The organism is Peribacillus sp. R9-11 (assembly GCF_031345095.1).
Taxonomy (GTDB): Bacteria; Bacillota; Bacilli; order Bacillales; family DSM-1321; genus Peribacillus; species Peribacillus butanolivorans.
Window position 1 is genome coordinate 57672 of record NZ_CP133765.1, and the last position, 57671, is coordinate 115342.

48 protein-coding genes and 5 pseudogenes (2 of these 53 cut by a window edge) are annotated in these 57671 nt (G+C 37.9%); 32 read left to right on the top strand and 21 right to left on the bottom strand.

What is annotated here, in order from left to right:
- From rfbA to RE409_RS29825, 3 genes are all read right to left on the bottom strand, one after another.
- Nucleotides 1-282, bottom strand: partial view of a glucose-1-phosphate thymidylyltransferase RfbA gene (gene rfbA / locus RE409_RS29815; protein ID WP_201184353.1) — the start only. 585 nt of this gene lie to the left of the window's left edge; only the first 282 of its 867 coding nucleotides appear in the window; it begins with the start codon at nt 280-282; the stop codon falls past the left edge of the window.
- Nucleotides 283-750: 468 nt separating this feature from the next.
- Nucleotides 751-1386 carry an acetyltransferase gene (locus RE409_RS29820; RefSeq protein WP_201225720.1) on the bottom strand — a complete coding sequence of 212 codons (636 nt, stop codon included), beginning with the start codon at nt 1384-1386 and terminating at the stop codon, nt 751-753.
- On the bottom strand, nt 1383-2507 hold the full coding sequence (locus RE409_RS29825) for an aminotransferase class I/II-fold pyridoxal phosphate-dependent enzyme (RefSeq protein ID WP_201225816.1): 1125 nt from the start codon (nt 2505-2507) through the stop codon (nt 1383-1385). Before RE409_RS29825 ends, RE409_RS29820 begins: the two co-directional genes overlap by 4 nt.
- 1034 nt (nt 2508-3541) lie before the next feature.
- Between RE409_RS29825 and RE409_RS29830 the strand changes: the two genes are divergently transcribed.
- From RE409_RS29830 to RE409_RS29855, 7 genes and pseudogenes are all read left to right on the top strand, one after another.
- Nucleotides 3542-4846: an FkbM family methyltransferase gene (locus RE409_RS29830; RefSeq protein WP_201254749.1), complete on the top strand. Its 1305-nt coding sequence runs from the start codon at nt 3542-3544 to the stop codon at nt 4844-4846.
- A gap of 29 nt (nt 4847-4875) precedes the next feature.
- On the top strand, nt 4876-5952 hold the full coding sequence (locus RE409_RS29835; protein WP_242489200.1) for a glycosyltransferase: 1077 nt from the start codon (nt 4876-4878) through the stop codon (nt 5950-5952).
- Nucleotides 5953-6696: 744 nt separating this feature from the next.
- A pseudogene (locus tag RE409_RS30850) lies at nt 6697-6844 on the top strand (IS6 family transposase); the annotation flags it as partial.
- A gap of 202 nt (nt 6845-7046) precedes the next feature.
- Nucleotides 7047-7286: a hypothetical protein gene (locus RE409_RS29840; RefSeq protein ID WP_242486198.1), complete on the top strand. Its 240-nt coding sequence runs from the start codon at nt 7047-7049 to the stop codon at nt 7284-7286.
- A gap of 45 nt (nt 7287-7331) precedes the next feature.
- Nucleotides 7332-9161, top strand: coding sequence for a hypothetical protein (locus tag RE409_RS29845; RefSeq protein WP_309559651.1), 1830 nt, complete (start codon nt 7332-7334; stop codon nt 9159-9161).
- Between the two features lie 2 nt (nt 9162-9163).
- A complete protein-coding gene (locus RE409_RS29850; RefSeq protein WP_309559652.1) occupies nt 9164-9628 on the top strand; it encodes an exosporium glycoprotein BclB-related protein in 465 nt (154 codons plus the stop codon).
- A 227-nt stretch (nt 9629-9855) separates the two neighbouring features.
- The gene (locus tag RE409_RS29855; protein ID WP_201225715.1) at nt 9856-10152 is read left to right on the top strand and encodes a hypothetical protein; all 297 of its coding nucleotides are present in this window, start codon (nt 9856-9858) and stop codon (nt 10150-10152) included.
- Between the two features lie 782 nt (nt 10153-10934).
- On the opposite strand, the gene RE409_RS29860 is transcribed toward RE409_RS29855, so the two are convergent.
- Nucleotides 10935-11798 (bottom strand): glycosyltransferase family 2 protein, encoded by an 864-nt coding sequence (locus RE409_RS29860; protein ID WP_201225713.1) that lies wholly within the window; start codon nt 11796-11798, stop codon nt 10935-10937.
- Nucleotides 11799-13378: 1580 nt separating this feature from the next.
- Here RE409_RS29860 and RE409_RS29865 point away from each other — a divergent pair.
- Nucleotides 13379-14908, top strand: coding sequence for a glycosyltransferase (locus tag RE409_RS29865; protein WP_201225710.1), 1530 nt, complete (start codon nt 13379-13381; stop codon nt 14906-14908).
- Nucleotides 14909-15526: 618 nt separating this feature from the next.
- Here RE409_RS29865 and RE409_RS29870 read toward each other — a convergent pair.
- Nucleotides 15527-15706: a hypothetical protein gene (locus RE409_RS29870; protein ID WP_201225708.1), complete on the bottom strand. Its 180-nt coding sequence runs from the start codon at nt 15704-15706 to the stop codon at nt 15527-15529.
- 516 nt (nt 15707-16222) lie between these two features.
- Here RE409_RS29870 and RE409_RS29875 point away from each other — a divergent pair.
- Together RE409_RS29875 and RE409_RS30855 are read left to right on the top strand one after the other, a co-directional pair.
- A pseudogene (locus RE409_RS29875) lies at nt 16223-18391 on the top strand (collagen-like triple helix repeat-containing protein); the annotation flags it as partial.
- Between the two features lie 438 nt (nt 18392-18829).
- A complete protein-coding gene (locus tag RE409_RS30855) occupies nt 18830-19222 on the top strand; it encodes a hypothetical protein (protein ID WP_397443459.1) in 393 nt (130 codons plus the stop codon).
- A 304-nt stretch (nt 19223-19526) separates the two neighbouring features.
- On the opposite strand, the pseudogene RE409_RS29880 reads toward RE409_RS30855, so the two are convergent.
- Nucleotides 19527-20100: pseudogene (locus RE409_RS29880) on the bottom strand (DDE-type integrase/transposase/recombinase); the annotation flags it as partial.
- Between the two features lie 350 nt (nt 20101-20450).
- Here RE409_RS29880 and galU point away from each other — a divergent pair.
- From galU to RE409_RS29915, 7 genes are all read left to right on the top strand, one after another.
- Nucleotides 20451-21356: a UTP--glucose-1-phosphate uridylyltransferase GalU gene (gene galU / locus RE409_RS29885; protein WP_056521356.1), complete on the top strand. Its 906-nt coding sequence runs from the start codon at nt 20451-20453 to the stop codon at nt 21354-21356.
- Nucleotide 21357: 1 nt separating this feature from the next.
- Nucleotides 21358-22677, top strand: coding sequence for a UDP-glucose dehydrogenase family protein (locus RE409_RS29890; protein WP_201225706.1), 1320 nt, complete (start codon nt 21358-21360; stop codon nt 22675-22677).
- Nucleotides 22678-23414: 737 nt separating this feature from the next.
- A complete protein-coding gene (locus RE409_RS29895; protein WP_309559642.1) occupies nt 23415-25202 on the top strand; it encodes a glycosyltransferase in 1788 nt (595 codons plus the stop codon).
- A gap of 2 nt (nt 25203-25204) precedes the next feature.
- Nucleotides 25205-26386: a hypothetical protein gene (locus tag RE409_RS29900; protein WP_201225704.1), complete on the top strand. Its 1182-nt coding sequence runs from the start codon at nt 25205-25207 to the stop codon at nt 26384-26386.
- A gap of 31 nt (nt 26387-26417) precedes the next feature.
- Nucleotides 26418-26573, top strand: coding sequence for a hypothetical protein (locus tag RE409_RS29905; protein WP_207196617.1), 156 nt, complete (start codon nt 26418-26420; stop codon nt 26571-26573).
- 363 nt (nt 26574-26936) lie between these two features.
- Entirely contained in the window at nt 26937-27944 is a 1008-nt protein-coding gene (locus RE409_RS29910) for an NAD-dependent epimerase (protein WP_201225813.1), read from the top strand.
- 135 nt (nt 27945-28079) lie between these two features.
- Nucleotides 28080-28229 carry a DUF1540 domain-containing protein gene (locus RE409_RS29915; protein WP_201225702.1) on the top strand — a complete coding sequence of 50 codons (150 nt, stop codon included), beginning with the start codon at nt 28080-28082 and terminating at the stop codon, nt 28227-28229.
- 119 nt (nt 28230-28348) lie between these two features.
- On the opposite strand, the gene RE409_RS29920 is transcribed toward RE409_RS29915, so the two are convergent.
- The 4 genes from RE409_RS29920 to accD all read right to left on the bottom strand — a co-directional run bounded on the left by RE409_RS29920 (nt 28349) and on the right by accD (nt 32591).
- Nucleotides 28349-28597: a hypothetical protein gene (locus tag RE409_RS29920; RefSeq protein WP_201225700.1), complete on the bottom strand. Its 249-nt coding sequence runs from the start codon at nt 28595-28597 to the stop codon at nt 28349-28351.
- Nucleotides 28598-29079: 482 nt separating this feature from the next.
- A complete protein-coding gene (locus RE409_RS29925) occupies nt 29080-29832 on the bottom strand; it encodes an NUDIX domain-containing protein (RefSeq protein ID WP_201225699.1) in 753 nt (250 codons plus the stop codon).
- A 975-nt stretch (nt 29833-30807) separates the two neighbouring features.
- Complete coding sequence (locus RE409_RS29930) at nt 30808-31761, bottom strand: acetyl-CoA carboxylase carboxyltransferase subunit alpha (RefSeq protein ID WP_201184537.1); 954 nt, start codon at nt 31759-31761, stop codon at nt 30808-30810.
- The gene (gene accD / locus RE409_RS29935; RefSeq protein ID WP_397443458.1) at nt 31758-32591 is read right to left on the bottom strand and encodes an acetyl-CoA carboxylase, carboxyltransferase subunit beta; all 834 of its coding nucleotides are present in this window, start codon (nt 32589-32591) and stop codon (nt 31758-31760) included. The genes RE409_RS29930 and accD overlap by 4 nt, the downstream gene beginning before the upstream one ends.
- Before the next feature lie 1022 nt (nt 32592-33613).
- Here accD and RE409_RS29940 point away from each other — a divergent pair.
- Nucleotides 33614-34033 carry a sporulation protein gene (locus RE409_RS29940; protein ID WP_201225697.1) on the top strand — a complete coding sequence of 140 codons (420 nt, stop codon included), beginning with the start codon at nt 33614-33616 and terminating at the stop codon, nt 34031-34033.
- Between the two features lie 506 nt (nt 34034-34539).
- Here RE409_RS29940 and RE409_RS29945 read toward each other — a convergent pair.
- The 3 genes from RE409_RS29945 to RE409_RS29955 form a co-directional block, all read right to left on the bottom strand.
- Complete coding sequence (locus RE409_RS29945) at nt 34540-34767, bottom strand: twin-arginine translocase TatA/TatE family subunit (RefSeq protein WP_057219691.1); 228 nt, start codon at nt 34765-34767, stop codon at nt 34540-34542.
- A 131-nt stretch (nt 34768-34898) separates the two neighbouring features.
- Nucleotides 34899-36068 (bottom strand): ZIP family metal transporter, encoded by a 1170-nt coding sequence (locus RE409_RS29950; protein ID WP_201225696.1) that lies wholly within the window; start codon nt 36066-36068, stop codon nt 34899-34901.
- Between the two features lie 18 nt (nt 36069-36086).
- Nucleotides 36087-37103 carry a multicopper oxidase domain-containing protein gene (locus tag RE409_RS29955; protein WP_201225695.1) on the bottom strand — a complete coding sequence of 339 codons (1017 nt, stop codon included), beginning with the start codon at nt 37101-37103 and terminating at the stop codon, nt 36087-36089.
- Between the two features lie 963 nt (nt 37104-38066).
- Between RE409_RS29955 and RE409_RS29965 the strand changes: the two genes are divergently transcribed.
- From RE409_RS29965 to RE409_RS29995, 7 genes are all read left to right on the top strand, one after another.
- Nucleotides 38067-38321, top strand: coding sequence for a hypothetical protein (locus RE409_RS29965; protein WP_201225694.1), 255 nt, complete (start codon nt 38067-38069; stop codon nt 38319-38321).
- Nucleotides 38322-38460: 139 nt separating this feature from the next.
- Nucleotides 38461-38631 carry a hypothetical protein gene (locus RE409_RS29970; RefSeq protein WP_157443828.1) on the top strand — a complete coding sequence of 57 codons (171 nt, stop codon included), beginning with the start codon at nt 38461-38463 and terminating at the stop codon, nt 38629-38631.
- A 273-nt stretch (nt 38632-38904) separates the two neighbouring features.
- Nucleotides 38905-39072, top strand: a complete 168-nt coding sequence (locus RE409_RS29975) for a hypothetical protein (protein WP_200949405.1) — start codon at nt 38905-38907, stop codon at nt 39070-39072.
- Between the two features lie 377 nt (nt 39073-39449).
- Complete coding sequence (locus tag RE409_RS29980; RefSeq protein WP_201184519.1) at nt 39450-39899, top strand: Lrp/AsnC family transcriptional regulator; 450 nt, start codon at nt 39450-39452, stop codon at nt 39897-39899.
- A gap of 245 nt (nt 39900-40144) precedes the next feature.
- Nucleotides 40145-41761 (top strand): gamma-glutamyltransferase, encoded by a 1617-nt coding sequence (ggt, locus tag RE409_RS29985; RefSeq protein ID WP_201225693.1) that lies wholly within the window; start codon nt 40145-40147, stop codon nt 41759-41761.
- A gap of 24 nt (nt 41762-41785) precedes the next feature.
- Nucleotides 41786-41944 (top strand): hypothetical protein, encoded by a 159-nt coding sequence (locus RE409_RS29990; protein ID WP_201225691.1) that lies wholly within the window; start codon nt 41786-41788, stop codon nt 41942-41944.
- Nucleotides 41945-42193: 249 nt separating this feature from the next.
- Nucleotides 42194-43456 carry an MFS transporter gene (locus tag RE409_RS29995; RefSeq protein WP_201184510.1) on the top strand — a complete coding sequence of 421 codons (1263 nt, stop codon included), beginning with the start codon at nt 42194-42196 and terminating at the stop codon, nt 43454-43456.
- Between the two features lie 585 nt (nt 43457-44041).
- Here RE409_RS29995 and RE409_RS30000 read toward each other — a convergent pair.
- Nucleotides 44042-44953, bottom strand: a complete 912-nt coding sequence (locus RE409_RS30000; protein ID WP_201225689.1) for a VanZ family protein — start codon at nt 44951-44953, stop codon at nt 44042-44044.
- Between the two features lie 560 nt (nt 44954-45513).
- Here RE409_RS30000 and RE409_RS30005 point away from each other — a divergent pair.
- Entirely contained in the window at nt 45514-45711 is a 198-nt protein-coding gene (locus RE409_RS30005) for an IDEAL domain-containing protein (protein ID WP_056527760.1), read from the top strand.
- 305 nt (nt 45712-46016) lie between these two features.
- Nucleotides 46017-46577, top strand: coding sequence for a recombinase family protein (locus RE409_RS30010; protein WP_201225687.1), 561 nt, complete (start codon nt 46017-46019; stop codon nt 46575-46577).
- 360 nt (nt 46578-46937) lie between these two features.
- On the opposite strand, the gene RE409_RS30015 is transcribed toward RE409_RS30010, so the two are convergent.
- On the bottom strand, nt 46938-47801 hold the full coding sequence (locus RE409_RS30015; RefSeq protein ID WP_309559643.1) for a spore germination protein: 864 nt from the start codon (nt 47799-47801) through the stop codon (nt 46938-46940).
- Nucleotides 47802-47938: 137 nt separating this feature from the next.
- The gene (locus RE409_RS30020; RefSeq protein WP_201225675.1) at nt 47939-49447 is read right to left on the bottom strand and encodes a phospholipase D-like domain-containing protein; all 1509 of its coding nucleotides are present in this window, start codon (nt 49445-49447) and stop codon (nt 47939-47941) included.
- A 212-nt stretch (nt 49448-49659) separates the two neighbouring features.
- Between RE409_RS30020 and RE409_RS30025 the strand changes: the two genes are divergently transcribed.
- Nucleotides 49660-50151, top strand: a complete 492-nt coding sequence (locus RE409_RS30025) for a LysM peptidoglycan-binding domain-containing protein (protein ID WP_207198917.1) — start codon at nt 49660-49662, stop codon at nt 50149-50151.
- 111 nt (nt 50152-50262) lie between these two features.
- Here RE409_RS30025 and RE409_RS30860 read toward each other — a convergent pair.
- Nucleotides 50263-50376 (bottom strand): annotated as a pseudogene (locus RE409_RS30860) (YjcZ family sporulation protein); the annotation flags it as partial.
- A 394-nt stretch (nt 50377-50770) separates the two neighbouring features.
- Between RE409_RS30860 and RE409_RS30035 the strand changes: the two are divergent.
- Nucleotides 50771-51253: a CBO0543 family protein gene (locus tag RE409_RS30035; RefSeq protein ID WP_207198916.1), complete on the top strand. Its 483-nt coding sequence runs from the start codon at nt 50771-50773 to the stop codon at nt 51251-51253.
- 19 nt (nt 51254-51272) lie between these two features.
- On the opposite strand, the pseudogene RE409_RS30040 reads toward RE409_RS30035, so the two are convergent.
- From RE409_RS30040 to RE409_RS30050, 3 genes and pseudogenes are all read right to left on the bottom strand, one after another.
- Nucleotides 51273-51841 (bottom strand): annotated as a pseudogene (locus tag RE409_RS30040) (transposase); the annotation flags it as partial.
- A 195-nt stretch (nt 51842-52036) separates the two neighbouring features.
- Nucleotides 52037-52219: a hypothetical protein gene (locus RE409_RS30045; RefSeq protein WP_201225668.1), complete on the bottom strand. Its 183-nt coding sequence runs from the start codon at nt 52217-52219 to the stop codon at nt 52037-52039.
- 254 nt (nt 52220-52473) lie between these two features.
- Complete coding sequence (locus tag RE409_RS30050; protein WP_201225667.1) at nt 52474-53442, bottom strand: hypothetical protein; 969 nt, start codon at nt 53440-53442, stop codon at nt 52474-52476.
- Nucleotides 53443-54038: 596 nt separating this feature from the next.
- Between RE409_RS30050 and RE409_RS30055 the strand changes: the two genes are divergently transcribed.
- From RE409_RS30055 to RE409_RS30065, 3 genes are all read left to right on the top strand, one after another.
- Entirely contained in the window at nt 54039-55274 is a 1236-nt protein-coding gene (locus RE409_RS30055) for an IS110 family RNA-guided transposase (RefSeq protein WP_309559645.1), read from the top strand.
- A gap of 938 nt (nt 55275-56212) precedes the next feature.
- Nucleotides 56213-56446, top strand: a complete 234-nt coding sequence (locus RE409_RS30060) for a YczI family protein (RefSeq protein WP_201225665.1) — start codon at nt 56213-56215, stop codon at nt 56444-56446.
- 345 nt (nt 56447-56791) lie between these two features.
- Nucleotides 56792-57160, top strand: a complete 369-nt coding sequence (locus RE409_RS30065; RefSeq protein ID WP_201225664.1) for a hypothetical protein — start codon at nt 56792-56794, stop codon at nt 57158-57160.
- A gap of 452 nt (nt 57161-57612) precedes the next feature.
- Here the strand turns inward: RE409_RS30065 and RE409_RS30070 are convergent, their stop codons facing one another.
- Nucleotides 57613-57671: the 3' portion of a hypothetical protein gene (locus tag RE409_RS30070; protein WP_201225663.1), read on the bottom strand. It continues 139 nt past the right edge of the window; only the last 59 of its 198 coding nucleotides appear in the window; its start codon lies beyond the right edge, outside the window; the stop codon is at nt 57613-57615.

The following is a 57671-nucleotide window of genomic DNA, read 5'->3' on the forward strand; positions in this document are numbered from 1 at the left end:
CTCTCCTACAATAAAAGCCTGTGCGATACCATCCGGTTTTTCCTGTGATATATAACTTATTTTGATTCCTAATTGTGATCCATCCCCTAATAAATTTTTAAAACGAGGTGTATCAAGAGGGGTAGAAATGATTAAGATATCTTTAATTCCAGCAAGCATTAGTACGGACAATGGATAATAAATCAAGGGTTTATCATAAACAGGTAATAACTGTTTTGAGACAACTTTCGTTAACGGGTATAATCTAGTGCCATATCCACCAGCTAATATGATTCCTTTCATTATTATTCACCTCCTCGAATAGTATGATTTAAAAGACAAAATGAATATTCATTTAAATATTATCAGTTTCTGAATTTCATTGAAAAATTAATCCTTTTCATCATATGCTCCAAGAATGTGATTGGATTCTGTGTAAATGAAGTACGGTTTTGAAAAATGTATATAGATTTCTTACGATATCGAGGTGTAATACATGAAAAGGCTACAAAGCTACGTTGAAAACGTGCCTTGTAGCCTTTTGTCTTTTGGTTTACTTAGATAAAAATCAATCGAGTTTCTATTGATATCAGTAAGTGTAAGTATCCTTTAACCCTGTTTATTAGAATAATATCAGGCTGATATGTTATCAATTGAATGAGTTTTCATTGTCCATTCCATAAAACTATTTTGAGATTGTCTTGGGCTTAATTTTTTTCACTGGAACCCATTTAGTTTATAACTATATGTTAAGTTTTATTAACCTACATTCTAATCTAAATCTTTTTTTAACTGTGCAGGTACCCCCGCATAAAGGGTTTTCGTAGGAACATCATTCTTTACAAATGCTCCGCCTCCTATAACCGACCAAGCACCAATATTGATTTTTTCACGGATAGAGGAACCAATGCCAATGTATGCTCCTTCACCAATTGAAACATTACCTCCAATATTAACTCCAGGACCTATCGTGACATAGTCGGAGATGATATTATCATGGCTAATGTTTGAACTCCGATTAATGATAACGAAATTCCCCACCTGAACATTTGTGGTTATAGTGGTTCCTTCACAAATAATCGATCCAACTCCAAGTGTGATCCTCTTTGATATGAAAACAGAAGGGTGCACTATTGTGTTAGCAATCTCAAAACCTGCATTTTTGGTTTTGGTGACAAACCGCTTTTTTAGAGATGGATCTCCTACACCAGCACAAACAATTTTAATTTTGTTCCGAAGAGAATAAATATCATGAAGATCGCCCAAAACCGGTACATCATCTATTATTATCCCCTTCATTTCCGATCTTTCATCAAGAAATCCTATAACCTCATAACTTAAATTTTCACACAGATGATTAACCTCACGTGCATGTCCTCCGCATCCCCAGATGACGATTTTTTTCATGGTTCCAATCCTCGGGCAAGTACTTGTGTTATTTGCACAACATCACTTTGTTTCATTTCTTCCCATAGAGGTAAACTCAATATGCGTTTTGAAATATTATCGGTAACAGGCATTAATGTTCGATTGGATGATGTGAAAAAATTTTGTTGATGACAAGTAGGGGAAAAATAGGTTCGTGCTTCTATTTGATTGTCAGCCAGCAACTTCACATAATCTAAATTACTTTGATCCTTAGGACAGAGAACAGGCATAAATTGATGGGCAATTTCCCCTTCTGTTTTTTGGAATTGCCATTCTTTTTTTAGGACAGGGATTTGTTGGAATTGCTCTCGGTACCATTGATAAATTTGTTGTCTCTTTTTACTTTTTTCAGGAAAGGCATCCAGAGTTGCAAGAGCAATGGCTGCGCTATACTCTGAAATTTTACTATTAAGACCTTGTGATATAGTTTCCCTATCAGTTGAGAACCCAAAATTTCCTGCTTGTCGAATTTGACTTATCAAGTCTTTTTCAGCACTATATACTAAGCCGCCTTCGCCAATACCAAATGATTTAGTAGCATGAAAGCTGAACACTATAGGGCCAGGGAAATTTTGACCAAATGATCCACTACGCCCTGAGGTTCCAAAACTAGGGGCAGCGTCAAAAACCACCGGTATCCCCGACTCATGAATTTGCTTATAAAAGGATAGGTCTAAGTCTGTTCCAAAGGTTGCGTAGGGAACAACTACCGCCACTTTATCTCCTAATTTTGTTAATGCATCTTTTACAAGTTCCTCATTCATACACCAATCGTCTTTGTTCACATCTACAAAATAAGGTTCTAAACCACTCCACATAGCTGCTAAAGGGGTGGCTGAAAAAGTAAAGCTAGGCATTATTGCAAACCGCCCTTTAGGTCGTTTACTCTGATTAATTGCTAACATTAGTCCACTGGTAGCATTGTTGACCGTGAGCACGGCTCCGTTTCCTTCATAGTATTCAGTTAGAACTCTATTCTCAAAAAGAGTATTTAATGGCCCATAATTACTGTACCATCTGGATTTTTCAATCTGTGATAAATAATTGGCAAATGTGTCTTGTGTTACCAAGTTGGGTCGTAAAAACGGAATTTTACGGATATTTTTCATCTCCGTTTCAATTAATCTATAAATAAATTTAAATTCAGGTTTGGAATATCCTGTTTTTTTCCTGTAAGGTAGGATTGTTTGGAAAGACGGATTTGTATTATTTTATGACGGTGAGGGTGCCAAACAGATTTAGATCTGGGCTTTCTAAAAAAAATCTCCCTAGAACCAATAGTAAGTCTAGCCATTCATATATTCCATTTGATACGAATTGAGATTGATGGAGATTTTTGAATTTCAAATGGTTCTCTGGTGTCACTTCCATTCATATTCCTTTTGAATAAATTTTATGGCTATAAATTGGCGATCAATAGGAATCCTATAGTTTTAATAGTTCTTTAGTGAAAAATGATAAACAATAACATCCGTTTGGCTATATAAGAAATATCAGCTAAAGTCACCTAGAATGTCACGTTATGAAAAAAATAGGGTGGTTTTAATCGGGACAAAAGTACATTTACCAAGGCTAGGTTTACATTATCTCTGAGGAATTGAAAGATGATTTTTAGCATAAGATTACATTGCGGATTAAGAGAAAATCAGACTGAAGTGTTATATTCCTAGCGGAGATGACTTTTAGGTTTATTGAGTGATCCGATAGTTAATAAAAAATTCGGCTGCCTAAGAATCATTGAATATGGAAGAAGTCCAGCTTTTAAAGCAATTTAATGGATCAGTGTAGTTTTACAACTAGAAAAAGAAAAGGTAAACAAATTTAGCTTTGCAACAAAAAAGGTAATTTGCTATTACTCTGAAAAATGTGCCAGAAACTAGAAGGATACAAATATTGTATTTGTGACTTGTATCCAGTTCAAATTGGCAACGCATGGGGGAAATCGGCAAGTACTTATCACGAAAGATATTTATTAGATTGGGATGATTTCCGTTAAAAGCGAGAGAAATAAAGGGTATCGGAGAGACCAAATAAGAACAAGGATGTATTTTTTTTCATCTCTTAAAAATTTTATGCCAGGAGAGCCCGGTAAATGAACAAATCGCTCTCGTCTGGAAAAAGGTGGTAACTGCCAATGCAAGATGAATTAGCCTCAATCGAAAGAACATTAAAAGAAAGCCTGATTAACGATATACATGATGTGGACTCCTTGTTGCAACTTGGTGAGATATACTATACCAGTGGTCGACAACAGTTATCCAAAATCTGCTTTTCAAAGATTCTTGATATTTCCAATGATATATATGTAAAAGAAAAGTCGAGAACACTGTTATTTAAATCCGAACATGATATTCAAACTAATCAAAACAAGGTTCAACCTGTTCCTGATTTCTTAGATTTACTTATCAAAGAGCTACTCGAGCATTCAATGAATGACTATTACTATAATATCGATATGGAACTTTTTGAGCTTATGGCTGTACCAGTTTCTATTGATCGGGTAGTTGTTAACACAGAAAACGAGAAAAAGGAAATTCTTAAACACATACAAGGAATTATTGAACTGTTTTACCATCTTGAAGATCAAGCCTCGCGGAATTTGTTGATGACAGTTTTGGCATTTAGATTACTGGGCAATAAGAAAGTAAAGCTACCTCTAAATACTAATGATTATTGGTCTCAAAGGCAATCCCTCCAAAATCTTATTCACGCGAATGAGACTATTAAGACCAAATATCACGGATGGAACCTTTCCCTTTTTGACTTGAGAACAGTAGGATATGACCTCCAGCTATTCTGCATTTCTATTGGACTGAGCGCTACTTTTATGGATCGGCAATATGAGTACGATAAGATTGCACCTGCAATTAAAGCAAGGAAAGCTGATATTGTTATCGATGCAGGTGGGTGTTTTGGGGACACCGCACTTTACTTCGCTCATGAAGTTGGTGAAAATGGGCATGTTTATACAATAGAATTCATACCAAGTAATTTAGAGATTATGACTAAAAATCTAGGCCTGAATGAAAATCTTAAACAGCGCATTACTATTGTTGAGCGACCTCTTTGGAATGTATCAAATGAAAAACTTTATTACATGGATCAGGGAGCTGCGAGTTCTGTTTCATTCACCAAGACGGACGATTTCAATGAAGAAACATTAACGATTTCTATTGATGATTTGGTCAAAGAAAGAAATATTCCTAAAATTGATTTCATTAAGATGGATATAGAGAGCGCTGAAATGAATGCGCTGAAAGGGGCTACTCAGACTATCCAAACTTTTCGTCCTAAACTTGCCATTGCAATCTATCATCAAGTTAATGATTTTGCCAATGTTGTAAACTTCATTGCAGAATTAGATTTAGAATACAAGTTCTATTTAGGTCACTATACGATATATGCCCAAGAAACGATTCTTTTTGCAGTCCCGGAGTAAGAAATGGAAGGAGTTAAATTGAATTGGATATGAAAAATGGTGCTTTGTCTGACATGACACGTCGCCTTGCGGTAATCGATACCACTTTTCCATGGAAACAAAGTGGTTTTCGCTATTGGGAAAATATCGAAATTTTCAAACAGAGACCGGATACTCTTTTTTTTGCAACGGACTTAAATATGGATGAATTTCCTACACCAGTTTATAAGTTTGAGTCTTTTGAAATAATTGCAAAAAAAGAAGGGATTACTGATATATATTGTGTTTTTTTAAATCTTGTTTTAAGTTTGCAAGGTGCCTGTTATCTCTCTGATGGTACCTATATGCCTGGATCAAATCCAAGATTTAATATAAGTCCATTTATAAAAGAGAATGATATTAACATCCACACAACATTGTATCCTGGTGGTGGCCTGGATCCTTCCACTTCTGATCAATTTCTTCGTATGGCTGACCAAAATTGTAAAACGGTATTTACGAACATTGATGAAGTATTAAATGTTATCCCAACTAGCATTTATTTTCCGGTAGTAATCAATACGGATTTCTACTCTTATGTTCCAAAGTCTAAATCTAAACGAATACAATTAACTTTTTCTGCTCATCGTGCTGAACGTAAAGGTTTTCCATTATTGGCACAAGTATTTAATCAACTTGATGAACATTTTCATCTAAATATTATAGGTGATTGGCAGAATGACCTCCATTTACTAACGAATAAAAATTATACTTTTTTTGGTCTACTAAATCCTGAAAGAATAAAGATTCTTTATGAGCAATCCCATGTATTCATTTACTGTGGTACTCAAGATCAGTTTGCTCTGGATGGGTTTCCAACAACAGCAGCAGTTGATGCGATGGCAACTGGATGTGTTTTAGTTTCCACCAATCCTCGTAATGACCAATTTATACTTGAAAGCGGCGTAGACTATCTTGAGGTGGAAGCAGATGTGAACTCAATAACAGACACTTTGATCTGGATCAAGGAAAACTTCCAGCAAGCTATGGAGATTGGGATAAAAGGTGCAACTAAAATCAAAAATAATTTTGATTCTAAAGTTATTGTGAAATCAAAATTATCGCACATTTTCGGCAACAATCAATAATTAAATAAATTATACAGAATAGGAGCATATAAGTTAGGAGAAACGTTTTCTTGATATAGATGATACTGTCGAAAAATGGGGGGTCTAAAGTGGATCATCATCTTGAAAAGAGACTCATATTCAAAACGTTCATCAAATCTACAAATTTTATCTGTAACTTTTCTCTTTACAAGAAAACAAAATCCAACAAGACGTAATACTTTCTTCGATCTCCAACATTGGTTTTCGACTTATTCGAAAGGTATTTCTTTAATGTCGGTATAATCCACATCATTTTGTTGGTGGACAACTCACATAATTACTCACCGGACTAGCCTTCAATATTTTTTATTCCCTATAGAGCAACGTAGTCATTGATTGTAACCAATTTTATCGTTATTTAAAAATGAAATTTGATCGCCAGTAGCGATATCTAGAACTTAATTACCATTTACCAAAACCTAAATTCTTTTCATTTATTAAATCTCTTGTGTCCCAATTGTTTCAGAACATGAAAAAAAGGGATTTGTTGCAAAATTCAGCTTTAAATCAACAGTTATTCAAGGGAAATATGAATCTGACATTACATTGGAAATGGTATCTGCGCTATAACCAAGTATTCTCATTTTGATAGATAATGGAGGGATTTAGCTTATCAAATGGCTCCAGCATAATTTATAATGGGGATGATATGATGATGGAGTATGACGTCATCTTTTAGCCATCAAATGATACCTGAGAGTCAGATGAAATGTAAATCAATTTAAGAGCTATTGGATGAGATTGTATCACGTTATAGATTCCTAAGAAAACACTATTGATTTTCCCCTTAGAAACAACAAGACAAAAGGCAGCAATGTTCTTCTTCAAGAAAACATTGCGGTCTTTCTATGTTTCTAGGCCTCGTGTCATACTTCACTATCTCCACTGTTCTATTTTAGTAGAAGATCATGTTGTCTTTATTGGCTGGGTAACAAAGGCTGGATAAAGTGTGACTTAGTCTAGTGAATTTTAAGGATATGCTCAGGGATTTTAAAATGGTTCTGTATTTTTAACAATTGGGCGAATTTTATCCAAGCCAATAAACTCCATATTCATAGAATAATGTATGTTTTGTGAAAAGGAGGATACAAAATTGGGTATGGATAAAAGAGATAAAAAATGTAAAGATTGCGGCCATAGCAAATGCAAATGCAATCAAAAAAAATGTAAAGATTGCGGCCATAGCAAATGCAAGTGCGATCATAAAAAATGTAAAGATTGCGGACATAGTAAATGTAAATGTGACAATAATAAATGTTCGGATTGTGGACATAGTCCATGCAAATGCGAATCTAAACAAGAACAAAAGGTAGAGCAAAACGTTAAAGTGAACGTAAACGTACCTTCTCATTGTAATCATGGACCTCAAGGTAATCCAGGATCACAAGGAGTTCAAGGCCCACAAGGGTCTACGGGTACCCAAGGAGTTCAAGGCCCACAAGGGTCTACGGGTACCCAAGGAGCCCAAGGCCCACAAGGGTCTACGGGTACCCAAGGAGCCCAAGGCCCACAAGGGTCTACGGGTACCCAAGGAGCCCAAGGCCCACAAGGGTCTACGGGTGCCCAAGGAGTCCAAGGCCCACAAGGATCTACGGGTGTCCAAGGAGCCCAAGGCCCACAAGGTACTCAAGGACCTTCTGGAGGGGATCAAGGCCCACAAGGATCTACGGGTGCTCAAGGCGATCAAGGCCCACAAGGATCTTCAGGTGCTCAAGGGGATCAAGGCCCACAAGGATCTACGGGTGCTCAAGGGGATCAAGGCCCACAAGGTTCTACTGGTGCTCAAGGAGACCAAGGCCCACAAGGTTCTACTGGTGCTCAAGGAGACCAAGGCCCACAAGGATCTACGGGTGCTCAAGGAGACCAAGGCCCACAAGGATCTACGGGTGCTCAAGGCGATCAAGGCCCACAAGGATCTACGGGTGTTCAAGGCAATCAAGGCCCACAAGGATCTACGGGTGTTCAAGGCAATCAAGGCCCACAAGGATCTACGGGTGCTCAAGGGGACCAAGGCCCACAAGGATCTACGGGCGCTCAAGGCAATCAAGGCCCACAAGGATCTACGGGCGCTCAAGGCGATCAAGGCCCACAAGGATCTACGGGTGCTCAAGGAGACCAAGGCCCACAAGGATCTACGGGCGCTCAAGGCGATCAAGGCCCACAAGGATCTACGGGTGCTCAAGGAGCCCAAGGCCCACAAGGGTCTACGGGTGCTCAAGGGGACCAAGGCCCACAAGGATCTACGGGTGCTCAAGGCGATCAAGGCCCACAAGGATCTACGGGTGCTCAAGGCGATCAAGGCCCACAAGGATCTACGGGTACTCAAGGCGATCAAGGCCCACAAGGATCTACGGGTGCTCAAGGCGATCAAGGCCCACAAGGATCTACGGGCGCTCAAGGGGACCAAGGTCCACAAGGATCTACGGGTGCTCAAGGCGATCAAGGCCCACAAGGTGCTACTGGTGCTCAAGGAGACCAAGGCCCACAAGGTGCTACGGGTGCTCAAGGAGACCAAGGCCCACAAGGATCTACGGGTGCTCAAGGAGACCAAGGCCCACAAGGATCTACGGGTGCTCAAGGAGACCAAGGCCCACAAGGTGCTACTGGTGCTCAAGGAGACCAAGGCCCACAAGGTGCTACGGGTGCTCAAGGAGACCAAGGCCCACAAGGTGCTACTGGTGCTCAAGGAGACCAAGGCCCACAAGGTGCTACTGGTGCTCAAGGAGACCAAGGCCCACAAGGTGCTACTGGTGCTCAAGGCGTTCAAGGCCCACAAGGAGCCACTGGTACTCAAGGAGACCAAGGCCCACAAGGCGCTACGGGTGCTCAAGGCGTTCAAGGCCCACAAGGAGCCACTGGTACTCAAGGAGACCAAGGCCCACAAGGTGCTACTGGTGCTCAAGGCGTTCAAGGCCCACAAGGTGCTACGGGTGCTCAAGGCGTTCAAGGCCCACAAGGAGCCACTGGTACTCAAGGAGACCAAGGCCCACAAGGCGCTACGGGTGCTCAAGGCGTTCAAGGCCCACAAGGAGCCACTGGTACTCAAGGAGACCAAGGCCCACAAGGTGCTACTGGTGCTCAAGGCGTTCAAGGCCCACAAGGAGCCACTGGTACTCAAGGCGTTCAAGGTCCACAAGGCGCCACTGGGAGTGGTGCAATTATTCCTTTCGCTTCCGGTACCCCAGTAACATTGACTAGTGTTCTAGGTGGATTACTTGATACTGGAGGTCTTATTGGGTTCGGAAGTTCTTTTGAAGGTGTTACTATTGGTGGAGGAACAATTACACTAAGTCCTGGTATTGGGGGCGTGCTTGACTTCGCATTTGTAGCACCTCGTGCCGGAACTGTATCATCAATATCTGCATTCTTTAGTACGACAGTGGCAGTAACTATAGGTACACCAGTTACTATTAGAGCAGAAATATATACGGCACCTGCAGCTAGCAATACTTTTTCTCCATCAGGCGCCTTTGTACTATTAACACCAGCTTTAGGACCTGTAATTTCCATTGGAAATACAGCTAGTGGTACTGCTGCAACTGCACTAGGGGTTACTGCAGGGGAAAAATTATTACTGGTTTTCTCTATAGATACTGCAGTTTCGGTTCTCACTGCGGTTGAAGGTTTTGCAAGCGCGGGTATAACGATTAATTAACATTTTGTTAGTATTTTCTAATTCAAGACATCAGTTGCAGTTTAACAAAAACCGATTAGAAATTGCCCCATAACAATTTATTTGAAAACGGGAAGGATAATAATCTTCCCGTTTTTTTTGTCTATTCAGTTTAAAATTAAGAATTTATCAGTAAGAATCTCCCTCTCCAAAAATCATTAATACAGTTCATCGTATAGTTTGATAAAAAGGGGAATGGGAAGATATTTATGAAAAATTCTGTTCCAGTTGGTAGTGATGTTGCATGTTCAGTGCAGGTTCCTTTATTTGGTATTGGTGTTACCGGGAACCTTGCTGGTCCTTTATTGTTACCGACAGACCCATCGAGCACAGGTGGGGCACAGGTATTTGTAAACGGAGTGCCTGTGGGTCCAGTCTTTACTTCACTTGCTGGTGCTCCAATAGTTGGTACTGTAACAGCCCTAATACCTGCTGCAGGTACAGTGGAAATACAGGTTGTAGGCATTGGTACAAGAGCTACTTCCGGTCGCCACATTAGTAGTTGAAACTTTGTTGTAATTTATACCAGAGAACCCTGTAACAAGTGTGGGATTTTCAATATATATCCAGCTTTTAAACATGAACGAAATCAAAGGCGTAATACTTATATTGTTACGCCTTTGGCATCATTCAATTTCAATACAAGAGAAAGAAGACTGCAAAGCATTTTTAATAGGAAGCTTTGTGGTCTTTTCATGTTTCTAAATACTGACATGAAAATCGGTAATAAAATTTCGACTTAGTAATTGAAGACGAACACAGAAAAAACGGAATATCCAATGAAGGTAAACCGATGCATTATATACTGTACCAAAAGGTGAGAAAGATAGAGATTAAGCAATTTACAGTGATTTACTCCCCTTATGATGAACTAATTAGCCCGTAATTAGTGATAGAAACAAGCATTTATTCGCTTTTTTACATATTGTCGAACAAACATCTTTATCTCTGACGATTACCAAACGTTCGATGTCTTGTCCTTTTGTGTATACATAAGATTAACAAATTTGCTCGAAAGCAAGCTAATTTCTTCTTTATTAGAATTCGTTTTATTTTACGAGATAATTAAAAGGCTCTCTCAAGTTCAGAATCAAGGTAAAGATAACCGGCATCTATTAAAAATGTTATCCATACATTGTTATAATAGGAATAATTTTTAAAAAATTCCAAAAGACAATCCAAGGTGAACAATTAAGATTCACTTAATAACTAATATCCTTAATCCCTTTTTTAAAAAGAAATTAAGTCTTTGTAATTTTATGAACAACTGGCGCACATAGCTAGATTTTTAGTCCAAGGTTGTTAATATCATTTCAATCTGCTTGATATCTTCTACAAATTCATGATAATCCTTTACGCGCTCACGATAAGAGTGAAGAGCAGTTTTGAATAAATCGTTCGTATCAAGAAATCCATCTTCTCGTGAGGCAACTATAATATCTAACCATTGACTAAATGTTTTTAGACCTAGTATGTTGTTATTTTGATTCGGATGTCTTCGAAAATAACTAAGAGCTTCCGGAATATACACAGCTTTTCCTTTTGATAATAATGACAACCAGGCAGCTAGATCATTGATAAGAGAATACTGTTTCCCTTTGTATACTCCATAAAGTTCGGTAAGATCTTTTTTTCTAAATAACACTGTTGTCGGTTCACCGATGACATTGAGACAACGGGTTAATGCAACGTTCCCCAACATCTTTCCATCTAAAATTCTTGTTTCTTCATATAGCCTAGCCGTTGCACCGATAGGAGGGAGAAACTGACCTGATTCATCGATGGTTTGTCGATAAGAAGTAACAAGTGAAATATTTTCGAATTCATTAAAAAAATAGATCATTTTTGCGATTTTTTCTTTTTGAAAAACGTCATCATCCATCAAGTAATTGATATATTCCCCTGATGCTAGATCAAAGCATTTGTGCCAATTTTCAAGAAATAAATTCCGTTCGTTTTTATGATACTTGATCTGAGGAAATGAATGTAAATAAGGAACAAGCATATCTTGTACTCGATCATCTGAACTATCATCACAGATGATGATTTCTATATTCGGGTAGGTTTGTTCTAATACACTATCGATGGCTATTTTTAGAGTATGTGGTCGGTTATACGCAGGTATGACTATACTTACTAATGGAAGTACCACGGGATACTCCTCCTTCCTATATAGTAACATTCCCTCCGATATGGACACTGGGGCAACTGTCACAAAATCTACAATTCGATTATCGCGGCTCTCCTAAATGATTTCGTTTAACAATGAACATAGAAGGATGTACTAACTAACGTACCTGCAAACTGAAAACTAAACTTCTTTGTTTTTTCAACTAGACGTTACTTTAGGAATGGATCCTTTGTGCTAGAATATACAATTTTTACCTGTTTTTTATTAGCGAAGAGATATTAGTAAATCACCTAAAATAGGAGCATCATCTACGATTAAGCCCTTTTAATTCAAGTCGTTCATCCAGAAATTCTGTCCCTTGAATTCCGATTTAGATTTGCTCACAAAGTTAAAGAACTTTACGACCATTACTACCACAACACCAAATCACCATCGTCTTTCTGAAGGAACCATCCTTCAAACGAACATCTTTGTTTGTGATTTATTTCCATATAGATAAACTTAAGATTCGACTGGATATATTCTCCGGAACTAGCCAAGGCGTATAAGGATACCTATAAAAATGGATGCTGATAATAAGGAGGAGAAAAATAAGTCCGTGATTGGATGTTTTAACTCGTAAGCGAATGAATGATGTCATCGTTTTGTGGACCTTCTGGACCAAATAGGCATCCCGTAGATAAGGCAATTTTCCTTTCAGCTTTTTGAACTGTCCAGTCATTACCTAGAAATCTTTTTGATATAATTGTTTGAGGTACCAAGTATAAATTTGAAGTATCCTACAACCACTGGTACACCAGATTCGTGGATCTGTCGATAGAAGTCGAGGGTCATATATGTACCAAAGGTAGCATATGGAATAAACGTGTCCACTTGATCGCCCAGTATTAGCTACTCACTAAAGGCTCTTCTCATCCATACACCAGTTATCCGAACGAGTACCTACAAAAAATGACTCTATTCCACACCATATCGTAGCCAGGAGTAGGGTTGTAAAAAATGTGAAATTCGGCATCGAGACATAGTTATTTCCCCCTTGAACGCTTACTTTGGGAAATAACTAATAATAAGCCGGCTCATAGGTTATCCAATACTCGTTGTTCACAGGTTATTGAGGGTGCCGAAAGTACTGTAAATTCGAGATAATTTTATTTCGGACAAATACGTGATCAACGACTCCTTGCTTCATCTAAAATATATTGCTATCGCTTTGGTAATAGACTTCAACTGATGAAAAATTAAATTGATCTTCCCTGAAAATGAATGCTCTCTCTGCCACCGTTTCAAAAATAGCTCATGACCATGCAGTGATTGTGACCATAGACGTCGTTTTTTGCTTGGTGGCTCTAAGATGGAGAGGGGCATATGCATTCTTTTTGAACATCAGCCTCCGTTGATATTGTAATGTTACTGATTCGTTCAAAATGAACGTCTGGGTTTGTCTTTGAGTTGCATGGAGTAATATTTTCTAATATTTCCTATATATATAATCGATGTAAAAAAATTCATATGATGAAGAGAATGAGTAATGGTTATAGAAACTACTCATGAATCAATACGAATCTATAGTTTGTGTTGGATATTCTGAAAGGGGGATGGATATGTCATCGGATCATACTCCACTATTGACAACTCACCTATTTATTTCAAAGAAAAATTCATGGGATGGATTGGAAGATATGTTAATGAGACTGGCTGAAAGTGGAATCACAGTGAAGTTGTATGGACCTGATGATGCATTATTGGATATAAATCCTAAAAATCCTCGTGTATATGTTTCATTGGGAACGGAGTGGGAAGAATTTAGAACACTGAATGCGTTACCTGTTCACGAGAGAAAACGTTGGTTACATTACAATTCTTCAACAGAAATTCAACCATTCAATTTATTTTTCTGCTGGCTCAAACGGACCGATCCTCTCCCTGAAAATAAAGCGCTACCTTCGACTCGTTTTTCTTCAGATACTCCTTTAGTGTCCGTGTTCACAGCTAGCTACAAGTCCAAAGACAAAATTCAGCGACCTTATCGCTCTCTATTGAATCAGACTTACTCTAATTGGGAATGGGTTATTGTAGACGACTCCGGTGATGAGGATGAGACATACAACCAAGATTTACTGCCTCTAGACGATCCCCGTGTGAGGAGGTATCGCCAAGATTCCCGCAATGGCTACATAGGGGCAATCAAACGGTATGCAGCAGGTCTATGTACAGGGGAAATTTTAGTGGAAGTAGATCATGATGATGACCTAACTCCAAATTGCCTGAAGAAAATCGTCGATGCATTTCAACAACACCCTGAATGTGGCTTTGCTTATGGGGATTGTGCAGAGGTGCACGTAGGGAGCCACCATGCTCATTGGTATGGTTGGGATTGTGGTTTTGGATTTAGTATTCATTATCGAGTCTGGGTACATGAAATGAATCGATGGCAAAATGTGCAAAGACACACTACCATCAATGGGAATACAATCCGCCATTTGGTTGGTTTACCTAATCATCCTCGTGCGTGGGCGAGGGATTTTTACCATCTAATTGGAGGCCACCGCGAAGAACTATTGGTTGCAGACGATTACGATATGCTAGTTCGGACGTTTCTTAGTACGAAGTATGTATCTATTCCCGATTTACTCTATATCCAATATCGAAATGAAAATGGAGATAACTCTACTTTTCAGAGAAATAAGCAGATTCAAATCCTCGTAAAAGAACTAAACAGTTATTATTCCCAGAGAATCTACACAAGATTGGAAGAACTGAATTTACCCGAGAGTGTGCCATATAGTCGTATATGGGAGACAACTACAGATAATCCAGCACGAAAAACTGCTCATATCATTAATGAAGAATTATCTAGAGTTTCCATACTATTTCCTATTCCTCACTCCTGTCCTACAAATGAGCACACCCAATTATTTAAAACTCTTCAAAAGGGCATAGATACCAATTTTAATGAAATCGAGGTTGTTATTGTTGGTCGTATTCCTGCTGGAATCGAAAGCTTTGCGTCAAGGGCGCCCATGGGAGCCATCCGCTGGTGGCCAATGGAGGAGAATGATTCAATAGAAACGTGTATCCAATATGCCAAGTTTTGCTCTTCATGTTCTGAGAAAGTAGTAGTGTTGCCTTAACCTCTGCAAGGATGATAAGAGTTGCTGCTATAGGAGCTAGTTAACAAAAAATGCCCAAACTATGACTATTTCAACTTGAATCTTACTTTTATTATCACGCCTGATGACAAGTAAATTAAAAACGGGGAGGGTTATTAACCCTTCCCGTTTTTTTGTCTTCTCAATTATTAGATTAAGAATTTATCAGTAAAAACCTCCCCTTCAAAACCATAAAACAGTCAATCATATATTTTGATACAAAGGGGAAGGGAAAGGTGTTTATGAAAAAACCCCCTCATTAATTATTCGTCACAATTTTTAATATAATTTTAAAAAATAATCAATTTTTTTCACACTCAAGTTATTCGCTCCGTTTCTCATCTCAATAACATACCCCATAACTGAAGGTATGAATCACATGTTGAATAAATTTTTTGCCTAGATCCTTGGTTATTTTCTGACTCTTTTACAAGAGCTAGGCGATACCATATATGGGCTATTTGAATTCTTTGTTTACTTTATATAAAATTCCTAATATTCAAGAAGCATCTTGGAGTGGTACATCATAATTAAATCATCACAAGTGATTCTTGATTCTTTTTCTTTTATTAAATCTCTAGAACACTCCCCTATGTCTTTTCATGCACAAATTTCATCCTCAATCCATCCTTTTTGTAGTTTAGAATTTTCGATTTCCTTAATAATCCCCTTTTCTCGTTGGTTAAAGACGACGGGGGTGTAACCATAGAGGAAAAAAAGATAATCGTTACTACGATATTGAACCGGCATCGCCCATACACCAAACCTTGGAAACTCCATCTAGCCCCATACTTAATAGTGTAATGGATCTTAATTTGGCACTAACTAACAGGTTGCGAAGCTCGGGATTCTTTCATATATAGCCGACTAAACCATGTTAAATAAAAGTGAGATTAAATGCACTACTTACTAGTCCAGAAGTTGTCCTTTTGCATAAAAAAGACTATGGGATGCTAAAATTTTACAATCGATAACTTTAAAGGAAAAACATGGAAGAGACATCCAAAAGGCAGTGAAATATCACATAGTGGAACAAACTTATGGGCCTAAGCGAGTTCGTTCAAATTCCCTACATATATATCAGGTGTTCACCACTTCCAAATTTAATTTTATATTCATAGGATACAGTAATGTCTGATAGAAAGGAGGATAAAATTGGGTAAGGATAAAAAAGATAAAAAATGTAAAGATTGCGGACATAGTAAATGTTTGGATTGTGGACATAGTCAATGCAAATGCGAATCTAAAAAAGAACAAAAGGTAGAGCAAAACGTTGAAGTGAATGTAAGCGTACCTGCTAATGGTAATCAGGGTACTCAAGGCTCTAAAGGGGCTCAAGGACCTCAGGGATCTCAAGGAGTTCAAGGCCCTCAAGGAGTTCAAGGTTCTCAGGGGCCACAAGGAGTTCAAGGCCCTCAAGGAGTTCAAGGCTCTCAGGGGCCACAAGGAGTTCAAGGCCCTCAAGGAGTTCAAGGCTCTCAGGGGCCACAAGGTGTTCAAGGGGACCAAGGACCACAAGGTGCTACTGGTGCTCAAGGAGACCAAGGCCCACAAGGTGCTACTGGTGTTCAAGGGGACCAAGGCCCACAAGGTGCTACTGGTGCTCAAGGAGACCAAGGCCCACAAGGTGCTACTGGTGTTCAAGGGGACCAAGGCCCACAAGGTGCTACTGGTGCTCAAGGAGACCAAGGCCCACAAGGTGCTACTGGTGTTCAAGGGGACCAAGGACCACAAGGTGCTACTGGTGCTCAAGGAGACCAAGGACCACAAGGTGCTAGTGGTGCTCAAGGGGACCAAGGACCACAAGGCGTTCAAGGCCCTCAAGGTGCTCAAGGACCACAAGGCGTTCAAGGCTCACAAGGCGTTCAAGGCCCTCAAGGTGCTCAAGGACCACAGGGCGTTCAAGGCCCTCAAGGTGCTCAAGGCCCACAGGGCGTTCAAGGACCACAAGGGGATCAAGGCCCGCAAGGCGTTCAAGGACCGCAAGGTGCTCAAGGGCCACAAGGTGCTCAAGGCCCTCAAGGCGTTCAAGGACCACAAGGTGCTCAAGGCCCGCAAGGTGCTCAAGGACCGCAGGGCGTTCAAGGGCCACAAGGTGCTCAAGGCCCACAAGGTGCTAGTGGTGCTCAAGGGGACCAAGGCCCACAAGGTGCTAGTGGTGCTCAAGGAGACCAAGGCCCACAAGGTGCTACTGGTGTTCAAGGGGACCAAGGCCCGCAAGGTGCTAGTGGTGCGCAGGGTACTCAAGGCCCACAAGGTGCTAGTGGTGCTCAAGGGGACCAAGGCCCACAAGGTGCTATTGGTGCGCAAGGTACACAAGGACCTCAAGGACCACAAGGTGGTACTGGTGTTCAAGGGGACCAAGGCCCACAAGGTGCTAGTGGTGCTCAAGGAGACCAAGGCCCACAAGGTGCTACTGGTGTTCAAGGGGACCAAGGCCCGCAAGGTGCTAGTGGTGCGCAGGGTACTCAAGGCCCACAAGGTGGTACTGGTGTTCAAGGGGACCAAGGCCCACAAGGTGCTACTGGTGCTCAAGGAGACCAAGGCCCACAAGGTGGTACTGGTGTTCAAGGGGACCAAGGCCCGCAAGGTGCTACTGGTGCTCAAGGAGACCAAGGCCCACAAGGTGCTACTGGTGTTCAAGGGGGCCAAGGCCCGCAAGGTGCTATTGGTGCGCAGGGTACTCAAGGCCCACAAGGTGCTAGTGGTGCTCAAGGGGACCAAGGCCCACAAGGTGCTATTGGTGCGCAAGGTACACAAGGACCTCAAGGACCACAAGGCGTTCAAGGCCCTCAGGGCGTTCAAGGACCGCAAGGTGCTCAAGGGCCACAAGGTGCTCAAGGCCCGCAGGGTGTTCAAGGCCCACAAGGGGATCAAGGCCCGCAAGGTGCTCAAGGACCGCAGGGCGTTCAAGGCCCACAAGGTGCTCAAGGACCGCAGGGCGTTCAAGGCCCACAAGGGGATCAAGGCTCGCAAGGCGTTCAAGGCCCTCAAGGTGCTCAAGGCCCGCAAGGTGCTCAAGGCCCGCAAGGCGTTCAAGGCCCACAAGGGGATCAAGGCTCGCAAGGCGTTCAAGGCCCTCAAGGTGCTCAAGGCCCGCAAGGCGTTCAAGGACCACAAGGTACTCAAGGGGACCAAGGACCACAAGGTGCTAGTGGTGCTCAAGGGGACCAAGGCGTTCAAGGCCCTCAAGGTGCTCAAGGACCGCAGGGCGTTCAAGGGCCACAAGGTGCTCAAGGCCCACAAGGTGCTCAAGGACCGCAGGGCGTTCAAGGCCCACAAGGGGATCAAGGCTCGCAGGGCGTTCAAGGCCCACAAGGGGTTCAAGGCCCGCAAGGGGATCAAGGCCCGCAAGGTGTTCAAGGTCCGCAAGGCACTCAAGGCCCGCAGGGCGTTCAAGGCCCACAAGGGGATCAAGGCCCGCAAGGTGCTCAAGGCCCGCAGGGCGTTCAAGGCCCACAAGGGGATCAAGGCCCGCAAGGCACTCAAGGCCCGCAGGGCGTTCAAGGCCCACAAGGGGATCAAGGCCCGCAAGGTGTTCAAGGCCCGCAAGGGGATCAAGGCCCGCAAGGCGTTCAAGGCCCACAAGGTGTTCAAGGCCCGCAAGGTGCTCGAGGCCCGCAGGGCGATCAAGGGCCACAAGGTGCTCAAGGACCACAAGGCGTTCAAGGTCCACAAGGTGCTCAAGGCCCGCAGGGCGTTCAAGGCCCACAAGGTGCTCAAGGTGCTCAAGGACCACAAGGCGTTCAAGGTCCACAAGGCGTTCAAGGCCCGCAAGGTGCTCAAGGTCCACAAGGTGCTCAAGGTCCACAAGGCGTTCAAGGCCCACAAGGTACTCAAGGACCACAAGGCGTTCAAGGTCCACAAGGTGGAGTATTAGCCTTTGCAGATTTTTTTGCGTTGATGCCTCCTGATAATGCAGCAACAGTTGCTGCCGGTACAGACGTAAGCTTTCCGCAAGATGGACCTACTAGTGGGGCTGCTATTTCCCGTACTGGTCCTAGTACATTTAACTTATTAGAAATTGGCTTTTATCAGGTCCTGTTTCAGGTGAGTGTGACCGAAGCGGGCCAACTGATTCTAACTCTCAATGGTGCTGACCTAGCCTATACGGTGGTCGGGCGAGCAACCGGTACTACTCAGATAGTAGGAATGGCTCTTGTGCAAACGACAGTGATCAACTCAATACTCACTGTACGAAATCCTGCTGGCAATACCCCGGCGCTTACCATCACTCCTTTGGCTGGAGGAGCAAGGCCTGTTTCAGCACACCTTGTTATCACGCGACTCGGATAGACGGAAAAATAATTAATATGACATTCTGTATCAAACCTGTTGGCTGGTTTGGTAGTAGCATTTAGCCCAATTAAAAACATGGTACTCTCAATTTAAAAAATTAAACCTGTGATTAAAATGATAAAAGATATGGATTAGTCTGATTGCTATTTTTAAGAATCCTCAATTTTTTTAATAATGGGTGCTTCGTACTATAAAAAGGTCAAGCAGATATTTAAAATGTACCCTTTGTAAAGGACATTAAAAAAAGGTTAGGCCACATTAAGAAGATGATTTCTGTGTATTCTACAGGGGGCATCTTTTTTTAATTCCATTGGTATCTAAACTAGTTATAATACGTCATATAACTTCTTATTTTCATTTTATGTACATTTATAGTATTACAAGGTTTAATATAGGCTTCATCTTAGAAATGACCAAAAAAGGAATCTATTAGAGTGTTATCCAACAGTTCCTCTTTTTTACATTTATTGCATAATTCCTAGTTTTTTTACGTGTTTCTGAAATGTGGGACTAGTATAGTGTACTCCTTGACCAGAGTGATTATAGGCCCCTTCCGCAAACTTTACTCGTTTATTCTTCATTAAATTTACTAATGTATCTGTAGCTAAATCTAATGTCATTCGACTAGACACATTATAGGCAAGTATTTAAAGTATTTCATTCGTTGAACTATCTTTAATCGTGGATAAATAAATAAGCCTTCTGTCCATTGTCATAATATAAATATGTAATATCAGTAAGTAATACTTTTCCTGGAATTGCTTGTTTAAACTCTCGGTTTAATAAGGTCGGCAGAACGGTGTGTGTTCTTGAGTGGCTTTCAACGTCTTCTGATTAGGGTTGGTTCTTCTAATTGGACAAACAATCTTGTATTCATTATCAACAACATTCCTGACAGTTGGAGTTTTTCAAAGAAGGAAAAAAGGAAGACCTTACTAGGCTGCTGAACCGCCAAAAAGCTCACACAGAAGTTTATCCAAATACGTATAGACCATTACACTAAATCCATGGATAACTCAATTGCATAAAAAGTGTAATGGATTTTTTAATTTGGCACGTAAGTAACCAACAGATTGCAAGGCTCGGCCACGGCTATTTTGGGATTATTTCATGTTTAGCTGGTAGACCCCGTTAAATAAAAATGAGCTTACTAGGGCTAATAACTAGGCCGGAAGTTGTCCTTTTGCATATAAAGGATTAATGAATGACAAAAGGGAGGCAGCTTATGAAAATCCGAAAGGCCATTATTCCGGCCGCAGGCCTCGGGACTCGATTTTTGCCTGCAACAAAAGCCCAGGCTAAGGAAATGCTGCCGATTGTTGATAAACCAACGATTCAATATATTGTAGAAGAAGCAGTAGCTTCGGGTATAGAGGAAATTATTATCATAATCGGTAGAGGAAAAAGATCAATAGAGGATCATTTTGATAAATCCTATGAGTTGGAAGATGCACTTTTAAGAAAAAATCAGCTAGATGTTTTAGAGGAAGTTCAGAAAATATCTAGTTTGGCAAATATCTATTATGTCCGCCAAAAGGAACCGAAGGGGCTAGGACATGCAATTCTCTGCGCGAAAAGCTTCATTGGAAATGAACCTTTTGCTGTTTTATTAGGAGATGACATCGTTATGTCTGAAACACCTTGTCTGAAACAAATCATCAGTGTTTTCGAGTATTGTAACAGCTCCGTTGTAGCTGTTCAGAATGTACCGGAAAAGGATGTCAGTAAATATGGAATTATTAAGCCAAAAGGGACAATGATTGAGCCTAACCTTTTCCATATCGATTCTTTGGTGGAAAAACCCAAAAGGGAAGAGGCTCCTTCCAGATATGCGATTATGGGGCGTTATGTTTTAAGACCTGAGATTTTTGAAACACTAGCAAAGCTTCCAATTGGACATGGTAATGAATTACAGCTAACAGATGCCATAAATGAGCTAAATAAGCAGCAGGCCGTATTAGCATATAACTTTGAGGGAAACCGATATGATATTGGTGATAAAGTTGGATTTATTAAGGCAACAATAGACTTTGCCTTGCAAAGGGATGATATAAGAGATGAGGTACTTTCCTATTTAAGTCATGTAAATAAGAAAGAAAACCTTCAGATTATAAAGAGAGAGCTTGAATAATATGAAAATAGCTGTTTTAGGTACAGGTTATGTCGGGCTGTCCACTGGTGTTTGTTTGTCAGAAATAGGGCATAGTGTCATTTGTATCGATACAGATGAACAGAAAATTAAAAGTCTACGTCAAGGGATTTCTCCAATATATGAACCGGGTCTGGAGACTTTGCTTGTTCAAAATGCTGCAGCGGGTAGACTGCTATTTACAACTTCTCATCGAGAGGCATTAATTGGTGCTGAGATTATTATTATTGCTGTAGGAACACCGCAAAGGGATGACGGGGGAGCAGATTTATCGTATCTTGAGCAAGCGGCGAAGGATATTGCTGCCCATTTAGTACAGAGTGCTGTGGTCGTCTTAAAGAGTACAGTGCCTGTTGGTACGAATGAATTTATTAAAAAAATTATGGAAGATCAATGTAACGAAAGGGTCACCCTTGAAATGGTTTCAAACCCTGAATTCTTAAGACAAGGGTCTGCCATTATGGATACGATGCAACCAGATCGAATCATTATCGGTTTTGAAAATGAAGAGGCGGCAATGAAAGTACAAGAAATGTATCGTCCGTTGAATGCACCATTTGTATTAACAAGTATTAAAAGTGCGGAAATGATTAAGTATGCTTCTAATGCCTTTTTGGCGACTAAGATTAGCTTTATCAATGAGGTTGCCAATTTATGCGGGGTAGTAGGAGCAGATGTTGAAGATGTAGCAAAGGGAATGGGAAAAGATAAAAGGATTGGAGAATCCTTTTTACAACCCGGTATTGGTTATGGAGGATCTTGTTTTCCTAAGGATGTTAAAGCTTTGCTTCATACGGCCAATTTGCATGGAATACAGTTCTCCCTGTTGAAAGAAACAGTAGCGATTAACGATTTCCAGCAAGAACTCCTTGTAACGAAAGCTATAAAACGTTTTGGAGAATTAAAAGGAAAAAAGGTTGCGATGCTTGGTCTTGCTTTCAAGCCTGAGACTGACGATATGAGGGAAGCGCCATCAATCAAAATTGCGCGTTCATTAGCCAAACTGGGAGCAGAAGTGGTAGCTTATGATCCCGTTGCAATAGATAATGCCAAGAAAATATTAAGGGATACAATTAGGTATGCAAGCTCAGCCCACGAAGCGGCATTGGATGCGGACGCAGTATTTATTGTCACAGAATGGAATGAGTTTAGACATTTAAATCTTGAGGCATTGATGAATATAATGAAACAACCGATTGTTTTTGATGGAAGAAATTGTTTTGGGGAAGAACGAATCAGAGCTTGTAAGAAAATTGAATATTATCCAATAGGAAGACCATCAATAATAATTGGAATGACTTAAATGATCAACATTTTCTAACATCTTCATTAATTCTAAAATGATTTTTTAAAGCCGTAGTATAAACTATTCTATAGGCGGGCAAACCGGCGAAGCAGCACCTTTGATAGTTCTTAGGTGCTTTTTTGTATTTCTTAAAATAGAAGTAATTATCTTTGAAGATATAAAGCGAATTATAATCGCTAAGTGACCGTCATTTCTTTGTGTCGATTTGCTTGGTATTTGAGAAACATAGAGGAATACAATAACTCCAATAAAAAGACCCTCTATTTAGTTTACTCTCATTAGTATTACCTAAACAATGGAAATACATAGAGAGTCCACGAGTCTATCATATATTTTTATTAAATTTTTTTTCTTTTGTCAGGCATACTCGTTTTGTTATGTTTCTGGTCCTGATAGTCTATTAATCATTCTTCTCCGGCCATTAAAGCCATAGATTAATATCAACTATTAGCATGTTGAATTATTTTCATCATTTGTCTTTTAATTAACATTATGTCAAATCACTTACTTCAATCCTCTTTGTATTATGCTACACATACTCACTGCCATTAGCGTTACCGAATGTTATGAGCGCCAGCTATAGCTAATGAATCTTCAACAACTGCTATCTCACTTTTAAACGATTCCAAGGAAATTCGATTCCATTTAGTCCATGCGTACCTATATAGTCGTACATAATATACTTGAAAAGGACCAGAAAATTTGCTTACTATGCTTGAAAGGAGAACATTTACTTGCACACTGCTATGCATTTGAATTTAAGAGTTGACCCGACCCAATATATCTCACAGATTCGAGAAGTTCCTGATTATGATTATATTCATATGGTACGACAACCTAAGTATATGATAGACCTTTCCCTTCTGAATGAGAAGGTTCATTATCTCAATGAAATTTTCTCTCCAAAAGAATATGTGGAAAGAAATAATATTTCCCTCTTACACGCTCACCATGGTCAATTAGGGATGTTATTACTTCCTTTTAAAGAGGAAACAAACCTTCCGTTGGTAACAAGTATCCGAGGCAGGGATGCAACCCTGGCTAATCAGCCTATTGGCTATCTTGAGAACATGAAAATGCTTTTTGAGAAAGGTGAGCGTTTTTTTCCAGTTTGTCAATATTTAGCTGATAGATTAATTGCTTGGGGCTGTCCTCCAGAAAAGATCAGAGTGTTATATGGCGGGGTTGACCTTAACCAATACAATTACCGAACTCCACATAAAGAGGGCTCTCAAAACATTTTATCCATCGGAAGGTTGGTGGAAAAAAAAGGGCACCACATCTTAATGCAAGCTTTTCAAAAAATCAGAGGTAAATTTCCAAATGCCACCTTGACGATTATCGGCAGAGGGGAGCTTGAAGAACAGATCAAGTCTTTGGCAAATCAACTTAATTTAGGAGATTCTTTTCGATTATTAAATCATCTCCCTAAAGATCAAGTACGAGAACAAATGACCAATGCAGATATATTTTGCGCAGCTAGCTTAGTGGCTGCCGATGGAGATGTAGAAGGTATACCTAATACATTAAAAGAAGCTATGGCGATTGGGGTACCAGTGATCTCGACCAATCATGCCGGCATCCCTGAATTAATAACAAATAACAAAGAGGGAGTTTTAGTACAAGAAAACAATGTAGATGAACTTGCAGAGGCTCTTGAATTTATGCTAACTAACAGAGAGCTGTGGGAAACATATACAGTAGCGGCTCGTCAAAAAATCGAGCAAAACTTTAACCTTGTCCAACAGCTTCAACAACAAGCTGAATTTTATGATGAACTTGTAGCTCCTTATAAAAAAGGTGAACAAAATTCAGTAACACCTGACAAAAAGGATAAAAAGAATAAAAAAGATAAAAAAGATAAAAAAACCCTTAAGAATACTAAACAGGCTCAAAAGCAAGTTAAGTATGATGAGCAATCAATAGAGCCTAGTAAAAAAGATAAAAAAGCCGAAAAAGTAAAAAAAGCCCTTAGTTATATTCAACAGCTTCAACAGCAGACTAAAGATAAAGATAAAGATAAAGATAAAGATAAAGATAAACTAGTAGCATCTAATAAAAAAGACAAAAAAGATAAAAAAGCCCTTAGTTATATTCAGCAGCTTCAACAGCAGACTAAAGATAAAGATAAAGATGAACTAGTAGCATCTAATAAAAAAGACAAAAATGCTAAAAATCAAAAGCAGGCTAAAGATGATGAAACAGTAGCATCTCGTAAAAAAGAAAAAAAGGCTCAAAAGGCCGAAAAAGACAAAAAAGCCCTTAATTATATTCAGCAGCTTCAACAGCAGACTAAAGAAAAAGAAAAAGAAAAAGAAAAAGAAAAAGATAAACTAGTAGCATCTAATAAAAAAGGCAAAAAAGCCCTTAATAAAATTCAGCAGCAGTCTAAAGATGATGATGAAACAGTAGCATCTCGTAAAAAAGAAAAAAAGGCTCAAAAAGCCGAAAAAGTCAAAAAAGCCCTTAATTATATTCAGCAGCTTCAACAGCAGGCTAAAGATAGGCAGTCAGGAGGATAATCATGGAGGATTTTAAAACTATTACGGTAACCAAAGGTGAAAAATCTTTAGAAATTCACAATCCCACTACCTATTCGCTGATAGGAATGGGTGCTCAAGGTGCAGTGTTTAAACTCTCTGAAGATAAATGTGTGAAAATCTATTCAGATCCGGTACAAGCGAAAATGGAGGAAGAAGCCCTTAAAGCAGGACAACATTTACCCTTTATGCCTGTGGTATATGATACAGGATCAAACTATATAGTCATGGAATATTTTAATGCCCCAACCTTAAAAGAATACCTTAGAAATTGTACGTATATCCCTGATTATATAGTAAAGAAACTTCTCTATATCTTAAAGGAATTAAAACAAGCAAAATTCACCATGATAGATGCCCCTCTACGCCATATTTTTGTCGTTGGTAATGAGGAACTTAAGGTGATTGACCATGTAAATTCCTTCAAAAGAATGCACCCTGTACCATTAAAATTATTAAGAGATTTAAAAATAATCCTATTAAAGGACTCGTTCTTAGCCCAAGTGAAAATGCTTGAACCGGACACTTTCAATGAGTGGGAGAATTATTTCAATCAAAATAGTTTGGACTTTAGAAATATTACCGTCCTTTCTGGAGGGTCAGGGAGTGGAGTAAAAGTGGATAGTGCTATTACACAAACACTAATTGGAAAAGGGCATCAAGGTGCTGTTTATCGAGTGTCTGAAGACAAATGCGTAAAACTTTACGGGAAAACTGAACATGCAAATCAGGAAAAAAAGGTTCTCTTATCAAGTCAAGACTTGCCTTTTATCCCGAAAGTCTTTGAAACAGGACCAAATTATATTGTAATGGAATATCTATTAGGGCCAGATTTAAATACGTTTCTAAAAAAACAATCTGTACTTTCTGAGGATATAACAAGACGATTACTCTATATATTGAAAACAATGGAAAAATCAGGTTTCAAACAAATTGATGCCCCAATAAGGCATATTATTATAACCAATAATGGTTTTAAATTAGTCGATCATGTGTACTCGTTTTCACGTGAACAAAAAAGACCTCTGGAGTTATTTAAAGACCTGCGAGAAAGAAATTTTTTAGATTCTTTTCTAGAACAAGTGCAAGCGATAGATCCTGATACGCATGCTGAATGGACAAAAACACCAATACCATTAGATGAAAATGATAATACGCTTCTATAGTCATAGTTAGGCAACGCTTGAACTTTTTATGATGAGAAAATTAAAAAACCTGGTGAAAAGCAAGGTGACACATGTTCCTCATTATTTCCAAAATGGAAAACCTTGTTTTTCATTCCCTCATCAATTAGGAAAAGTATATGGTTCTCGCTGTTTCGATACTGCACATGCAGTGACAGATGACTATTGATTCACTATTTTCTTCCCTAATTTAAAAGAGCATTGCCCCAACAATCCCTTTCAAAAGCAAAAAAGACTAGGCACTTGAATTAATTCAGGACTATCCATCTTCAAGAAATGAATGTGAAAAAATCATGAGGTTTGAAGCGAAAAAGGATTTCATGTCATTGGTGAATTACGAATGAATTGTAAAGTCAATCCCCTAGGGGTTGGAATGAAAACTTCTGAGTTTGCCTCGTCTAATATCCAAGATAATGACCTTTGCTCTGTTGCCGTAAAGGATTCAAAGTATCAGTGTATGAATACGAAAGCTTATTCAGTGTTCAAGAAAATGTCAAAGTCCTATTGTATAGAAAGGATCGGAATTAATACTATGAAAATTTTAGTGACGGGAGCGGCAGGTTTTATTGGTTTCCATCTAACAAAACGTTTGTTAGCTCAAGATTTCAATGTTATAGGTGTAGATAATATTAATGGTTATTATGATGTTCTTTTAAAGAACGATCGTCTCAAGATATTAGAGGAAAACCCTAATTTCGAATTCCATAAAATGGATATATCAAATAAAGAAAAATTAAATCAAATATTTAAAGACAGAACGATTCAGATAGTCATCAACTTAGCAGCTCAAGCGGGAGTACGTTATAGTATAGACAACCCAGATTCTTATGTTAATTCCAACCTAGTTGGGTTTGTTAATATTTTAGAGGCATGTCGACAATATAATGTAGAGCACTTGATTTATGCATCTTCTAGTTCTGTTTATGGAGCTAATACTAACATCCCTTTCTCAACTAAAGACTCAGTAGATCATCCAGTAAGTTTATATGCTGCCACAAAAAAGTCTAATGAATTAATGGCTCATACTTATAGTCATTTATTTAATATTCCAACCACAGGACTCCGATTCTTTACAGTGTATGGTCCTTGGGGGAGACCTGATATGGCTTATTACTCTTTTACTCGAAATATTATTGAAGAGAATACAATAAGGGTTTTTAATAATGGAGATATGAGAAGAGATTTTACTTATATTGATGATATTGTTGAGGGAATAATCCGATTACTCGATAATCCACCGATATATAACGAAACATGGGATAGAGCTAATCCTGATCCAAGTTCTAGCTATGCCCCCTACAAGATTTATAACATTGGTAACAATAATCCCATAAAATTAATGGATTTTATTAATACATTAGAGAAACTAATTGGCAAAAAGGCAAGAATAGAATTCTTACCAATGCAACCAGGAGATGTTAAGGAGACCTATGCAGATATTTCCGATTTGCATGCTGATGTGGGATTCTATCCTGCAACAACAGTAGAAGAAGGTTTAACACAGTTTGTAAATTGGTACAATAAGTACTATATGAAATAAGAAAAAAGGAAGTAGTGAAGAAGTGAAGAAGTGAAAAAAATATTGATGGAATCTCTACTTCAGTCAGTAAGGATAAAACCACCCGTATCAATCACCTCAACTTTGTTAATGATAACAAAGTTGAGGTGAGATACTATGGCTCAAGATGTTCTGTGTGAAGTCGATAACTGTACCTATTGGGGTTCTGGAAACAAATGTAATGCTGATGCTATTTATGTAGTAAGTCATAGGGGTAAACAAGCATCTAAACATTTAAACCAGAAATTTAATTTTTGTAAAGGGTAACCAATATTTTGGTTATCCTTTACTATTTATAGTATTGATAATAACTATCATTTCCATTCGCATTTTTTGAATTACTTTTATTTTTATATCTGGGTTATGATAAGGTATTCCAAGAAGAGTTATGAATGAAACTGTATCTTTTTTTTGTTATTAAATAGCAGGAAATGGGCATTTTCCACTTTTTCTTCTATGTAGTCGAGCGAATAATCACCTAATGGATCAGATAAATCGCCAATTGCCCGAGCTAGGTTATCTATTACTGGTATTAAGGTATCAAACTGTCTTTTCTCTTTCCTTGCATTCATCTCATCCATGATATCATGAGCTAGATGTTGGATTCGACGTAAGCGCATTTCTTTTGTTTGCATGATATACTCATCCCCTCTATATACCACTTTAATGTTCTAAATATATGGCAAATAATTGGAGTTTATGAGGAGATGATTGAATGGCCGATTGAATTATATAGAATTCGCTATCTCCATTCCTCGATGTTGTGCACCATCACGTAGACCGTGAAACGCATTTCTCGCCAATTGACACTTACTGTGAAACTACGGGTTAAATATTATATTGATATATTTGAATGTATTTTACATAAATTAAGGTTTGTTTTTTCTTTGAGAATTATTAAGGTAGCAGTTCTAAGCTTATCAAAATTCGATAAGCATCCTTTTTTAGTTAATTGAAGAACATAATTACTTATATATTATAAAAAGTACTATTGTTATCCATTAACAAGTCAGGAACATAACCTCAATCATGAAGGAGCTTTTCTTTTTCTTTCATCTTTGATTTCATGAATTCTTCTTCATCAATTTTCTTTTTCGCTGTAGCTTATTTGAATTTTTCAATCATATAGCCTACTTATTAATTTATAAGGTCGTACCTTAAATGCCTCGTATGGGATGCATTTCCCTGTCATTGCATCCTTCAGCCTTGATTTATATTTTTCTCGAGTAACATATGTTCCTGCGTTTGATAAGTTAATTTTAAAGAAACCGGCTTCTTTTGTTTCAGTCGAGGTTTTTAACTCTCCTTCGCTGTATTTGCCAAGGAATACAACAGAAACGGTATTTCCGTTCGAATACACCCCTGAAACCCCATGCAAGGTTACCTCAATCCCTGTTTCTTCAAAAATCTCCCTGCGCAGGGCGGAGTCTAGTGTCTCACCTTCATCAACTGCTCCGCCTGGCAACTCCCATGTGTCAGCTCTCCAATAGGTTTTAACCAACAAAGCTTCGCCTTTTTCATTCGTAATATAGCCGCTCACCGTAACTGTTTGCCTTGGATCATGATAGGATCCTGTCGGTACCAGAAAATCCTGTTTGCTATCTAGGTAGAGGTTTCCTAATTTATTGAGCTGAGTTTGCGCCTTTTTGTGCATCAAATCCTTTTTCACACGTTCTTCTATTTTCATATATTCTTCATAGCTTGGGTACTCCCATAAGGTGATAATCTCATCTTTATTTTCCGTAATCCAGCGGCCGACTAACTTCGCACCATTTTTCAGCTGATTAGGCAAAAGATAGGTATGAAAGAATCCGGCAAATAGACTAACTTTTTCAGGCGGTACTTTGTATGTTTCTCTTCGATATATCATGTTTTCTCCCCATTCGATATTTATTTTCGGCTCGAAGTATGTAGACCCAATGCGAAAGTCCGTTTTACACCATGATCGTTGAAGTCAGACTAACGGTTGGTCTCTAAGGTCCATTGTTCTTCGACCTACCTCGCCAACCATATAAACCATATAGTTAAGGGATTAATTTTAAATATATGCCAGAACATACTTGGCAATGAGGTTATTTTGGAGTGTTGGGAGTTATGGTATTAGTTGGATCTGTAATGTTGTTATGGTTTTGGCGTAACAGTTGATTTAAATGATAACGAAAAAATAAAAAGCTGATGCTAAAAGATGCAAACGCTTTTTATTTTTTCAGAATGTAGCTGCTGTAGTAGTTAATATTGTAATCGAAATAAAATTGCCACAAATAATGTAGATGGATAATCTTGAAATGGAATCGGAACTTTCAGAACCTAAAAACCTATCAGCATTGTTGGTAAAGCTGTTAGCGAATAAAATAAAGAAAGTTAAATTAATCTGTTTTTAAAAAAATATAGACATCGGTGCAAAGAAACGGTTTACCGTAAGGACAGTTCTCTCTTATGAACTTCCATGAAAATTAAATTCGGATCAAAATCAAAAAAAGGAGCACAAAACTAGAGTCAGAAAAACATAATTTAAAAGTGCTGACCCTTTTGAGTGCCTATTGAGTTTGGTAGATTGATTAAGTGAAAAAGATTCAATCATAACAAATTAAGTGTGACGTCCTTCTTCGCCAGCCGTAGTATTAATACATTCCAATTATATCCATTTTTGTTCTGTGTGGTGTAGAGCTGCTTTTTGCGCTGTCTGGAGTGCTAACGGGTGCTTGAGTTTAGGACTACAGGGGGGAGGAAGGACATGGGCACAAACATTTTGTATTACAAAATAAAAAAGATGATGTTAAGCCTATCGACTATATCAAATGTTCTATGAACATTTTGGAAAATAATTGTTTATTTTCTTATGTCCTTATGTCCTTTCATTTTCATCCATATACTCACCGATTTTGCGGAACTTATCAAAACGTTGTTGGCGTAGAATTCCTTTATCAAATTGACCAAGTTCTTGCAATGCTTTTCGTAAGGTTTCTTTTATATATTGTGATTGAAGTGGGAGGTCAATATGAGCTCCTCCAGCAGGTTCTTTGATGATTTCATCAATCACTCCTAGTTCCATCAAGTCCTTAGCAGTAATTTTCAAAACTTCGGCTGCTCGTTTTGCTTGTGTGGCGTCCTTCCATAACAATGCAGCTGCTCCTTCAGGCGAAATAACCGAATAAAATGTATTTTCTAGCATGAAGATTCGATTGCCAATACCTAAAGCCAACGCACCACCACTCCCACCTTCACCAATTACAAAACAGATGATAGGTACTCCAAAACTCGCCATTTCACGTAGATTGCGGGCGATAGCTTCAGATTGTCCACGTTCTTCGGCTTCACGACCTGGGAAGGCTCCAGCCGTGTTTATAAATGTAACGATGGGTCGATTGAACTTATTGGCTTGTTGCATAATTCTTAAAGCTTTTCTGTAGCCTTCAGGTTGCGACATGCCAAAACGACGATAGATATTATCTTTTGTATTTTTACCTTTTTGATTTCCTAATACAGTTATAGGCATTCCCTCGAAGGTAGCTATTCCTGAAACTAATGCAGGGTCATCCCCATAAAGTCTGTCACCATGAAGTTCAATAAAATCTTCAAAAATATGATGGATAAAATCTAAAGTAGTTGGGCGTTGTTGAATTCTAGATAGTTGAATTTTATCCCAAACTCCCATATTCTCATTAAGATGAATTTTGATTTCATTGGCTTTTTGCTCAAGGTTATTTAATACTTCGCTAAGGTTAAGATTATGCTTTGTAGACATCTCTTTTAGTTCAGCAATATGGTTTTCTAGTTTTTTTAATACTTTCAAATTCATTGTTGAAGACGCTCCCTGAAATTGAGATGATGGATTTTTAAAATGGTTGTTAATGATTGTTTTAATTCACTCCTATTTACAACCATATCTAGTTGACCATGTTCTAATAAAAATTCAGAAGTTTGAAAATTTTCCGGGAGTTCTTCTCTTATAGTCTGTTCAATTATGCGCCTACCTGCAAAGCCAATTAATGCTTGTGGTTCGGCAATATTGATATCGCCTAATGAAGCGAAACTAGCAGAAACGCCACCCGTTGTAGGATTTGTTAAAACGGATACGAAAAGAATTTTTTCGTAGTTTAGTTTTTCTAAAGCAACACTCGTTTTTGCCATCTGCATGAGACTAAGAATTCCTTCTTGCATGCGGGCTCCACCGCTTGCTGAAAACAATATGAAGGGTTTTCGTGTTTTTAATGATTCCTCAATGGCTCTTGTAATTTTTTCACCAACTGCTGAACCCATGCTACCCATTCGGAAGCGAGAATCCATGACACCAATTACAACCGGATAGCCACCTATGGAAGCTTCCCCAGTAATAACCGCATCATTTAATGCAGTCTTTTTCTTATCCGAAACTAATTTATCTTTATATTCAGGGAAGTTCAACGGATCAACGGAAGTTAAACTTTTATTGAATTCCGAAAAAGAACCACTATCTGTAAGCATTGAAATGCGGTCATAAGCTGTAACGGGGTAGTGATATTGGCACTTCGGACAAACATTCAATTCTTTTTTCATAAGAGACTCATCATAAGTTTCCCCACACGATATACAAGTAAAAGGGTTGGGGGTAAGACTTTTGTCTATTTCAAAAAAAGAGTTCGATTCTATTTTTTCGCCCTTAAATGGATGCATCTTCATCAATCCTCCTGTGGTAAGACCACTGTATTACAAATTACTCTCCCAATTCTATAAAATAAGGGAGCGTGATTTTTTGCTTTCTTTAAAATCAAAAATCATTCATAGAGAATGAAGATTTTATGAATGGTGCTTCATAATGATTTTTCTATTCCTTTATTCATGCATTTTTACTGGAAGATATAGATAGAAGTGAATGAATTCGAAACACAGGATTATATTGCCGGGATTTATATGGGCTTGTATTAAAACAGAGTATATTAAGCAAAAAAGACTTCTGCTTATCTTTTTGTTTCTAATTATTAAAAATGCGATATGCAAAAAAGCATCTTCTTTTAATGAGGGCGGTAAGCGGTTCGAGTCATTTAATAAAGCCATAGAAACAATAATAGGCGAAATAGAGATTCATTAGGAAATAATCGGCAACGTGCTGATGACCTTTCTATCCGGGGTAGAGAAAAAACATATGGGAATATTGGGGTGATTTTAGATAGTAGCAGGAGGTATCTAAGGAAAATTTAATTATTTGAATTATAGTTTTATTTTCGGTCATTACTTCCATCAATTGTATAAACTCATAATATGCAATTACCAATGTAATTGAATGGGTTACAATGTTCATTCTTGCATGGATAATATTGTATTGGTTTATCAGACTAGTTAAAAATTTAGATAAAGTTGAATAGTTTTCTTAGGCTAAAGGGGCATGTTAGAAAATACACATTATGAAAGAGGACCATAATAGAAAAATGAAATGTAAATGAAACTTTAAGAGCTATATAATCGTATAGACTGATAGGTATTTCAACCGAAAGTAAATATATCACAACGAACTACTGGACAATAAAGAAAAAATCAGGTGTTTAAGAAGTTTATGGCTAAGTTAGGGAAAAGTGCAGCAACTGTTCATTTGCGATACGAAAACTGTTGATATTATGCTGGTGAGACGCTAAAAGTTTGAATCGTTGTAGTAAAATTCCAGGAGGGAAACCAACTTGTTGTTGAGAAAATATCTGTCACAATTAGGAATAGGAAAAGCCATAATCGACCTTAAATTGCCCAAGGTAATGTATGGGCTGGGAGAACGAGTAACAGGTGAATACTTCATAATAGGGGGGATTTGTGAGCAAAAAATAAAACGGTTGGAGTGTGATTTAGTGCAGATAGACAAGATGAACAATACCCAACGGATCATTGACACCACGACCATACTGACAACGAAGTTTATAGAGGAGGAGCAGGAAATCCGTATTCCATTTTCATTCCAGTTGCCGGTTTCCGCTGCGGTGTCATCAGAGCACATATCCTATCGATTCAACACTAGGTTATTTTTTGATAAAGGGGTAATAAGCGAGGACCAGGATATCATTCAAGTAGTAGACCAAAATAGTAAAGAAATTGATGTTGGACAATAATATATATCTGTTTGGATTATGATAATCATATTGCACCCGATTATGGCGGACTATCTTAATTATCTGATCCTTGCAATAAAATTCAGTCTGAATTTTGTAGCCGCACATTATCCTAGTAATAATAGATCGTTATTTTATCAGCGATATACAGAACGACGAAATAAACGGAACAAGCTATTAAAAGCTAAAGGAATACCCCTTCTTCGAAGAGATATTCCTTTTTAATTATGATATAGGTTTTCTGAAATGGATTTTGCACTTTGGCAGCCAACAGTTTTTTTGTCTAAATTGTTTCTGAGGTAGGATATGCTAGTAAAGTAACATCTGAATTAAGTCCAAAAAGACCCATTCCACAGGAAATACTTGAAAAAAATTAGAAATAACGAGGGATACAATAAAGGCAAACTAGGTATAGAAATGTTGACTAAGTCCTTCATAAGTTAAATAAGATGTATATCTTTGATTTCCATGTATTAAATAGACATGTTGCCCCAACTACCTATTACTTATGAAACTACGGATTTATCCTGCTTCTTTTCAACAGTCGTTAACTCAGGATTATTTCCTTCCTCCTCTTTATCTTCATCAGATACTAATCCCTTGGTCGCACTCTTGAATTCGGTTAAAGTACGTCCAAAAGCCCGGCCGATTTCTGGCAGTTTTTTAGGTCCAAAAATAATCAAAGCGATGACCAGTATTAAAATTAAACCTGGAATTCCGATACTTGACAACATGTATAATCAGCTCCTGAAATTTGATTTTTTACTAGCGTCACACAAAGACGAGGCATTATTTCACCAGGGCGATACGTCCATACACCACACGGGTGTTGTACTAATCTCCAATAAGGGCATAAAGTCCTCCCTTAAAATTTAACAAAAAATGCAGTAAAGTACATGATTAACAGTCCAATGGTGAATCCTGAAAGGTTCAACCATGAAACAGATGGTTCCTTATGTGCTCGATGATCTTCAATGAGCATTTTCGTTATCACATAAATTACTTGAAGAATTGCCCCTGCACCAATACCCAGGAACAAAGCTCCTAAAATTGGTGAGAAGATGAATCCGCCAACCCAAGTACCTACAATGGCGGGGGCGCCTGCGATAACTCCCAGTAGTAAAAAGTCTCTGAATCGAGGTGAGGTTTTTAATAAAGGAGCAGCGATTCCAATACCTTCCGTAATGTTGTGAAGGGTAAATCCTATAATTAAAAAGGTACCTAGAGCGGCTTCACCTAGGGAAAAGGATGAACCAATTGCCAAACCTTCCCCAAAGTTATGAAGTCCTATTCCGGTAGCCATCAACAAAGCCAGACCAAAAGGGGAATATCCTTTCTTTTCTTGCTTTCTTTGTTGATACTGATCAAAGCCGATCAATAATAAGAAGGTTAAAGAAGCTCCAATAATGACAACCATATTGCCCTGGAAGACAGAAGGAGCTTCTGCACCAATTTCAAATCCATCAGCTAGAGTCCCGACAAATAAAAATAAAAGCAACCCAACGGTAAGGGCAAGAATCGAATTAATCCACTTTCGTGAGAAACGTTTCATAAATGGATACCACAACAACCCTAATGTAATCGGGACTATCCCAACGTAAAAGCCTATTAAGCCGTAGTTCAAAAAGTTGCTCCAGTTGGTTTCAGGAGTGAGCGTGGCAGCTGCAAGTTCACCTTCCGTGATAATCCCATTCTCTGTGATTAATTTAATGGTATGTGGATCACCTTCCACCCAGGGGTAAGTGATGGTCACCTTTCCTTCTTCAAATCGTTCAAGCATTGCTTGAGGAGAGACACTGTAATTCCATACTGAATCATTGACCATAACTTGAGAAATCGTTAATGGTTTTGGCCCCGTATTACTAACAGATAATTCGAAACCGTTTTTAGTTACCTTTATTTGTTCAATGTTCAAGACTTCTATCGGTGCAGCAGGATCTTTTTCTACACCTGCTCCATTCTTTAGCACCCACCCCAGAACTCCTATAAGTAATACTAACGGTATTAAACCAGTAATTAGCCATTTTCCCTTCATATTATTATCTCCCCTTCTTTACTCGACCTCAAAGAATCCCATCCAGCCTAACTCAGCGAATTCACTTACATGGGCATGAAACATATATGTTCCCTTGAATGGAAAACGAACTTCAAGAATTCCACGTTCTCCCTGACATTGCATGATGGTATCTGTAAACTGGGAGGGGTTATCGTTTCTGCCAGTTGGATAGTACGTAAAGTAATTTGCATGCAAGTGAAATGAATTTAATAAGTCGAATTCTGTCAAATTACTTAGATAGATACGAACGAGTTGGTCTTTTTTGATTTTAATAGGGTGATTCATGTATGCGAAGGCATAGCCATTAACAGTGTAAAACTCGTTTTCGCCGTCTAAATCCAAATCAAATCCATTCATAACCATGTTTAACTCTAATGCCGGCTCTCTTGGCTTCTTTGGATCAATTATAAAATTACCATATAAGCCTTTATGGATATGGCGGGCTAAGGGGAGTACATGGCAATGGTAAATTTGTAATCCGTATGGCTTCGCTTCAAATTCGTATGTGAATTTTTGTCCCGGATAAATGGAAGTTAAACCGTCCATCTCTGGAGGATGGATTCCATGAAAATGAATAGAGTGGGGATGGCTACCCTTATTAATAAAGTGAAACCGCAAAAGATCCCCTTCCGTACAACGAAAAGTTGGTCCTGGAATAGTCCCGTTATAAGTCCAGCCTGGAAATTTAATTCCTTTGGCAATTTCGATTTCTTTATCAATCGCCACGACTTCATATTCCCGAAGTATTTGCCCGCTTGGCAGCTTGGTAACTTCTCCATAATCAAATTCAGTAAGGAGCCGTTCTGCCATTTTATAACCTGTGGTTTTTGTTTTATCACTCATATTTGTATGATTGGAATGATTGCTAGTTTTGTGAGACGAATCATTGGATGCTTGAGCCACAGTTGGAAATTGTGCCATTTTATTTAAGTAATAAGTTCCAGCTATCCCAAAAGCTCCAGCAGTCCCCATCTTTAAAATATCTCTACGGGAAACCTTGTTCTCATCAGACATTACTTGACACCCTCCTAAAAAGTTTCCTTAAGTAAACTTTTTGTAGTATAAGCTATACTTTAAGGCAGAGACAACTTTTGTGTCAACTCTTTTTTATTAAATGTGTAAGCGCTGACAATCAAGGACGAATCTGGGGGAGGTGTAGGAATAATTCATGCACCCACTCTATTTATAAGTGTTTGTTCATTTATAGTAGAGAAATAGTACCTTTTCTATAGTCTCCAAAGAATGAACTTTGGATGATTCTGAAAGGGGTAGAAAAACGAATATTTAGCGGGCTTTAGATGAAAATAAACTTAAAAAAAGGAATCATAGCATGAGCAGATAAGGACACAGTACGATGAGGAATTAAGCGATTAGGGGAATGAAAGGGACTCGTTTTTCTTCTTGTGAGCTTGGAAAGCAAGGAAAATGAGGAAGCCCCTTAATATCGTTGGTGTAAAACGAAAGAAGAAATAGACGGATGCATCGAACAAATCAAGGATAAACTTACATAAAATTCAAAAGGAGATGGAGTTATTTAAAGAAAGAACTTCTGGTTCAATTAAATTGCTGATTAATGAAATAACAAGGGCTTTAGTGCAGACAAGATTTCATGATCAAACTTTATCTCCCTCCATAAGAGTGTTTACTGCTACCTGCTATCTTCTACGGGACTTCCAACCTTCTTAAAATCCAATCTCAGATCCTTCTGAAACTCCATTGATAATTCCGTATAAACCTCTTTCAACAGCTTTAATCAGTTGTCCTTTTTTCTTTTGTCCCATCGACTGTGATTGACCTCTAACTTCAAAAGGACCGTCCCACTTCCGTTAAGGGCAAAAGCTCCTAAACTTACATTGAAATACGTCAGTCCGTCTAATTTTTGATTTGTTGTTTGTTGAAAAAGGTAGGAATTATCCGATATATAAAGATAACTAGGGTGGTTTTATTGTGGACTCGTATAAAACAGGAGGTAAGTATATGAGTAATGGACCTTTAATGAAATACGCATGTATAGAATGTGGCAATGAATTTATTACCCAGGTTCAAATTAAAGAAGTGGAACGGAACCTCGTATGTCCATTTCCATATTGTCAAAGTGAAGTACAGGTGGTAGTTAGTACAAGTGAAGATAACATGGATCTGTACGAAGAATTAGGAGGCCAGATTAAAAAATGTCAGCAATTAAATGCAAGTCTTGTAAAAAAAATTTTAAAAAATAGGACGACATTATAGTTACAGACAAAAGGGTACATGAACTGAATAGTCTGTCTAAACAGTATAATTCATGTTGCTGAGACTATCTGTAGCGAAATTAAATTTGTTATTGTGTAGAAACTTACCTATTAATTTGGTCTGAGGAGGCTACAAAGATATGGAATTAATCAAAGAAATTCAGTTGGATAGCAAAGAAGTGGAAGAAGCCATTACAGCATATTTAAATAAAGAGGGATTCAAGGCTGTCTCCTTCAAATTCAAGTCAACAAACGTCTTGGGCTTGCCGTATCCCATTAGTGCCTCCATCGTTGTGGAAGATCTCGATTAACAAACAACTACATAACTGTCTGGCAAGTATTTGTGGTATACCAGAAATCCTATAAAAGATAAATTGGATATTTTCTTCTGTTGGGGTACCTAGAGAAAAAAAGGAAAAGTTGCATGAATGTTTTTTAACTATTAATCAGTTGTTTTTACAGGAACACCATGTGTATATCCATAACTCTGCAGCGTTTTTTTTTCTTATGGAACTAAAGGGTCAGGATATTTTAAGAAATAATGGTAGAATAAAGGAGGTATTCACATGGTGAGGTGATATAGTATGAAAGGTTGGCTTTATGGTTTATATGCTCTACTAATAGCAATAGTCTCTATATTTACAGGGGAATTAGTAACATTTATTATGCTGGGCTTTATTTTAATTAGCCTTCAAAATATTCATTCTACATTAAAGGATATACTGAAAGTTAATAAAGAGAAAATTGACTAACGGGTGCTTTACTTCAACGAGGGAGTTGTTTCGGCAGCTCTTTTTCATATGGAACTAACGGGGTAGGTTAGTTCCAAAAGAATAATAAAGTAACCTCAGTGTTTATAGACTAATATTATGGTGGTTAAATAAAAAAGCAATATTATTCGGACAAATTACGGTCTCCATTCTAAACTGCCGAGAACTGCCATTATGTACTAATGATGTATAAGGTCTTCATTCCCTTCAATAATTGATTTCTCTATGTAAGGTAGATTAAACTTTTAAGTATGGGATATAAAGTTTATTATTAAGATAATACCTAGTAAAAGCTAGCCTCTTAAAAATTATAGTTTTTTAATAGGAATCCCGATCACAAGGCAAGGTGTGTGAAACAGATGGAAATTAACGATACAGATAAAAAAATCTTAGAGATATTAATGCAAAATGGTCGAACTTCGTATTCGGATATAGGAAAAGAACTAAATCTATCACGCAATGTTGTACGTGATCGTGTGCAGCAACTAACGGAAAAGGGTGTTATTGAAAAAATCAGCGCTGTTGTCAACGCTGAAGCTGTAGGTAAAAAAGTATCGGCCTTTTTTGAAGTGGATTGCGAACCTGCAGACCTAGTGAAAGTTGCAGAAAAACTAGCTAAAAATCCAAGTGTTGCAAGCTGTTACCAAATGACAGGACCTAGTACTTTACATATGCACGTTTTAGTTGAGGACTTTTCTTCCTTGGAATTCTTTATCAATAATGAACTATACGGGATAGAAGGTATTTCTCGAGTCGAAAGTCATATTTTACTACGCCGTTTCAAAAGTAGATCAGGATTAAAACTATAATAAACTCCTCTTATAATTGGGGAGTTTATTTTTTTTGAGTAATTTTATTGAAAATTAAGAACTTTTGTAAAAATATGTTTTGTTTTTCCGGAAAATAGTATATAGTTATTTTGAAATCGTGCAATTGTTAATTAATAATTGCATTTTAATTAACAAACGTTAGAAAATAACATTTTTTTCGTTCGTTTTGTAATTATACCACTTGAAAATGAGTGCATATTACGTTTAAAGGGAGGGGTATTATAATGGCTTTACAGTTAGATCCACATTATTCACCTTATACATCACAACGAAATGTAGTATATGCCAAGAATGGAATGGTCGCTACGTCTCAGCCTTTAGCTGCACAAGCAGGGTTAGATATTTTGAAAAAAGGCGGAAATGCGATTGATGCAGCCATTGCAACAGCTGCTTGTTTGACAGTAGTAGAGCCTACCTCAAACGGAATTGGGGGGGACGCTTTTGCGCTTGTTTGGACTAAAGGACAATTACACGGACTAAATGCAAGCGGTCCAGCACCTATGAATATCTCCATCGAGAAGGTAAAAGAAGATGGACACGAAAGTATGCCAAAGTACGGCTGGCTGCCGGTAACTGTACCAGGTGCTCCGGCAGCTTGGGTAGAATTATCAAAACGTTTTGGCCGACTACCGCTACTAGAAGTTATGAAGCCAGCAATTGAATATGCCGCAAACGGATTTCCTGTTTCACCTACGCTAGGTCGCTTTTGGAAAAAGGCATTTGAACAATACAAACTGGAATGTACAGGAGCAGAGTTCGAAGCTTGGTTTGAGACATTTGCTCCTAAGGAACGAGCACCTGAAGTCGGAGAAATATGGTCGTCTCTTGACCACGCTGACACACTAGAAGAAATCGCAAGAACAAACGGAGAAAGCTTTTACAAAGGGGCACTTGCAGAAAAAATTGCAGCAGCTTCTGCGACTTATGGGGGCTATTTAACAAAAGATGATTTAGGAAACTTTAAACCAGAGTGGGTTGATCCCATTAAGGTAAACTATCGCGGTTATGATGTTTGGGAAATCCCACCAAATGGACAAGGTATCGTAGCTCTTATGGCACTAAACATACTAAAAGGATTTGATTTTACAGCAAAAGAAGAAACAAACACATACCACAAACAAATCGAAGCAATGAAACTTGCTTATACTTGCGGCAAGCAATACATTACAGACCCTAAGCATATGGGTGTAACTGCAGAAGAGCTATTAAGTACTTCGTATGGCCAGCAGCGTCAAGCACAGATTGGAAGTGAAGCATGCATGCCAGCTCCAGGTGTACCGCCACGTGGAGGAACAGTATACCTTGCAACAGCAGACGGAGAGGGCAACATGGTATCGTTTATCCAAAGTAATTACATGGGCTTCGGTTCTGCGGTTGTAGTACCAGGAACAGGAATTGCCTTACAAAACCGAGGACATGATTTCAGCCTTGATCCTACTCATTATAATTGCCTTAAGGGCGGTAAGAAAACGTACCATACGATTATTCCAGGATTTTTAACGAAGGATAATCAACCTGTGGGGCCATTCGGTGTAATGGGGGGATATATGCAGCCGCAAGGGCATGTTCAAGTTATTATGAATACAATAGATTTTCACCTACATCCTCAAGCAGCTTTAGATGCACCAAGATGGCAGTGGAAGAACGAAAAAACAGTAGAAATAGAAAAAACATTCCCATCCCACATTGCAGAAGAATTAGTACGAAAAGGACATGATATTAAAGTGGCGGTAGACTCAGGTTCGTTTGGACGAGGTCAAATTATATGGCGAAATCCTGAAACAGGTGTACTAATTGGTGGCACAGAATCAAGGACAGATGGGGCAATTGCCAGTTGGTAATCCACAGTAAAGGTGCTTCTTGGAGTGATGGCATTTCAATCATTCTATGAATCTTATTTTCAAATAGGAACAGGACACATTCTATTCTTAGGAATAGGCAGTTATTTATTAATGAAAAAAGTGAAAGTACACCCTGGATTAGTAGTATTTGCTTCACTCATATACGGTGCAATCAATTTGTAGTGTAAACACTAGGTAGAGTCTCTATTTAGAGGCTCTACAGATTACACAATAGGGTGTGTTCATAAACCCAACTACTTAATTAACAGATAAGCATTACACTTTATATTTTGAATTTTCAAAAATTAAAGCGCTTTCTTCCCTATATTGATCTTAATTAAAATTAATAGAGTTTAGATGCTTCCTTTACTAAGTTGATTCATGTATTGAACCTATATCATTTTATTATCAAAAAAGGATGTGTTTTCTGTTATGAAATTAAAATGGGTTGTTCTAGCTTTTTTGTCCGTTCTTTACTTGATTAACTTTACGGATAAGGCGATTATAGGGTACGCAGCTATTCCTATTATGGAAGATTTGGATCTTAACTATAGTCAATGGGGTATAGTTGGAAGCAGCTTCTTTTGGTTCTTTTCAATTATGTCTATAGTTGGAGCTGCATTGTCAGATCGAATTGGAACGGGTAAAATGCTCGCTTTCATGGCTATTGGTTTGACAATAGTGCAGTTTGGAGCATTGACAATTTACGGATTACCAATGCTAATTTTGTGTCGTGTCCTGCTAGGTGCTATTGAAGGACCGTTTCATGCAACTGCTATTAGCCATATAAGCAAACATTTCGCTCCTGAACAGCGAGGGCTTGCGATTTCCATTATGAATACAGGTAGCATGATTGCTAAATTTATGGTTCCTCTTCTCATTTACATGATTGGAATTTATGGTTGGCGAATGGTATTGGTTTTTTTAGGAGTATTAAGTATGGTTTGGGCAGTGCTGTGGCTAATGACTTTGAAAGGGGAAAATGAGAGAAATATAGTGAAAAGTGAATCTACCTTAGTTTCCGAGAAAGTAAAATGGTCAGAGATATATCCACTTTTTCTATCTTCTACTTTTATCTTTACTTGCCTTGCTCTTTTCATGGCTTACTGGATTCTTACATGGTCGTTTATATGGATGCCGACCTACCTTGTTAAAATTATCCATTTAACACAAACTCAGATGGGCTATGCTGTAATGTTCATAGGCCTTGGTTCTGCTCTTGGTGGTATACTTATCTCATTTATATCAGATCGGTTACTTAAAAAAACAAAAAATCTTCGACAATCCCGTGTGCTTGTTGCTGGACCATCTCTAATATTAGCAGCTGTATGTTTTTATTCTACAACAGTTGTCCAAAGTACAATTGGAGCAATTATTGCCTTATTTTTGGGAATGGCGTTTGTAAATGGTATGTTTCCACTTGCACCCCAGATTGTGAATCACTTACTTCCTGAACGAAGAGGATTAATGTCAGGTGTTTTGCTAGGGATTGCAAACTTGTCAGGAATTATTGGTCCAGCTGTAATTGGTTTTGTTGTCCAATCTGCAGGAGATAACATTAGGGTCGGTTTTAATTACTCTGTTCTATTGACTGCCACTTTATTATTAATTGCCAGTCTTATTTTCTGCATTTTTACTAAACCTGATAATCATACGAAAAAATCATCGTTATCTTCTAAGGTTATAAATTTATAGAAAATTAACAGATAGGAAAACTAACCACCGACCTCTCCGTATACCGTGTGTACCATCCGGTATAACGCTGGTTCAATTAAGTTAAATTCAGAATTGAAAAAGCCGAAGCACTGAATAAAAAAGAGCATGGTTTGCAAATGAAATTAGTAAGTGAATTAGAACGTTAAAAGCCTACATCCCGATTTTAAGGATGTAGGCTTTTATTGAATTAATATTAGTTCTTTATTTTAAATGTATTTGTACATTATAATTCTAACACAACTACACAATTGTATAATTACACAAATTCATATTTTTTTCTTCTTTATATTATAGATAGTCATTCTTGTTCCACCTGTTTTTTCACTTATATTTTTCACTTGTTGCTTTGAAGTAAAGTTTGATCAATAACACCTCATAAGCCGGCATTTTACGATAAATAAAATGAATCCATTTTGAAAAAAGATTGATCAAAATGGATTCTTATCCAGCAGATTTAAGTTTCGGTTTTATAAAAAAGTTTAATTATTTTCTATCTGTCTGCTCTACAATCGTGCCATATTTGTTGAAAACATTGCAAAGCAAGCCCCTTAGAATGTTGATTCTTTACTCCCACCAATGCTTCTTTTCACTGAATCCAACGTCCCATAGTTTAGCGTTCCCGGAAACGATAATCGTAATTTCGTTTACCTTATCAAAAAATGGTATCTCTAAAGATTCTGCCCCTTTATTATTGTACTGAGCTCTTACGTTTCCATCTGCCAGTACAGTAACTTCTCCCTTGAAATTACCCTTGTCTGGAATGCCATAATAAGAATAGAACGTCACATCTTTCTTGTTCCCCAAGATGTAAGTGTATGATTTGCTTTTATCCCCTTCACTGTTATACACGTTCATTTTAGGTTCTATTTTCTTGCCTGCTACGGTGAAACTTGGAAGATTTTCAGTCATAGGCATGGTTCCATTCATTTCTTTCACATCGTGTAATGCTTGAATCGGGCTTTCTCTTGTCGCTACAACATAATTGATAGTTTCCGAGACCACGATTACCCCAACTAGAAGAACACCAATAGATAGAGCCGAAGCAATAAGCTTTTTATAAGAAATTTTTGAAGAAAATCCTACTCTATAGGCGATAAAACCTATCGTTGCACCTAATGTATTGGATATAACATCATCTACATCAAAGCTGCCAAGATAAGTTAAAGCCTGCAGCGATTCCAGAACGAGAATCGTCAAGACAAACAAGGATATGAACTTCCCAAAACTGGAACGATACAACAAAGGAATTACTACTCCAAAAGGGATAAAAGCAGCAATGTTTCCAAATTGGTATAACCATGAAAAAGTTGGTTTTGGAAATCGAAGAGGAACGTTTTCCGGAACAAGCATAAATACATATTCATAATCGCCGGTTGCATGATCTAATCTATTAAAAGCAAAGAACATAAAATATAAAATTAAAATTGTATATAAAATGGTTCCTACAATGATAAATTTCCGTAATTTCGCTTCCATAATCTCTCCTTAATTTCGACATATCATTTACAATAAATCTTATCCTACTAAAATATCAGTTCAAAAAAAACGGGAATATGATAATTCCTGTTCGTTTTTTGTAAACGGTTAAACTTTGTTCAAAACGGTACGACTTTCTTATAAACAATACATCTTTATTTCAAACCAACAATAATTGGTAAGAGGTTATTTTTGATTTATTCATGAAATATATATTTGAGAAAAATAAAATTAAAGGCTATGCAAACATTCAACCTAATAAAGAAGGATGAATGTTTGCTTACTATAAACAATATCTTCACTTAGTATACAACTTTTTTGTCTAGTACATAACTTTATTGTAAAGTATACAATTTTTTGTAACTTAACAGGATCTTTAATCAAACAGTATTTTAAATAATCGAACTTTGTTTTAAATGATCAATCTTTTTTATAAAACTACATCACTGACTCATTTTCATTGAGCAAACGGATTATTTCATTGGAACTACCAGGATAATTATTTTAATAGTCTGAAAACTTTTGGTATAATAGAAAAAAGGTCAAGGAGTTGATTTCCTATGGAAAAGAATTTGGCTAATACACCACCACAACCTGAAATAAACGTCAAGGATTCTGAATTTGCTGAAATGGTGATAAACAAAGCCCTTCTTAACTTCCGAAAAGAGCAAATCCGAAAAGAGATTGACCAGTCATTACAGGATAAAAACAAAGAAGAATTCCTACGATTAACAGAGGAATTGAAAAACATTTCTTAAAATGTTGTTATAAAATGAACTTAACATATTTGTAACTTTAAGAAGTACGCCAAAACGCCAATCCCATATCTATAAGGGATTGGCGTTTATTTGATTTTTATCGATTAAGCACGATATTATAAATAAGTTATTATTTGTTCCAAAACTCGTCCCTTTCTGAACACACTGCTGTTCAATCTGAAAAGGACGTTTTTTATTGCCTTTTTCGTAACAAAACTCTGTTCATAATTCTACGTTCAATAACCTATTGGATTTTATCTTATGTTACAATGAGTTTAGAGAAAAATAAGGAAAGAGTGATTTTGGTGTTAATTGGCTACGCACGTGTATCAACAGGATTACAAAATTTAGATTTGCAAATGGATGCGCTAACGAAATATGGTTGTGGTAAAATTTACCACGATAAGATGAGTGGTACAAAGAAGCAGCGTCCAGGATTGGCAGAAGCATTAGAGTATGCACGTGAAGGGGATACAATTGTGGTTTGGCGACTGGATCGACTTGGTCGCAATATGCAGGACCTGATTCACATTGTGAATAGTTTGAATGAACGTGGTGTCGGCTTTCATAGTCTACAAGAAAACCTAACAATGGATAAAAGTAATGCGACTGGCCAATTGATGTTCCACTTGTTCGCAGCGTTTGCGGAATTTGAGCGTAACTTAATAGAAGAACGTTCAGCTGCTGGTCGTGCAGCAGCAAGGGCGCGTGGTCGTCTTGGTGGTCGCCCAGAGAAGTTTGGGGAAAAAGATATTGAAATGATGAAATCACTTATCGAAAGTGGTACACCGATAAAAGATGTTGCAGAAAAATGGGGCGTGTCTCGCACGACTATTTATCGCTATTTGGGAAAACCTCTAAAATAAAACGTAAAGAACTGTTACCAGATCACAAGCTTGGATAGGTGCTTTTAATGTTTAGAATAGGCTTATTCGCAAAATATCACTTAAAACAGGTGGAATTTACAGATTAAAGTGACACAAAACTAACTCTTCCTTTCAATCTACTTATCTACTTCATTTATTATACAACTTGAATTTTACAAAATAATCCACTTGAAATAGCATTTTTAATTGCCTACTATGAGTGTACTCAAAATTTACAGGATACTTTCAAATTTGTGTTATTGTAATATTGTGTTATAAAATCACTAAATGATTCTAGTGTGGATTTTGAATTAAGATTGATAAAAATCCTGTTGGATATGAAACAGGATTTTTACTTGTTCAACTAACGGGGCAGCATTCCTGTAATGAATGAAACTGAGATTTTAGCACAAAAAGACCTCTTGATATGATTAAAGTGTCCCAAAGCTCGCCAGCGAAAAGGACAACTTCATCATAATCAGGAGGCCTATCATGAATTATAACCAAAACAAGAAAATCGCTCAAATTATTTCTGAAACACTTACCAATTCGGCTTAGCCGGTTTTGGGTTTCTTCTATTAAAGTCCTATCTGCAATTCCTTCCATATACGTGATAACAACCTTTGTTTTGGTGTAACGACCTATCTCAATTGATTGCATTTTTAGTTCGGGACTTCTTATTTTTCTTCGAAGTAAGGAAGTGTTTACCCGTAAGGTTTCCACAAATGCTTCACGTGGTCCCCTGACAACCATTTCAGCTGAGGGTTCCTCAACTGAACGTTTCTCCCATTTTGAGAGGCCTAACGAAAACCCCGTTTTTCTCTTATCTACCAGTATCACTGGATTTCCCGAGGAGATTTCCTGTATACACTCAGAAAATGTTTTGATTTCTTTCACATTGGAAACAGATATTTTCTTTTCGATCAGACTATTAACGTTGTAGAATTCCTCCTCAGTGTTCTGCATAAGTGGAGAAAGTACGTTGTCATCTATTTCTTCAATGTTTGACAAACCTTCAATGTAAAGTAGAATGGATTTATCTTTTCCACCTATGAAAAAAGGACGAAAGATAACATCAGAGCAATCTTTATATATAGAGCGGAACTTGTTTTCGTTATTAGTCAAGTTATCAAATAGCGGATCTGGTTCTTGCTTGAATTGTCCCACTGTTGGAGTTATTTTCGCCATTTTAGATTTCAACAATTTCCGCCACAAATGCTTCATCATGGTCATCCTTTCCCATCCCAATAAAAAACACCATTTATTATAGTTTTGTTTTATGTGTGTATATTTGGTGAAAAAAGAAGTAATCCGCTAAAGAAAGTCGATATCTATTTTAGTAAGAACAAGAAAAACAGAATTTATAACAATGGTGAAAGTAGACGAGCACCTTTTTCGAGAATGCACTCTGTAAGGGATCGTTGTAGTAAATCTTCCTGATGCAGCGGGACAGAATCAATAAGATCGCGCTCGAATTGCTGTGTGAGTTCCTTAGCTACATCAGCACTATACAAGACTTCACACACCTCATAATTAAGACGAAAACTTCTCATATCGTAGTTTGCTGCTCCTACTTCTGCGATCTCCTCATCTATGATCATCAGCTTCGCATGTAACATTCCTTTGTCGTACTGGTAAATTTGGACTCCTGCTTCTATAAGTTCCCCGTAATAGGTACGGCTTGCAAAGCCCACAATTTTTTGATCAATATGACGAGGAACCAGCAATCTTACGCGTACACCACGAGCCACAGCTGTCTTTAATGCCATGATAATATCTGTATTTGGTACAAAGTAGGGTGTCGTTATATCAATCGTCTTGGTCGCCTGTGATATGCATATAAAGTAAGCCTGCCGAATGACCGGAGTAGGAACTCCAGGATTTCCTTCCAACGTATGAATGTACGCTTTTGGCAATGTCCCTGATTTGTTTACCTCTTTTTCCTCTACGATGCTCAATTCAGATCCCCATTCGGCTGACCATCTGGAAAGATCTATGCTGCCAGTTCGATCGACTTCCTTTGATTTATGTTTTGGAAATTTAGTGGGTTTTTTCGTTATCTTAGATTTTGTTTTCGACTTTATCTGTTCCGGCAAAGCGATATTCCAATGAACGTCGAAAATCGTCTGCAAATCTTCTTTTGCTTCCCCTATGATTTGCAAATGAGTATCCCGCCAGTAACCTATCTCAGGCTTTAATCCTGTATATTCATACCCCACGTTGATACCACCGGTAAAAGCTTCCTTTCCATCGATTGTGACAATCTTAGAATGATCCCGATAATTCCAATTGGACAGAATCCAGGGAAAGCGTAAGGGGAATATTGTCCGGCATTCAATCCCTGCATCCATCATCCGAAGGATCTCATTACGCGGAAATTTTTTGCTTCCCCAACCATCTCTCACAAAACGAACCCGAACTCCGTTTTCTGCTTTATCAATTAGCAGTTCTGTGATTCGATTCCCAATTTGGTCATTCCGGTAGATGTAATATTCCAGATCAATGGTTTTTTGGGCTGTTTGTAGGGATTTGATTAGTTGTTCATACTTTGCTATTCCATTGTTAAGTACTTGGACTTGGCCGACTCGAAGCCCATGCACGGTGAAATGCCGTAAAGCATCAGCGATTATCGAGGCAGAATCACCATATGTATCAGGTAATTTGTCAAACTCATTATGAGAAGAGGTTAATCTTTTCCGATGAATACGCTTGGGATTTGTTGTGCTGAGATATAGCAAGAAACCAAGGATAGGCAATATAAGGCCGATTGTTATCCAATTTAAAGCCTTGGCAGGCCTACGAACTTCCCAAATTGCTATGAATAACATAAAGAACGTATTTAACAGGTATAGATAAAAAATCCACTCCAACTGAAAACCCTCCCTTGTTTTTCTCTTAACATGTACAAACTGTTTAGCGAGTATACGCTTTGAATACGAAGGAATTGTTTAGATAAACATTTAGGATTCACCTTGGGGAACGATAATTATCAGCTAGAAGAGCGAAAAAACTAAGAATTCTGGAATGGTAAACGCCACGAAACATATAAGGGCTATATAGGGAATAAAATGAATGGACTATTATGAAGGAAAGTGGGGCATTGCACGTGAAAATCCATGTGGTGAATAGGGGGGATTCTTTATGGAGGATTTCCCAACAATATAGTGTCATCACCAACCGAATTGTTAGGATCAAGGGCCTTGAAAATCCCTATAAGTTAGTTATTGGCCTAGCGCTTTTGATTCCTGAACCTTATCTTCAGTACAGGGTACAACAAGGGGATACTCTCGAAAAAATCGCGAATCAGTTTGGAACAACCGTACAGGAAATCATGCAAACGAATCGCATAACAAATCCTTCTACGATCTATCCAGGGCAAAGACTTACCATTCCGGTCATTTATTATACAGTAAGGGAACGAGATACCCTTTATGACATAGCAAGACGTTATGGAACGACAGTTCAAGCCATTATGAAGACGAATCGAATTACAGACCCTTCTAGTATTTATCCCAGACAGATAGTAAAGATTCCCCCAGAAATAGGAATCAAATTTGAAAAAGCCGACCAATAAAGGTCGGCTTTTTTCATATTATTTCTGTCAGAAGCCGCCGTAACCGCCGCCGCCGTAACCGCCGCCGCCGTAACCGCCGCCGCCGTAACCGCCGCCGCCGTATCCGCCGCCGCCACCAACAAAGCTAGCTCCAACAATGATTAAGAGTATAAACAAAACGACTATAAAGGCGAAACCTCCACCAAATCCAAAACCATCGTCACACCTTGATTCACAACCTGACATACAGAAACCTCTCCTTATTTGTTTTTAAGGAGGAAATTAATTAAATGGGTTATATCACCTTATGCTCTAATTAGGAAAATGACACAATAGTCTCCATCTCTGTTCATAGGATAAAATGTTGGAGGTACCTCTTATTGAGATAACGGGTGCGTTAGTTGAAGAAGACATACAAAGGACCAAATTTAGGTCCTTTTTCTTTTGTTTAACTATCAATATTAATTTTTAAATGAGCCTAAATAAAAAAGCCACTCTCTATATGAGAAGGGCTTTTTTCCGGAGTACTTAGGGATACTCATTAATATTTTTATCCATTCAATTACTTTATATTCTTCCTTATTGAATTGGCGCTATTAGTGATTATGTTGTTTTCTTCTTCAACTAAAGGACAGGATAATTGTATAAGATTAAAAACACAAAAGGGGTAAATATGCTTTTTCATATTATTGTTGGTTTTATACTTCCTTGGGTACTAGGGGTTTATTTGTTTAGAAATCAGACAAGGCTTTTCATTACTTTTTATCCGATTGGTGTGGCTGTAGCCTCTTTAATAAACGAGATTGGATTTAACTATTTTTGGAAGTTGGATAAAAATTTTCGAGAATTATCGTTACCCTCAATTCCCTATGATCTAGGTATTTATCCTATACTGAGCTGTTTATTTATTTGTAGTATTCATTATAAAAAAATGTCTACTCTAATTACTTTTTTAGTCTTTACCTTAGGTACAAGTTTTTTGGAACTTTTAATTGTATTACTAGGTAAATTAGAATACCGGGATGAATGGAATATATATTGGTCTGCGGTCAGTTATCTGATGGCTTATTTAATAATTTATGGTTATTACAAATTAGTCCGTAAATTTATTTTATTCAAATAAAAGGTGCGTTAGTTAGTTCTAGCTGTATAAGTGCTTTCACCGGGAATGTATTCCTTAATTCATAGACTACTTGTGCTTTGTCTTGTTTGGTGATTTTTCCTTGTTTTGAACTAAGGCATTCAACTTTTTTAAATAGGCATTCTCCATACGTAAACGTTCATTCTCCGCCTGTAAAGCCTCTATTGATCCTTCATCGGGTACTTGAGTATTTGATGTCTTATTATTTCTATTTTTCATGGATGGATGCCCCTTTTTCTTTGATTGTAGGGCATCAAATCCTTCTGATTCATAAGCAACTTTCCATTTTCGAAGCGTTTCATAAGATGGAATATTAAAAATCGCCGCTGTTTCCCTGATAGACGTCCCGTGTTCGTTCATATAATTGAGTACATCTAGTTTAAACTGTGCGGGGTAGGCTGTATAGCGTTTTTCAAAAGCATCATCACCAAAAAGTGCAAATTGTTTAATCCACTGATGGAGTAAACTCGGATGAACACCAATAGATTTAGCAATTGTTTGTCCTCCCTCATTACCATCTATATATTGTCTTACTGCCTGTATTTTTTCTTCTGAAGAAAATCTCGCCATAAAAAACTGCACCTCCAATTGTTAGTTGTGTCTAACAATTGGGGTGCAGTTCAACGTTAAGGAATCGACTTTTTTAATTTTTTCTTATAGAACTAACGCACCCGTTAGTTTAAGTACATTTCTTCACAAAATAAAAAAGGTTGCTTCAGCAACCTCCCTTATTGATGTAAAGCACGCGTTAGCTTAACGATCAATTTAATGATATGAATTATTTACCTTGTTCCTTTTTCCAAGCGAAAACCCAGCAGCTAATAAAGATACTGTCGCTAAACCAACTCCAATAATCATAGAATAGTCGAAATAATTTTTAAGTGCCATACCACTAGAAATAGCTACAATAAACAAAAGTAAAAAGAAAACCGTATAATTCTTTTTCATAATTCCTCACCACCCTTTATCAATATTACCAAAAAAAGCAAATGAATTGTAGAACTAACCTGCCCCTTTAGTTCATTAAGCAAAAAGGCCACCAAATGGCAGCCCCGGTTCTCAACTAACGCACCTGTTAGTTCATTAAGGATGCTTTTTCACTTTAATTTTGAATGTATGATAATGTATAAAAAGGCCCTCAAATTGGGGGCTTTTCATTTAATTTATTTTCTTTTTATAAATATAATTCAATATTAGGAACATTAATTACTTCTAGAACTGCGCATTGCTCTCCGGCGGTCGTGCAGTACCATCAGGATAATTATTCCCATCATCACTCCCAAGACGCTACCTAACTCGGTGGTTAGTACATATGCAAGTGGGTACTCTAGAGCAGGTTGTGCATCTGGGCGAGTGGCGGACAAGCGGTTAAAGAGGTTATAAGAGAACAGCATTCCCGACGAGATCCATGCTGCTGCCATAGGAGGGAAGAACCTCTTCGACCCGCGGCGGGTGGTCAGTACCAACAAACCCCACGCCCCCGCGAAGGCCCACACACCGGTACTCAACGACAATAGGTGCCACCATAAATCGCGGTTATCCAACATAGCTGGGTTGATGCCAATAGTTCCACCAATCGCCCAGAATAGCTTAATAAATCCAAGCAGGATACAGCCAACCGCGACAAGCCTAGCCAAGGTGATATGCAGTTTCTGGCTGTTGCCCGGGAGTAATTCAATGTCGATTGGATCAGTAAATGCCTCAGGCCAACGCGCTTTAGCGTATCCAGCTAAGGCGAAAGGTAGGCAGATGCCGACTCCAACCAGTGAGACCATTACGAAAATCTGCTCATATACCCAAACGTTGGCAGCTCCTGCCTGCTGATCGCGTATCATAGCAGCAGGACCAAGCACAGGTGCCAGCAACAGCATAGGAATAAGTAAACCAGTACCTACCCAGACGGGCAAGGCAACCAACCAGGCGGGCAGTCGCTCACCCCATGTCATGCTAAACGCCAATGCTAACAGGATACCAACTGCAGCTAGAACCATTGTTACTGCGTTTGCAGTGCGCCAACTTGGGTCGCCCATTTGTTCGGTCGGCATGAAGAGACCGAAAGTCCAGGCGATTTTGATTAACAGATAAGGCATTACCGCTATAGCGGCACCATAACCCCAAAATCTACGTTTCTTCATCAAATGTGAAATTGGCTGCTTTTTCATTAATGTCATGAGGTCACCTCGGCCGCCAGACCAGTGAGTTCGTAAATCTCTACCTCTACAATGAACAGAGCGCTTCCAATTAAACTCTCATTTTTATTTCTATTTATAACTATAAATAAACACCCCTTAAGAATTATAATTTAAACTGTTTTAGTTTTAATGAATCATAGGACTATTCACGAAGATAATCATTTCCCCCATTACTCTCACCATCAATACCCTAAAAACTGCTCTGTTCGCTTTGATTTTAACATAATATTCCAATTTAAAATCCCTTATTCTAAAAAATTGACACAAGAAGATCGTCTTCATTGACGACCTTCTTGTGTCAATTCTTCTTGAACTATCCTGCCCCTTTCGTATTATAAAGGTCAGCCAGTTATTTCTGGTTGAACAATTTTTATATCGATATATGATAACGGTAGCCGGGGTAGAACGTTCCTGCCCGTGGGGCTTGGACCCCGTCAACTAAACAGTTCGCCCCCTACTTGCTTAAACATGATTTGGCTGGTTGGGACCAAGATCTCGTATAACAAGCGAAGCTATGATACTGCAAGAAGGATTAGGGGTTACCGGCAATATTATGTTTTTGGAGGAGATAAAAAATGAATCCAGTGGTTGGTCTGGATGTAGCGAAAGGTGAAAGTCAGGTTCAAGCGTTCTTGGATAAAAAGAAGCCTTATAAAAGAAGTTTTAAAGTAGCACATACCATTGAAGGACTAGAGAGCTTACACCAATATCTTAGAGAGATAGAAAACGTAACAGGAATTCGACCTCCGGTCGTTTTAGAGTCTACTGGGCATTATCATACGCCCGTTGTACAGTATTTTGAGGAGAGAGGTTACTTATTAATTATCGTTAACCCACTCATTTCTTATCGTGCGAAGAGCTCTAGTTTAAGGAAAGTAAAGACAGATTTAATCGATGCACGTCACCTCTGCGAGCTGTACTATAAAGAGGATTTAGAGCCTTATAAAAAACGAGGGATGCAACTCTTAAATCTTCGTAATCTTTCAAGACAACATGCAAATATAACAGGTATCTATGTACAAACAAAACTACAGTTTCAGGCTGTTCTTGATCAAGTATTTCCTGAATATAGAGGGGTTTTTGGAGATTTGTATTCGGTTGTTTCTTTGCTTACTCTATTAGAATTCCCTACTTCTGAAGACATATCAGTAGTCGATGAAGAAACTGTAGCAAATAGGATTAATGAACTTTGTCCAAGTCGTTCTAGAAAGTGGGCGATTACACAGGCAGAGAAACTTATGGCTGCCTCAGCTCGAAATCCTTTTCAGAGAACTTTATATCAGAGTCACATTTTAAGCCTAGAGATGTATATAAAAATGCTTCTAGAATACCAAAAGCACCTATCCAAATTTGAAGAAGAGATAAATGCTTTGGCAAAAGAAATTGAAGAATATAAGATTATCCAATCCATCCCTGGTATCGGTGAAAAAATCGCTACAACGATTATTTCTGAAATTGGAGAGATTGATCGGTTTAATCACCCTAAAAAACTAGTGGCATTTGCCGGAATTGATCCAAGTATCTTTGAATCAGGTAAATTTAAAGGCTCAGTAAATCGAATTACCAAAAGAGGTTCTGGTAGACTACGACATGCCTTATATATGGCAGTTCGTTGTGCCATTCGTGATTGTCGCAAGAAGAAAACGACAGATGAAATCATCCCTCGGAACAAGAGATTACGAGAGTTCTATGATAAGAAAAGTGAAGAAGGAAAGCCCTTTAAAGTAGCTGTGATAGCATGTGCCAATAAGCTTCTACAATGGATTTTTGCACTATTACAAAATAACTCAACTTTCCAAGATATAGCTTAGTTCAAAAATATAACTATATAATGAAAAACCTCCCAAAAATATAAATTAGGTAGGTTATTTGGCATGCATATTTTTAGTATAGCATGAAATATTTTAAGTTTTTATTGAAAAATGTTGACAAACTATTAGCTGGTTTAGTTCATTAAGCGTAGTGTGTTCGAACTGTGACGTAATAAATTAATAAGTAATTTTTATGAATATAGAGTTTAGAAGCACTGTATTATGAGATTCACTAATCTTTCATTTATTGGTAAAGTAAGAAAGAGGTGATTTACTTTTGAAAAAGCTTCCCAGATATACACAAAGTTTTATCTTCACTCTATTTTTTCTTATTTTGGCTTTAGTTTCTTTTAGAGTTTTTCAAAATTCTAAAGCTTTCCCAATCCTTTTTGGTACTTATTCCCTTTTCAACTTAGCTCGTGGTTTATATTATTTAAGGCAAAGACAGAGCGTTAGCTGAAGATCAGAGCTGTCATTATGGCTGCTTTTTCTTTGTGCAACTAAAGGGGCAGTTTAGTTCAAGAAGGTATTATTTTAGTGTATAGTTATTCCAATGAAGAATGAGTACAAAATCAATCAGTATTATTTAGTAATTACTGCTAGGTGTAAAAAATGGGAGTGACTCTATATTAAAAATAATCCAATGTTACTTCTTTTTTCATTTCTATTTATTTTCATTTTTGGATTTTGGTTAAGAAAAAGGATTCTTTCATTCGATTTTAAAAATAAAAGTAAATTGTTCTTATTATTGGATAACTTTGAGTTGATAGGTGGAGTTCTTATTGGTGTAGGATTACTATTTATTGTGATTTTTCTCTAAGATTTTCACAAACGGGTGCATTAGCTTAAGATCGGGGCTGTCTTTAAGGCGGCTTTTTCTTATGGCACTAACGGGGCAGGATAGTTTAACAATCAATTTGGTTAAAGGAGGTTTTTAATTGTTAAAGTTTTTGCAAATAATTTTATCCATAACAGTCACTGCACTTGCAGGACATGGATTGATTACTGGGGATTTTAAGTTTCAACCATATATGATGTTGTTTTTAGGTTTAACGATGTTGGTAATGGGATTAAGAGAATTTCAAAAGGGACAAAAAGGTTACGGCTGGCTAAGTATAGTTGTATTTATATTTAGTTTATTTGTATCAATCCAATGTTTCTTAATGAACTAACGGGTGCTTTAGTTCAATAACAGGGGTTGCTGAGGCAGCCTTTTTCTTATGGCACTAAAGGGGCAGTTTAGTTGAATATGAAGGAGTAGAAAGTTACTTTAAACAGATATACAAAAGTGAAACTATAAATTCCATAACTATATTGAATGTTGCTATGAGCGGAAATGAACATATCAAATCTCGCTTTGGAAAGGTTATAATGATAACTTTTGAAACTTTTATAATTGAATTAACGTAAATATAGTAATTATTTATTGTAGGGAAGGGATTATTATTTTAATTTATTATTTTTTATTTGGTTTAGGTGTGTTTTTAGTTATATTCACAGTGATATTTTTTATTCATATGTATATAGAGAGAGAAATTGAGTTTTGGCAGACTATTAAAATGCTGGGCGGTTTTCTAGTGGGACTCCTGCTTTTATGGATGACCATTCCAAGTCTAAAAGATGTAATAACGAAAGACTTTGATGTTGTTATTGGAAAATGTACGATAGAAATATCTTCATCTGGTCGTTCTTCTGATTCGACTTTCAATATGTTTAATACAGACGAACAATTTAGTTTCATGGAGATTCCTGACCTTGATGCTTATGGCAAATCAATTCCTTATTACTGTGAGATTACGGTGACCAAAGACCGTATGTGGGAAATGGATTATAAAATTTACGATTTAAAGACAGGAAAGCTTATGGATTCACACACAGGTGAGTAGCTTACTTTGAAAAAAATAATAAGAATAATTATACATACGCAGCTGAGAAACCAATCCCAAATCAAAGTTTGTTGATACAACAAAACACTTAAAACGTTGTCATATCAATGTTTTAAGTGTTTTTCTTTATTCTATTCCTATACAGCTTTTTATCACAATCGTTTGAACCTAGATATAACAAGGCTTTCAACGATGTTCAAAAAAACTGCACTGGCACACGTTCTGCAAAAAAAATTGCATACGCAACTCTTTTTTCTTATTGAACTAACGGGGCAGTTTAGTTGAACAAGAATTGTATAAACCACCACTTTTTTATACAGCTGCCAGGCTTCTTCAGAAGCTAAAAACGTGATACATCAAAGATGTATAAAATCATGCATAGACGTATAAAACGGACAAGTTAAAACCCCTTGGCGTCCAAGGGGTTTTTAGTTTGGGTACTTCCTAAAATCCTAGCGAAAAGGCACGGCAGGAGCCAACATATGATGAGGATAAGGATCATAATGAGGAT

Excerpts from the sequence above, each read along its gene's own strand:
- RE409_RS29820 (WP_201225720.1), bottom strand. The coding sequence starts at position 1,386 with ATGAAAAAAATCGTCATCTGGGGATGCGGAGGACATGCACGTGAGGTT.
- RE409_RS29830 (WP_201254749.1), top strand. The coding sequence starts at position 3,542 with ATGCAAGATGAATTAGCCTCAATCGAAAGAACATTAAAAGAAAGCCTG.
- RE409_RS29835 (WP_242489200.1), top strand. The coding sequence starts at position 4,876 with ATGAAAAATGGTGCTTTGTCTGACATGACACGTCGCCTTGCGGTAATC.
- RE409_RS29845 (WP_309559651.1), top strand. The coding sequence starts at position 7,332 with ATGGACCTCAAGGTAATCCAGGATCACAAGGAGTTCAAGGCCCACAAG.
- RE409_RS29855 (WP_201225715.1), top strand. The coding sequence starts at position 9,856 with ATGAAAAATTCTGTTCCAGTTGGTAGTGATGTTGCATGTTCAGTGCAG.
- RE409_RS29865 (WP_201225710.1), top strand. The coding sequence starts at position 13,379 with ATGTCATCGGATCATACTCCACTATTGACAACTCACCTATTTATTTCA.
- RE409_RS29870 (WP_201225708.1), bottom strand. The coding sequence starts at position 15,706 with ATGGAGTTTCCAAGGTTTGGTGTATGGGCGATGCCGGTTCAATATCGT.
- RE409_RS30855 (WP_397443459.1), top strand. The coding sequence starts at position 18,830 with ATGCCTCCTGATAATGCAGCAACAGTTGCTGCCGGTACAGACGTAAGC.
- galU (WP_056521356.1), top strand. The coding sequence starts at position 20,451 with ATGAAAATCCGAAAGGCCATTATTCCGGCCGCAGGCCTCGGGACTCGA.
- RE409_RS29890 (WP_201225706.1), top strand. The coding sequence starts at position 21,358 with ATGAAAATAGCTGTTTTAGGTACAGGTTATGTCGGGCTGTCCACTGGT.
- RE409_RS29900 (WP_201225704.1), top strand. The coding sequence starts at position 25,205 with ATGGAGGATTTTAAAACTATTACGGTAACCAAAGGTGAAAAATCTTTA.
- RE409_RS29905 (WP_207196617.1), top strand. The coding sequence starts at position 26,418 with ATGAGAAAATTAAAAAACCTGGTGAAAAGCAAGGTGACACATGTTCCT.
- RE409_RS29910 (WP_201225813.1), top strand. The coding sequence starts at position 26,937 with ATGAAAATTTTAGTGACGGGAGCGGCAGGTTTTATTGGTTTCCATCTA.
- RE409_RS29915 (WP_201225702.1), top strand. The coding sequence starts at position 28,080 with ATGGCTCAAGATGTTCTGTGTGAAGTCGATAACTGTACCTATTGGGGT.
- RE409_RS29920 (WP_201225700.1), bottom strand. The coding sequence starts at position 28,597 with ATGCAAACAAAAGAAATGCGCTTACGTCGAATCCAACATCTAGCTCAT.
- RE409_RS29925 (WP_201225699.1), bottom strand. The coding sequence starts at position 29,832 with ATGATATATCGAAGAGAAACATACAAAGTACCGCCTGAAAAAGTTAGT.
- RE409_RS29930 (WP_201184537.1), bottom strand. The coding sequence starts at position 31,761 with ATGAATTTGAAAGTATTAAAAAAACTAGAAAACCATATTGCTGAACTA.
- RE409_RS29945 (WP_057219691.1), bottom strand. The coding sequence starts at position 34,767 with ATGTTGTCAAGTATCGGAATTCCAGGTTTAATTTTAATACTGGTCATC.
- RE409_RS29950 (WP_201225696.1), bottom strand. The coding sequence starts at position 36,068 with ATGAAGGGAAAATGGCTAATTACTGGTTTAATACCGTTAGTATTACTT.
- RE409_RS29955 (WP_201225695.1), bottom strand. The coding sequence starts at position 37,103 with ATGTCTGATGAGAACAAGGTTTCCCGTAGAGATATTTTAAAGATGGGG.
- RE409_RS29965 (WP_201225694.1), top strand. The coding sequence starts at position 38,067 with ATGAGTAATGGACCTTTAATGAAATACGCATGTATAGAATGTGGCAAT.
- RE409_RS29970 (WP_157443828.1), top strand. The coding sequence starts at position 38,461 with ATGGAATTAATCAAAGAAATTCAGTTGGATAGCAAAGAAGTGGAAGAA.
- RE409_RS29975 (WP_200949405.1), top strand. The coding sequence starts at position 38,905 with ATGAAAGGTTGGCTTTATGGTTTATATGCTCTACTAATAGCAATAGTC.
- RE409_RS29980 (WP_201184519.1), top strand. The coding sequence starts at position 39,450 with ATGGAAATTAACGATACAGATAAAAAAATCTTAGAGATATTAATGCAA.
- ggt (WP_201225693.1), top strand. The coding sequence starts at position 40,145 with ATGGCTTTACAGTTAGATCCACATTATTCACCTTATACATCACAACGA.
- RE409_RS29995 (WP_201184510.1), top strand. The coding sequence starts at position 42,194 with ATGAAATTAAAATGGGTTGTTCTAGCTTTTTTGTCCGTTCTTTACTTG.
- RE409_RS30000 (WP_201225689.1), bottom strand. The coding sequence starts at position 44,953 with ATGGAAGCGAAATTACGGAAATTTATCATTGTAGGAACCATTTTATAT.
- RE409_RS30005 (WP_056527760.1), top strand. The coding sequence starts at position 45,514 with ATGGAAAAGAATTTGGCTAATACACCACCACAACCTGAAATAAACGTC.
- RE409_RS30015 (WP_309559643.1), bottom strand. The coding sequence starts at position 47,801 with ATGAAGCATTTGTGGCGGAAATTGTTGAAATCTAAAATGGCGAAAATA.
- RE409_RS30025 (WP_207198917.1), top strand. The coding sequence starts at position 49,660 with ATGAAGGAAAGTGGGGCATTGCACGTGAAAATCCATGTGGTGAATAGG.
- RE409_RS30045 (WP_201225668.1), bottom strand. The coding sequence starts at position 52,219 with ATGAAAAAGAATTATACGGTTTTCTTTTTACTTTTGTTTATTGTAGCT.
- RE409_RS30050 (WP_201225667.1), bottom strand. The coding sequence starts at position 53,442 with ATGACATTAATGAAAAAGCAGCCAATTTCACATTTGATGAAGAAACGT.
- RE409_RS30055 (WP_309559645.1), top strand. The coding sequence starts at position 54,039 with ATGAATCCAGTGGTTGGTCTGGATGTAGCGAAAGGTGAAAGTCAGGTT.
- RE409_RS30065 (WP_201225664.1), top strand. The coding sequence starts at position 56,792 with ATGTATATAGAGAGAGAAATTGAGTTTTGGCAGACTATTAAAATGCTG.